Here is a 57,671-nt window from a genome sequence, read left to right as displayed (position 1 = left end):
CCACCGAATACATCCTGTCGGTCGCCGCCGGCGACCTGCCGCGCGGCGTGCGCGCGCTGCAGTCGGCGCTGGCACTCGAACGCGAGATCGGCGCGCGCGCGATGATCGCCAACACGCTGATCAACCTGTCGGACGCCTACCTGAAGCAGCGCGACTACCGCGCCGCGCTGTCGTCCGGCCAGCAGGGCCTGGCGCAGGCGCGCGCGCTGCACGACGATGCGAATGCCGCGACCGCGCTGGTGAACGTGGGCTATGCCTACCTGGGACTGGGCCGCATGGCCGAGGGCAAGAAGTACGTCGACGAGGGCATCGCCTGGTACGAGAAGGCCGGCAACAAGCCGGACCTGCAGAGCGTGCTGGCCGAGTACGGCGACGCGCTGGAGCGCGCCGGCGACCTGCCGGCGGCGCTGACCGCCTACCACCGCGAGCGCGCCCTGTCGAACGAGCTGTTCGAGCGGCGCCGCCAGAAGGCGATGATGGAACTGCAGGAAAAATACGAGGCCGACAAGCGCCAGCGCCAGATCCTGCTGCTGCGCCAGGAAAACCAGGTCAAGTCGACGGAGCTCGACAACCGCCGCCTGCAGCAGCGCATCTGGTGGCTGCTGGCGCTGGTGTTCGCGCTGGTGTCGACCATCGTCGGCCTGCTGTACCGTAAGGTGCGCCAGGCCAATGCGCAGCTCGAGGAAAAGAACCAGGAACTGAAACAGCAGAGCGCGCGCGACCCGCTGACGGCGCTGTACAACCGCCGCCACTTCCAGGAGTTCATGCGCGGCCACGACGGTGCCGGGGACCGCGCCGAGGGCGGGATGGTCAGCGCGATGTACCTGCTCGACGTCGACCACTTCAAGCACATCAACGACACCTACGGCCACGGCGCCGGCGATGCCGTGCTGCGCGAGATCGCCGCGGCGCTGCGCGAGATCCTGCGCGAGACCGACATGATCGTGCGCTGGGGCGGCGAGGAATTCCTGGCCTTCCTGCCGTCCGTGCCGCGCGACCGGCTGGACGAGGTGGCGCGCCGCCTGCTGAACGGCATCCCGGCGCGCACCATCGATTACCAGGGCGTGCCGCTGTCGGTCAACGTGTCGATCGGCTTCGCGCCCTTCCCGCTGGGGCCCGGCACCGAAAGCGTGTCGTGGGAACGCGCCGTGAACATCGTCGACATGGCGCTGTACCTGGCCAAGGGCCACGGCCGCAACCGCGCCTACGGCGTGCGCGGCCTGGCGCGCCTGGATGGGGCGGCGATGGACGAGATCGAGCAGGACATCGAGGGCGCCTGGCGCGCCGGGCGCATCGACCTGGCCATCGTGCACGGCAATCCGCCGGAACTGCGCATGGCGTCCTGAGATCCCGGCGCCGCGCGCGGCGGGTCGTGCGGCGCGTATCGCCGCGTGGACGGCCTGACCCGCCGCCGGCGCGACGGTTCATGCGGTGCGTATCACCGCGTGGACGGCCTGACCCGCCACCGGCGCGACGGTTCATGCGGTGCGTATCGCCGCGTGGACGGCCTGACCCGCCACCGGCGCGACGGTTCACGCGGTGCGTATCACCGCGTGGACGGCGGAGCCGTCCACCCTACTGCGCTGCGTGCTGGATCTTCTGGCCGGCTTCTTCCACTTTTTCGCCGACCTTCTGCGTCGCCCGGTCCAGGTTGCGGCTGGCTTCCTCGGTCGCTTCCTGCGCGTCGATGCGCGCGCGGCGGGCGGCGGCGTCGACCTTGTCGACCTGCGCCTGCACGCCGTCCTTGACCCGCTCGCCGGCCGCGTCCACGGCCTGCGTCACCTTCGCACCGGCGTCGTCGACGGCCTTGCCGGCGCGCTGGGCCGGGCCCGGGCCGTCGTCCTGCCGGCAGCCGGCCAGCAGGGAAGCGGCCACCAGGGCCGCCAAGATGGATAGGCGTTTCATGTCAGCATCCTCCTTTTTTGCCAACGAATCCGTTGCCAACCTTTTTGTTATCAAATATACACCTTGAACACGGGCGGCGGCGGACGCGTGGCGCTCAATAGGCCTTCAACTGGCGGAGGATGTGGCCGAAGTTTTCCTTCCATCGCATATGGCCCGTGACCAGCGGGCTGCAATCGAAATGGAAGATGCGCTCGTGCTTGAGCCGGATGCCGTGGAGGCCGACCGGCCTGCTCTGCAGGGCGTTGGCGCCCTGGTACAGCCACGCCAGTACGCCGTCCTCGTCGCTGAAGCAATTGAAGATCCGCCCCTTGACGGCATTGGCAGCGCTGGTCCAGTCCCGCTTGTCCCTTTCCACGTCGGCGCCGCCCACCGCGCCGCCCAGCAGGTAGACGTTCTCGATGCGCCGCGCGCCCTTCCCCTCCAGCGCCTTCAGGGCGAAATGGATCACGCGCGCGCCGAGCGAATGGCCGGCCAGCGTGAAACGCCAGCCCGGCGTGCTCAGGATGGCCTGCGCCAGCAGTTCGCCGGCGCGCTCGGCCGCGAGCATCGTCGTGTGCCAGCCCGCGAGCAACGCAGGCTCGCGCTTGCCGACCATCCGGTCCAGCATGCCGTCGATGGTCAGCAGGTCGGCGGCCTGCGCAAGCGGATGGCGGAAGGCGTCCCAGTCCAGGTGGTACCAGGTCGCGCGGCCGAACCTGGCGGCGAGCGCGTCTTCCCAGTCACTGGTGCCGCGGTCGCCCTTCGACAGGAAACCGTTGACGACGATGACGGCATGCTTGCCGCCGCTGCGCAGCTTATGGAGCTTGAAACGCGGCGGCTGGGCGGAACCCAGGGGCAAGCCGGTCGTCACCATGGGCAAGAGCAAAGGATTGAACAGTATCTGGCACACTTTCGCGAGCCGGCCGTCGGTGTCGGCGGCCGGATCCGGGAATTGTTCGATATCGCTCAACTTCAGGAAGGGGACGGCAGGACGCATGGCGACGCGCAAAAAGATTCAGAAAAGAAATCTTAATGCATTTCCCGACGCGTGCGGGCACGGCGTGCCGACCCTACCTGCCCTCGCGCTCCGCCTGTGCCTTGAGCGCCACACACTCGCGATTGCCCGGATCGACCATGGCCAGGCACAGCGTCATCTTGTCGCCGGCCGCATGGAAGGCGCCGCGCGCCAGGTCGGCGCGCGCTTCCCGGACCAGGTTGCGCGCCGACTCGGCATCGCCGCCCGCGGCCGCGCCGGCGCCGCCGGATGCGCCCGTCGCGGTGCCGGTGCGCGGCACCGCCAGCGGATGGCGCGCCGCGTCGATGCGCGCGCGCAGCGCGCGCGTGTCCTCGTCCTCGCCCCAGCGCCTGGCGAACGCCTGCAGGCGCAGGCGCGCCCGCTCGGGATTGCCGGCCTCGAGCGCCGCCTCGGCCGCGTCGCTGGCCTCGCTCCAGGCCTTGTCGCGCTGGCGCCGGCGCGTGCACTTGCCCGCTTCGTCGTTCAGCGCCTTCTGCACGCGTTCCAGCTGGGCCGGCGTGGCGCGGTCGCGGCGCAGCGCGATCAATGCATCCTGCGCGTCCTTCGCCCGGCATTCACGCGCCAGGCCGATGGCCGCCTCGATGCGGCGCTCGGTCTTTTTCGCCGACGGCTTGGCCACCAGCCACACGCCCCACAGCACGACCAGCGCCAGGATCCACCAGCGCAGGCGGATCGGTTCGCGCTGCGGCGGCTGCGCCGGCCGCGACGGGCCGGCGCCCTGGCGCGGTGGAGCGCCGCCCGCGGGAGCGCGGCCGAACGCATGGGCACCGGCCGCGCCGGTCTTCGCCGCGGCCGGCGCGGGCGTCGGTGCCGACGTCGGTGCTGGCGTGGGTGCCGCGGTCGGCGCCACAGTCGGTGCCGCGGTCGGCGCCGGCGAGGGTGCCGCGGTCGGTGCCGCGGTCGGTGCCGCGGTCGGTGTCGCGGTCGGTGTCGGCATCGGTGGCGGCGTCGGCGCGGCGGTCGGCGCCGCGCCGTCCGGCACCCCCGGCACCTCCGGCACGTCCGACCAACCCGCCAGCGACGCCGCCACGGTCGCCCCGGCGGCGGCCAGCGCGGCGCGCGGCGCCGCGGCATCCGCGTCGGCGCCGGGCGGGGCCGCGCGCGCCGCGGCCAGCGCGCGCACGGCCGCCGTCTGCGCGGTGCCGCACCACGGGCAGAAATTCACCTGCCGCGGCATCAGGCGGCCGCAGGCGGGAGCGATGCAACGATAGACGGTGTCGTCCTGCACGCCGTCTCCTTATTCCGGATCGGGAATGCCGTCGTCCGGATCCGGGATCGCGGGCGCCAGCGCCACCGCGAATTCCGGCATCTCGGCCACCGTCTTCCACTTGTCCAGGCGCGGGTTCCACGCCATGTTCCAGATGCGCGTGGCGCCATCGGCCGCGCCGTGCGCCAGCTGCTGCGCCACCTCGTCGACGCCGTAGGGGCCGCGCTGGGCGCCGTCCAGGAACAGCTTGTAGCGCGCCCCGGGCGCCAGGGGCGCCGCCGTGTCGGCGACGAGGTGCACGGCCGCCGCGCGCCGTTCCAGCGCCTGCGCCGCGCGCGCGTCGCTGGCCAGGCATTCCGGCTTGATCGCGCGCTTGTCGACGGCGCGCTCGACTTCCCAGTGATAGGCGTCGCTGGCCGAATCGGGCACGACGTCGGTCCAGGCGTCGAGCTGGGCCAGGGCCGCCTCGACCTGGGCCGGCGACAGGGCCGGGTCGAGCGCCGTCGCGCGCCGGATCCAGGCGTCGTACAGGCGCCGCGCCGTGATGTTCGGCAGCGAGGGCGACGGCAGCTGGGCGCCGGTCTCGTCGACCTCCAGCTTCGGTTCGTACACGCGCAGCTGGAAGTGGCGCATCAGCGCCGCCAGCAGCGCGAACTGGTGCGGCCCCAGCCCCTGCAGGCGCGCCTGCACGGCGGCGATCACCTGCGCGCGGTAGTAGGCCGGCAGGCCGTTCGCGCGGATCGCGTACTCGTTGCCGATCTGCAGCCACTCGCCCGAGCCCGGCTCGACCTCGAACAGGTACTGGCCACGCGGCTGGAAGCTGGCCTCGCGATCGCCGAGGTCCGCCTTGCGGCGCAGGATGCCCAGCGCGACCGCCTGCAGGAACCAGTCGTAGTCGTCGGCCAGGCGGTTCAGTTCGTCCATCGACGGCGAGATCGGATGGCGGAAGCGCGTCGCATCGAAGTGCAGGTGGGTCGGGATCTTGGGATTCTCGATCTGGTAGCTGGCGCGCCAGGTCGGCAGGCCGCGCAGCACCGTCATCGGGTAGCCGGACAGTTCGATGTAGCAGACGGCGCGCCCCGGCACGCCCGTGTTCACGATGGAGACCAGGTCGCCGTGGAAGAAGCCGGCCGGCACGGCGGCGCGGATCTCGGCCTCCATGCGGCGCCAGGCGAGCGGATCGCCGACGCCGATGAAGCACTTGAACTGGTCGGCGTTGGGCGTGAACTCGGCCGAGAAGCGCGCGTTAATCCAGGGCATGGCGCTCTTGATCCATTCGGCGAACACGCGCTGGCGCTCCTGCGGTGACATGGCGCCCAGGCGCTCCAGCAGGGGGTCGAGCGGCTCGGCCGCGAGCGCGTCCTGGCTCGACAGCTGCACCTGGGCGCGCCGGAACAGCTTGAGCAGCAGGTCGGCGCGCAGGCGCTCGTCGCCCAGTTGCGGGAACAGGCGCGCCGAGCCGCCGAATTCGAGCAGCACTTCCTCGGCCCAGGCGCTCACGTCGCCGCGCAGCGCGACCGTCGACTGCGCGGGCGCCGGCGTCTCGTCGGCCAGCTTGATGTAGGTGGCGTGTTCCTGGCGCGCGTCGGCGCGCAGCTGGCCGATGCGCTGGTCGACGGCCCCCAGCATGGCCTGCACTTCCCGGCGGCCTTCCTGGAACTCGCCGGCCAGCCCGCTCCAGCGCACCTGGCCGTGCTCGTCCGGCGCCAGCGGCTCGCCCAGCCAGGCCGACAGCCCGCGCATCGCCTCGACCGCCTGGCCGGCGGCCACCGCCAGCAGGTGGAAGCGCAGGTAGTCGGCGATGTCGCGCTTGACGTGGTTCATCACCTCGCGCGCCTGGGCATCCTTGCCGAACAGGCGCGACGCCGCCTGCGCCAGGTTGTTCAGCGATTCCTCGACCTGGCGCGTGCGCAGCGCGTCGCGGATGTCGCGGTAGCGCTTGCCGTTGCGCTGGGCATTGCCGAGGTCGCGCTGCGCCAGGCGCGCCTTGACCTGCTCCAGCAGCGACAGCACGAATTCCAGGCCGCCCTGCTTGCGGTCGTCCAGCAGCATGTACAGGCGGCCACGCACGTTCAGGCGCAGTTGCGCCAGCTGCTCGCCGGTGTGGCGCTTGATGCGGTCCTCGCTGGTCTCGGCGCTGGCGCCGGCCTCGCGGATCGCGTCGCGCTCCAGCTGCGGCAGCAGCTCGGCGACCTTCTCGCGCCAGTCGCGCACCTCGTAGGACGCCATGATGCGGTCGACCTCGAGCTGCACCTTGCTCTCGACGCGCTCGAGCAGCGAGCGGCCGTCGCGGTCCATCAGCAGCATGCCGGTCAGCGCGTATTCCTGGAACGGCGTCACGTCCACGGTGCCCTTGCGCAGGTCGGGGAAGTCGGAGAACGCGTGTTCCTGCAGGCCCATCTGCTCGCGCATGAAGGCGTCGCGCTCGGCGTCGCCGGCGCGGCGGGCGCCGCCGCCGTCGCTGGCCGCCAGGCCGAAGAAGGCTTTCACCATCCGGCCCGCCAGCTCGTAGGCGCGGATGTCCTCGCGCAGGCTCTGCTGGGTGTCCAGCACCGCCTGGCCGAAGGCGGAATAGGCCTTCGAGTAGGACAGGCGCATGTCGCCGAAGCGGCTTTCCGGCACGCGCGGGTTGTAGGGGCCGAGCTTGTGCTGCTGCTGGTTGACGGCGACCGAGCGCTTGCGGTTGGCGAAATCGGCCGAGGCGAAATCCTCGAACAGCGTGTCGGCCACCATCTGGTACACGTCCTTGACGTCCTGGGTCGCCTTGTTGGCCAGGTTGGCCGTGTCGACGAAGTACACGTCGTCGAACGGGGCGCCGCGTCCGAGCACGCTGTCCGGCTCCATCCACTGGACCTGCGCGTTCATGTCGCGCATCGCCGTCTCCAGTTCCATCAGCGTGGCGTAGGCATTGGCCTCGGTCCTTTCCTTGTTGGCCCTGGCGTAGCCCGAGGGCAGGAACATCACCAGGTCGACCTGGCTGTCCGACACTTCCTGGCGCGCGATGGCCTTGGCGATCCAGCCCAGGTCGATGGCGCTGCCGGCGCCGGTGCCGCCGGCATTGGAGGCGATGACGACGATGCGGAACTTGCTGGTGTCGACCTGCAGGCCCAGGCGCTGGTAATTCTCCTTGCGCTCGATGCCGGCATTGCTGCTCAGGTAATTCAGCGCGCCCTTGATGCGACCGCGCAGCTTCGGGTACTTGTCGAACAGGTACAGGCGCGCCAGCGCGCGGATCTGGCCGGCCCCCTTGGACGGGTCGATGCCGAGCGAACGCAGCTTCTTGGGGCGCAGCGGCATCCAGCGCTCGATCAGCGGAAAGCGCGCCAGGCTGTCGTCGGACTCGTGGTACTGCGGCAGGTCGAGCGGCTCGACCAGGCGTTCCTCGTCCGCCAGCTTGACCAGTTCGAACCACGGGTCGGTGCGCTGCGACTTGCCCTCGTCGATGACGGCATTGCTGTCCAGGTCGAAGTGCAGGAAGCGCGCGACGGGGAAGTCGCCGATCGACTCGACGCGGGTCGGATGGTGGCGGTTCCACACGGCCGACAGGATGCGGCGGCGGATGCGCATCATGACTTCCATGCCGGTGCCGCCGGCGCCGATGAACAGCGTCGGTCGCAGGTCGACCTTCAGTTCGGTCTTGCGGTTCAGGGCCGAGGGGTCGGGGAAGTCTGCCATGGCGTGTTTTCCTGTGCTTTCCTGTTGTGTGCTCGATGTGTGCCCGATGGGCGTTCAGCGCCGGCCGACGAACAGCGCCGCCACCAGCGCGACGACGCCCACCGCGACCAGCGGTCCCGTGACCGCCAGCGTCAGGTACTTGCTCGCGTTGACCACCGCCAGCACCGCCGCGGCGGAGAGGAAGGACAGCCCCACGAACAGCAGCCAGCCCGCGCTGCCGGCCGACGACGGCGCCACGCGCCGCACCACCAGGTGGTGCACGTAGGCGTTACGGACGAAGACGTAAATCACCAGCAGCACGACGATGGCCGTGCCGCCGATGGCCAGGTCGCGCGCCGAGGTGTCGCGCAGCGGCGCCGCGCTGGTGTTGGTGGCGCCGCCCGGCGCGATCTCGACCGGCATGCGCGCCGTGTCGGGCGTCGTCCGCGGCAGCGGATCCTGCGGCGTCGTCGCGTCCTGGGCCGGCAGGCGAAAGCCGGGATCGGTCGACGTGGGCTGCGGGGGCTGCGGGGACTGCGGGTGCTGTGCTTGCTGCATGGTCCATCCTTCCTGCGTGGCTGCTGCCTTGGATAGGGTTGATCAACGGCCCAGCCGGACCCGCGCGCCTTCGCGCAGGTCGATCAGCTCGTGGCCGAACAATGTCGTCTTCAGGCGCGCCACCTGGTTGCCCGCCTTGTCGTACACCGGCTGCACGCTGCCGGCGCGGGCGCGCATCGTGCGCGGCTCGTCCTCCACCGTCAGGTCGACGCGGCGCGGCCGCGCATACGCCAGCGCCGCGCCGCCCGCGGCCGCCAGCAGCGCCAGCGCGGCGCCGAGCGCCGCCACCAGCGGCCCGGTCCCGTAGTGCACGCGCACTTCGATCGGCAGCTGCGCCGTCGACGCCTGCACCTCGGCCGGCGGCGTGAAGATGTCGGGCAGCGGATCGCCCGGGAACAGCGCCGCCATGCGCGCGCGGAAGGCCTGCGACAGTTCCAGCTTCTGGCGCTCGAGGTGCAGTTCGATGCGGCCCGGCAGCACGTAGGCCGAGCCGGCCGCGCGCAGCGCGTCGAGCGACCACTTGCCCGGCAGGCGCGCCACCGGCAGCTGCATGCGCGAGGCCAGCGGCGCCGTCTTGCCGGGCGCGAGGCGCTCGACGTCGCCGTTCTCCAGCACGATGCGGTGGTTGTCGCCGTCCAGCACCGAGCGCGCGCCGATGCTGGCGCTGGCGATGGTGTACGGATAGATCGTGTTCTCCAGGCTCCAGCGCACGGTGGCGAAGGGTTCCAGCGCCTCGGGCGAGACGTCGGCGCGCAGCACGCCGTTGGCATCCATCGAGAACGCCACGCCCGGCGCATCCTCGACCTTGCGCGGCACCAGGCGCACCGTGTCGCGGTCCAGCGGCTTGAGGCGCGCCGGCGGTTCGGTGATGACGCGCTGGACGCGTCCCTCGGCCAGCAGGCGGTCGAGCGCGTGCGCGCCCTGCGCGCCCACCGCGAACACGTACACCATGAGGCCGTTGGCGCGGTAGTGCGCGCCCTGCACCGGCATGCGCAGCGGGAAGGCCAGCGCCCTGGCGATCGCCGGGCCGCGGTGGATCAGCGCATAGAATTCGCGGTTGCGCTCGAACGTGCGCGGGTCGTTGTTCGGGCTGTTGCGGTTGTTGGTGACCAGCCAGACCAGGCCCGGCCTGCCCTGCAGGACGCGGTTGACGGCCGCGTCGACCGCTTCGCCCAGGTCGGTGTCGGCCAGCGCCGTCCCGCCCGGCTTTTGCGCCGTGTCCAGTTGCGCCAGCGCCGCGCGCACGCGCGCGCCGGTGCCGGGGTCCACCTGCTCGGACAGCAGCGCGCGCGGCGACGGCGCATCGGGCCGCGACTGGTTGAAGGCGGCCAGCACCAGCGCGTCGCCCGGCTGCGCCACGCTGCCGGCCAGGGCCGCCACCAGCGGCTTGAAGGGCGACTTCGGGTCGGTGTAGAACGGCTCCATCCAGCCCGAGTTCTGCACCAGCACCACCTGCGGCAGCGCCCGCGCGGCCGGCGCCGCGAGCAGGGACGCGGCCAGCGCGACGGCCGCCGGCGCCAGCCGGCGCCGGCGCATCCACGACGATGGCGACGGCGTCCGGTTCACGGCGCGACTTCCAGGTTCCAGCCGCGGATCCGGTTCCAGTCCGGATGGTGCAGCCACAGCCGGCCGGCGTAGACGAAGGGCACGCAGTCGAGCGGGCGCGCCAGGCGCACGACCTCGTCCAGGATCACGTTGCGCCGGCCGATCCACTCGACCGTGGTGCGCGGCAGCGCGCGGCCGGCCAGCGCGTCCTCGGCGCGGCCCGTGTACTGGTGGAAGCGCAGCACTAGCCCGCTGGGCTGGGCGCGGTTGTTGTTGAAGCCGCGCAGCAGCGGCAGCACCAGGGTATCGTCCTCGCGCTGGTCCTCGACGTGCTCTGCCGACCACGGCTCGTCGACGACCGGATGGCCGCGCCGGAACAGCAGGTTGGCGAAGCCCAGGCGCGCGCCGTCGACCGGCATGCGCTGCGGCGCCGGCGTGCCCAGTTCGAGGAAGGAATAGGCGCCGCCGTCGTGCCCGATCAGCCACATGCGGCCGTCGCGCGAGAGCGTCGGCCCGCCCAGGTCGAGGCTGGGCAGCCAGGTGTCCGGCCAGGGGATCCAGCGCGGCGCGGCGCCCGGACGCCACACGAGCTGGCCCTCGCCGTGCAGCCAGGACAGCTGGCCGTCGTAGCCCACCGGCCGGGTCCAGCCCGCCATCGGCAGCGCGCCGCAATCGTAGGCCGGTCCGGGCGCCGGTGCGGCCGAAGGCGCGGCGTCCAGCGTGTACAGCGTCAGGCCGCCGGCCGCATTGCGCACCAGGCACGCGGCATGGCGCCGCATGACGCCGGGCGCGGCGACGACGGGCGCGTCCAGCACGGTCTCGGTGCGGCAGGTTTCGCCGACCGGGTCGATCCACAGCCGCACCAGGCCGCGCGCCGTGGGCACCAGCCCGACCTCGCCGCGGCGGCCTTCGGCCAGGTCGGGGGCCGGCAGCCAGCCGTAGTCGGAGGCGGAAAACGCCAGGTCGGCCGCGCCTTCCTCGGGCAGCAGGACGTGCCATGCGCCCGCCAGCGGATCGAGGTATTGCAGCACGCCGCGCCCCGGCGCCAGCGCCAGCAGGCGCGGTTCGGGAAAGCCGAACCTGGCGGCGGCGAACACGCAATGGGCGTTCGGCGGCGCCGGCAGGGTGGCGTCGCACCGGCCCACGGCGGGCGCGGGCGGGCGTTCCTCGAGGCCGTCGCCGAGCGCCAGCGACGTCACCGGCAGGCCATGCGGCACGTGGCGCGGCAGCAGCGGGTCGGCCCAGGCGCCCCACCACTCGGGCTGGCGCGTGCGCGCCATGCCCTGCCCGTCCAGGCGCTGCAGGGGCTGGCCGCATTCCGGGCAAAAGGCGAAGCCGTCGGGATAGACGGGCGCATGGGCGCACGCCAGCGGCAGCGAGGCGCCCAGCAGGCGGGCGCAGTCGGCCAGGCGGCCGCGCGCGACCACCGCGGCCTGCCAGTCGACATGGCCGAGGCCGCTACTGGCGGCGAGCTCGTAGCCGCCGCCCGCTTCGCGCTCCAGCCAGGTGCTGGTCGGCGTTTCCCATCTGTATGCCATGCGCTCCACCAATGATCGTCAATCGGACACGGTCCGCCTCGTGTTGCGGATCGTTGTGCTATTGAAATCATAGCGCCGCGGTCAAGCATACGGCGCGCCGTTCACGGAGTAGCGCGTGGCTGTGCTGCGGGGATCAAATGACGGACTGTTCGGCGGAACTTTCGAGGGACCCGTCGCGCGCGGGATCGACCTGGCGGATCTTCCAGAGGCCGTCCTCGAGCACCATCGACAAGGCCAGCGTGCGCGTGGACTCGCCGCCGGCGCCCAGCGTGACGATCACGTCGGCCAGCCGCTCCCGCCCCTGGCTGCGCTGGCGCACCGTGACGGCGTGCACCTGCCGGCGCAGCCAGTCGGCGTGGTAGTGCGCGGCCTGCAGGAAGTAATCGGCCTGGGGGACGCCGCCGCTGCGCAGGCGCTGCGCCAGCCGCGCTTCCAGGTCGCGCGCGACGTAGACGGCGAAGCGTTCGCGCCGGTCGGACAGCGGATCCTGGTCGGCCGCCAGCGTGTCCAGGTACCAGCCGTAGAATGCCACCGCGACGGCGTCCGGCGCCGCCGGCGCGACGGGGCCCGCCCTGGGCGCGGCGGTGGCGCACCAGGCCAGCAGCGCGACCAGCACGGTGGCCGCCAGCTTAACGATGAGGAAATTTCCTTTATGAATCAACATGATGGCGCTCCTGACAGGCTGACTGTGCCGCAAAGCCGGCCCGTGGTCCCTGCGCTGCCGCAAGGGCGCCGGCGGGGTACGCCACCGCGCGCCGCTGCCTTATAATGACGGGCTCGTTACCGCCCGCCGCGCCATGACCACCACCGACGCCCTCTCCGCCGCCGCCATCGACACCGCCGCCGCCCACCTGCGCGACGTGCTCGCGATCGCCTTCGAACACGGTCCCGGCCGGCGCGCGCTGGTCGTCCACGACGATCGCACGGCGCTGGCGCGCGCCCTGGTCGAGGGCTACCGCCGCAACCTGCCCGACGCCCGCTTCATCGACTTCGACGCGGTGGCGCCGCAGGACGTGCTGGACACCTTCGCGACGCTGGCGCCGCAGGACCTGGTGGTGCTGGTGCAGTCGACCAACTTCCGCCTCGACGGCTTTCGCCTGCGCGTGGAACTGTTCAAGCTGGGCCTGAAGGTGATCGAGCACGTGCACCTGGCGCGCATGCCGGGCCTGCAGGGCGAGCACTACATCGAGGCGCTGGCCTACGACCCCGTGTACTTCCGCGGCGTCGGCCACGCGCTCAAGGCGCGCATCGACCGTGCCGCGCGCGGCGAGGTGCACGGCGGCGGCGCGGTGCTGGCATTCGATTCGCCGTTCGAGAGCGCCAAGCTGAACGTGGGCGACTACCGCGCGATGGCCAACAGCGGCGGCCAGTTCCCGATCGGCGAGGTGTTTACCGAGGCGCGCGACCTGGAAGCCGTGAACGGCCGCGCCCAGGTGCACGTGTTCGGCGACACCGCCTACCTGGTCAACCGCCCGGACACGCCGGTGACGCTGGTCATCGAGCGCGGCCGCGTGGTCGACGCCGAGAACGTCACGCCGGCGTTCCAGGAAGTGCTGGACATCATCCGCCGCGACGAGGGCGAGGTCTGGGTGCGCGAGCTGGGCTTCGGCATGAACCGCGCCTTCACGCGCGCGCGCCGCGTGGACGACATCGGCACCTACGAGCGCATGTGCGGCATCCACCTGTCGCTGGGCGCCAAGCACGGCGTGTACGCCAAGCCCGGCTTCAAGCGCAAGGATGCGCGCTACCACATCGACGTGTTCGTCGTGACCGACGCCGTGTACCTCGACGGCGAGCGCGTGTACGCGGACGGCGCCTGGACGGTGGCGCCGGACCTGGCCATGGCCACGTAAACCATTCATATCGACAGGAGTATCCATGCTGACGCAAGAACAACGCGACCGGTACCAGCGCGACGGCTACATCGTCATCCCCGGTTTCAAGGACCTCGACCAGATCGCCGCGCTGCGCCGGCGCGCCGGCGAGATCGTCGACGCCTTCGACCCGGGCGAATCGCGCTCCATCTTCACCACGCAGAACCAGATGAGCGCCAGCGACGCCTGGTTCCTCGGTTCGGACAACACGGTGCGCTGCTTCTTCGAGGAAGAAGCGTTCGGCCCGGACGGCCAGCTCAGGCAGGCCAAGGCCCTGTCGATCAACAAGATCGGCCACGCGATGCACGACCTCGACCCGGTCTTCGAAGCCTTCACGCGCGACGCCAGCCTGGCCGCGGTCGCGCGCGACCTGGGCCTGGAGCAGCCGCAGGTCTGGCAATCGATGTACATCTTCAAGCAGCCGGGCATCGGCGGCGAGGTGCGCTGGCACCAGGACGCCACCTTCTTCGACAGCACCCCGATCAGCGTGACCACGTTCTGGTTCGCGCTGGAAGACGCGACCATCGAGAACGGCTGCCTGTGGGTCGAACCGGGCGGCCACCGCACGCCGCTGCGCGAGCGCTTCCTGCGCGACGGCGACCGCATCACGATGGAAAAGCTGGACGCCACGCCCTGGCCCGACGACAGCACCGCCGTGCCGCTCGAAGCGAAGGCCGGCGACCTGGTCTGCTTCCACGGCCTGCTGCCGCACTACAGCGCGCCGAACAGATCGACGGTGTCGCGCCATGCGTTCACGCTGCACGTGACGGATGCGCGCACCGCGTACTCGGCGCGCAACTGGATCCAGCGCGATGCGACCCTGCCGGTGCGCGGGTTCGACTGAGCGCAAGCGCAATGCCGTGCCGGCGGCCGCCCTGCGCGCGCCGGTACCCGGCCGGCGCCGCGGCGCGGCTGCCCGGCGTCAGGCCCCCACCACCTGCAACCGCAACACCTGACCGCGCTCCGGCACGTCGCGTCCGTGCACGCTGACCCGGTTGCGGCCATGCTGCTTGGCGTGGTACAGCGCCTCGTCGGCGCGGCGCAGGATGTCTTCCCATTTCTGGTCGGACGACGCCAGCGCGGCGACGCCCACGCTGATCGTCATCGGCACCACGTGGCCGTCGGCGACCAGCGGCGCATGCGCCACCAGTTCGCGCAGGCGCTCGGCGATGCCGCGCACGGCGTCCGGCGCGGCGCCGGCCAGCAGCACCGCGAATTCCTCGCCGCCGATGCGGAACAGGGCGTCGTAGCCGCGCAGCACGCCGGCCGACAGCGTGGTGATGTGGCAGATCGCGGCATCGCCCACACCGTGGCCGTGGCGGTCGTTGATGGCCTTGAAATGGTCGACGTCGAAGGTGATGAAATGGACCGGGGCGCCGGTGCGGCGGCAGCGGCGGAATTCGCGCGTGGCGATGTCGTGCAGCGCGCGCCGGTTCAGCCAGCCGGTCAGCGCATCGGTCAGCGAGGCGCGGCGCAGCGCCAGCGTCTGCTGCTGGGCCACGATCAGCGCGCACGACATCGCGCCGAACGACAGGAACACCAGCATCGACAGCGCGCCGCTCGTCTGCAGGAACTGGCCGCCCAGGCCGCCCGGGAGCTGCCCGTCGTAGAAGATCACGAGGCCGTTGCGCACCGCCATCTGCAGCGCCGACAACAGTTCCAGGACGATCAGCGGCACGTAGGCCACGCGCCCCGCCCCGTCGCTGCGGTGCCACAACAGCCAGGCGGTGCCGAGGTTGATGGCGGTGATGAGCGGTCCCATCAGCGTCATGCGATGCAGTACCGATGCCTGGATGAAGGTCAGCGTGTGCGCGGCCAGCACCAGCGCCGCCAGGACGGCGAAGGCGCCCCAGCCGGCCTTGAGGCGCAGGTGGCGGCGCACGCCGGCGAGCATGCCGAACTGGCCTGCCAGGTGCAGGGTATTGCCGAGGCCGGGGACGAGGGGATGGGCGATGCCGCCATGCATGGACACGGCGGCGATGATATTGCTGGCCGCAAAGAACGCGCCGGCCAGCGTCCAGTCGAGCAGGCACACCTGGCGCGAGCTGGCGAGATACAGGAGGACCATGCTGCCGGCCATGATCGTGCTCGCCAGTGCGGCGGCCACGACGAGTGTGAACGCATCCATCCTTTTCCCTCACGCCGCTCGGCGTATCAACTATGCAATGACGATTTCAGTAGTATAAGACTATTGCTATAAAGAAAATACCTTGGCGTGTCTTATCAGACGAAAAATTATAATCGGGCAACGTTTACTTATAAGTGGTCAACGTGGCAAATACTTGTTAGTAGCAATATCGCCACGGTGAGCGTATCCAAAAAGCAACAAATTCGGGTGGTATAGACATATATAAGTTTGTCGATCGCCGCCGCGTACCGAAAAAATTCGCTTTTCACTAGCACGGGTTATTTGTAACAGCCTTGTTACAAATCAAGATGCTTATTTTTGGGAGGCAAGACTAGAATATTTTCTTTATTTCAACCATAAATACAGGGTAGATATGATACGTTTGCCGATCGGCCTGGCAGCACTGTGCTTCACGATGACTGCAATCGCGGCAGAACCTTTCGACGACAAGTTCCGCCAGCTCGACGAATTGCTTCCGACTCCGACGACGATCCGTACCGCTTCCGGCGCCCCGGGCCATGCCTACTGGCAGCAGCGGGCCGACTACGCGATCCGCGTCGCGCTGGACGAGGACAAGCGCACGATCACCGGTTCCGAGACGATCACGTATCACAACAATTCGCCCGACACCCTCACCTACCTGTGGGTGCAGCTCGACCAGAACATCTACAAGCCGGGCTCGGATGCCCGCACCACGGCCATCCTGCCCTCGCGCGACGCCTGGAAAGGCCAGACGCCGGAAACCGGCGTGAAGTTCGACGCCCTGCGCACGACCCTGGAGGCGCGCACGTTCCCGGGCGGCTTCGACATCAAGGCAGTCAAGGACGGCAGCGGCCGCCCCCTGCACTTCGTCATCAACAAGACGATGATGCGCATCGACCTGCCGCAGCCCCTCAAGCCCGGCCAGCGCCTGGCCTTCGGCATCGACTGGAGCTACAACATCACCGAGTCGAAGATCCTGGGCGGCCGCTCGGGCTACGAGAAATTCGACGACAAGAACGACCTGTTCGAGATCGCCCAGTGGTTCCCGCGCATGGCCGCCTACTACGACGTGTACGGCTGGCAGCACAAGCAGTTCCTGGGCTCGGGCGAATTCACGCTGGAATTCGGCGACTACGACGTGCAGGTGACCGTGCCGGCCGACCACGTGGTCGCCTCCACCGGCGAACTGCAGAACCCGGGCGACGTCCTGAGCGCGGCCCAGCGCGACCGCCTGAAGCAGGCGCGCACGGCCGCCAAGCCGGTCGTCATCGTCACGCAGGCCGAAGCCGAAGCCAAGGAAAAGACCCGTGCGAGCGGCACCAGGACCTGGCACTTCAAGGCCAGGAACGTGCGCGACTTCGCGTTCGCGTCGAGCCGCAAATTCATCTGGGACGCGCAGGGCTACAAGAAGGGCGACACCGACGTGCTGGCGATGTCCTACTACCCGAAGGAGGGCAACCCGCTGTGGGGCCAGTACTCGACCCAGTCGATCATCCACACCATCAACGAGTACAACAAGTATTCCTTCGACTACCCGTACCCGGTGGCGATCTCGGTGAACGGCCCGGTCGGCGGCATGGAATACCCGATGATCTCGTTCAACGGCCCGCGTCCGACCAAGGACAAGAAGACCGGCGAGATCACCTATTCCAAGCGCACCAAGTACGGCCTGATCAGCGTGATCATCCACGAGGTGGGCCACAACTACTATCCGATGATCATCAACTCGGACGAGCGCCAGTGGACCTGGATGGACGAGGGCCTGAACTCCTTCGTGCAGTACCTGGCCGAGCAGGCCTGGGAAGAGCACTATCCGCAGTCGCGCGGCGAGCCGCGCGTGATCGCCGAGTACATGAAGAGCCGTAACCAGGTGCCCATCATGACCAACTCGGAATCGGTCCTCCAGTTCGGCAACAACGCCTACGCCAAGCCGACCGCCGCGCTGATCGTGCTGCGCGAGACTGTGCTGGGCCGCGAACTGTTCGACTTCGCGTTCAAGGAATACGCGCGCCGCTGGAAATTCAAGCGCCCGACCCCGGCCGACTTCTTCCGCACCATGGAAGACGCCTCGGGCACGGACCTCGACTGGTTCTGGCGCGGCTGGTTCTACACCACCGACGCGGTGGACGTGAGCGTGGACGGCATCACCGAATACACGATCGGTTCCAAGGATCCGGAAGTGGAAAAGGCCTGGAAGCGCGCCCAGAAGGACGCCGAGCCGGTCTCGATCACCGACCAGCGCAACCAGGGCACGCTGCCGCGCCGCGTCGATGCGCATCCGGAGCTGAAGGACTTCTACAACGAGCATGACGACTTCACCGTCACCAACAAGGACCGCAACCGCTACACCGAGACGGTCGAGGGCCTGGAGGACTGGGAAAAGGCGCTGCTCAAGGAAGGCAAGCACCTGTACCTGGTCGACTTCTCGAACCTGGGCGGCCTCGTGACCCCGCTGGTGCTGGAGATCCAGCTGCAGAGCGGCAAGAAGACCATCGAACGCATTCCGGCCGAAGTCTGGCGCTACTCGCCGAAGAAGATCACCAAGCTGATCGTCACCGACGAGCCGATGGTCGGCCTGACCCAGGACCCGTACTGGGAAACCGCCGATACCGACGTCAGCAACAACAGCTGGCCGCGCAAGGCGACCCCGTCGCGCCTGGAGCTGTTCAAGACCTCGCGCGCCCAGCCCGACATGATGAAGGACTTCAACGAGAAGCTGAAGACCAAGGACGCCGCCAAGGACAAGGCCGCGGACACCGAAGCCCAGAAGACCGAGTAAGCGCATCGCGTAGGGTGGACGGGTCTCCCGTCCACGCGTTCGACCGTCGTCGGCATGGCCGATATGTCTGATGCGGCGTCGTTTTCCTTATCGAGGGATCGCACGGCGCGTATCACCGCGTGGACGGGGAACCCGTCCACCCTACGAACTTTTGCAACACCGTAGGGTGCGCCACCGTGCCCACCCGCTGCTGTTTTCCTCCATCAAGCCCACATGAAACACCTCCCGATCGCCCTCGCCGCCCTGACCCTGGCGTCCTCCCTGAGCAATGCCGCCGCCCAGGCCTTCGACGACAAGTTCCGCCAGCTCGACGAGCTGCTCCCCACCCCGACCGAGACCCGCACCGCCTCCGGCGCCCCGGGCCACGCCTACTGGCAGCAGCGCGCCGACTACCGCATCCGCGTCACGCTGGACGAGGCGAAGCGCGCCGTGAGCGGCAGCGAGACGGTCACCTACCACAACAATTCGCCGGACACGCTGCACTACCTGTGGATCCAGCTCGACCAGAACATGTTCCGCGCGGATTCCGACAACCGCAACATCTCGAGCTACCCGTCGCGCGATGCCTGGCGCACCGCCGCCACGCCCGGCGGACAGGCCGGCCTGAACTTCGAGGCGGCGCGCTTCCTGGTCGAGAGCCGCAAGTTCGACGGCGGCTTCAAGGTCGCCCGCGTGACCGACACGTCCGGCCGTCCGCTGGCCCACGCGATCAACAAGACGATGATGCGCATCGACCTGCCGCAGCCCCTCAAGCCCGGCCAGCGCTTCGCGTTCGAGATGGCGTGGAGCTTCAACGTGCCCGAGACGAACGTGCTGGGCCGGCGCATGGGCTTCGAGCGCTTCGACAAGGAGGGCCAGGACAACAACGACCTGTTCGAGATCGCCCAGTTCTTCCCGCGCATGGCCGCCTACTACGACGCCCACGGCTGGCAGAACAAGCAGTACCTGGGCGACGGCGAGTTCACGCTGGAGTTCGGCGACTACGAGGTCGAGATCACGGTGCCGGCCGACCACATCGTCGCCGCCACCGGCGTGCTGCAGAACCCGGACGCGGTGCTGACGGGCGCCCAGCGCGAGCGCCTGGCGCGCGCGCGCACGGCCGCGCAGCCGGTCATGATCGTCACCCAGGCCGAGGCCGAGGCCAACGAGAAGCGGCGCGCGACGGCCAGCAAGACCTGGCGCTTCAAGGCGGACAACGTGCGCGACTTCGCCTTCGCCACTAGCCGCAAGTTCATCTGGGACGCGCAGGGCTTCAAGAAGGGCGGGACCGACGTGCTGGCCATGTCCTACTACCCGAAGGAAGGCAATCCGCTGTGGGAAAAGTATTCGACCCAGGCCATCATCCACACGATCGACAGCTATAACACCTACTCGTTCGACTACCCGTATCCGGTGGCGATCTCGGTGAACGGCCCGGTCGGCGGCATGGAATACCCGATGATCTCGTTCAACGGCGGCCGCCCCACCAAGGACAAGAAGACCGGCGCGCTGACCTATCCGAAGAACGTCAAGTACGGCCTGATCAGCGTGATCATCCACGAGGTCGGCCACAACTACTTCCCGATGATCGTCAACTCGGACGAGCGCCAGTGGACCTGGATGGACGAAGGCCTGAACTCCTTCATGCAGTTCCTGGCCGAGCAGCGCTGGGAAGAACACTACCCGTCGCGCCGCGGCGAAGCGCGCAACATCGTCGACTACATGAAGAGCCGCAACCAGCAGCCGATCATGACGAATTCCGAATCCGTGACCAACCGCGGCGGCAACGCCTATGCCAAGCCGGCCACGGCGCTGAACATCCTGCGCGAGACGGTGCTGGGCCGCGAACTGTTCGACTTCGCCTTCAAGGAATACGCCCAGCGCTGGAAGTTCAAGCGCCCGACCCCGGCCGACTTCTTCCGCACCATGGAAGACGCCTCGGGCACGGACCTCGACTGGTTCTGGCGCGGCTGGTTCTACACCACCGACGCGGTCGACATCAGCGTGGACGGCATCACCGAATACACGGTCGGCTCGAAGGATCCGGAAACGGAAAAGGCCTGGCAGCGCGCGCAGAAGGACGCCCAGCCGGTCTCGGTCACCGACCAGCGCAACCAGGGGACGCTGCCGCGCCGCGTCGATGCGCACCCGGAGCTGAAGGACTTCTACAACGCGCACGACGACTTCACCGTCACCAACAAGGACCGCAACCGCTATACCGAGACGGTCGACGGCCTGGAGGATTGGGAAAAGGCGCTGCTCAAGGAAGGCAAGCACCTGTACCTGGTCGACTTCTCGAACCTGGGCGGCCTCGTCATGCCGCTGGTGCTGGAAATCCAGCTGCAAAGCGGCAAGAAATATATCGAACGCATCCCGGCCGAAGTCTGGCGTTACTCTCCCAGGAAGATCACCAAGCTGATCGTCACCGACGAGCCGATGGTCGGCCTGGTCCAGGACCCGTACCTGGAAACCGCCGACATCGACACGTTCAACAACAGCTGGCCGCGCAAGGCGGTGCCGACGCGCCTCGAGCTGTTCAAGTCGAAGCAGGCACAGGATGACATGATGAAGGACTACGCCGAGAAGCTGAAGCCGAAGAAGGATCCCAAGGAAGCCGCCAGGGCCGCCGAACAGGCCGTCGAGGCGGGCAAGGCGGTCGAGTGATGCGGCGCCGCACCCTGTTGCACGCCGCGCTGGCCGCGCTGCTTGCCGGCGCGAGCCCGCTCGCGCCGGCGCACCGCTTCCATGCCGGCATCGCCGACATCAGCTTCAACGCGCATACGGGCAACCTCGAGGTCGTGCATACCTACATGGCGCACGACGTCGAGGCGCTGCTGGCCAACCTGTACCAGCAGCAGTTCGACCTGTCCAACCCGGACGACCAGGCCGTGCTGCGCAAGTACGTCGAGAAGCTGTTCTGGCTGGCCGACAAGGACGGCAAGCGCATCGCCCTGGACTGGGTCGGCGTCACCGTCGACACCGACAGCGTGACGATCTTCCAGGAAGCCGCGCGCACGCCCGCCGAGCGGGTCGCGCTCATCCACAACGCCGTGCTGGTCGACTTCCTGCCGGACCAGGTCAACACCGTCAACTTCAGCGCGGGCGGCGACCTGCGCACCTTCGCCTTCACCGCGAACCGTACCGAACTTCCGATCCGCTGACATGCAATTACGTATCATTCCCTGCGCGCTGGCCGCGCTGTTCATCCACGCCCCTGCCCTTGCCGACGACCCCGTGATCCAGCGCGTGCTGGTCGAGGGCGCGCGCAGCAGCATGCTGGGCATCGCCGATTCCGCCAACGCCGGCAGCGTCAGCCAGAAGGAACTGGAGATGCGCACCGTCTACCGTCCCGGCGAGCTGCTGGAAGCCACGCCCGGCCTGATCGCCAGCCAGCACAGCGGGGAAGGCAAGGCCAACCAGTTCTACCTGCGCGGCTTCAACCTCGACCACGGCACCGACCTCGCCACCTTCGTCGACGACATGCCGGTGAACCAGCGCAGCCATGCGCACGGCCAGGGCTGGACCGACCTGAACTTCCTGATGCCGGAACTGACCGCGCGCCTGGACTACGGCAAGGGGCCGTACTCGCCGCGCACCGGCGATTTTTCCTCGGCCGGCAGCGCCTCGGTGACGTACGCGAACCGCCTGGTGCGCAACGTGGCCACCCTCAGCGGCGGCCAGAACGGCTACGGCCGCGCGGCGCTGGCGGCATCGACGGACGCCTGGGGCGGCGCCCTCACCTACGCGCTGGAACTGCTGCACAACGACGGCCCGTTCACGCGCGGCGACGATTACCGCAAGCAGAACGCCGTGCTGCGCTACAGCCGCGGCTACGCCAACAACGGCTGGACCGTCACGGCGATGGCCTACCGCGGCAAGTGGAACGCGACCGACCAGATTCCCGCGCGCGCCGTCGCCGACGGCAGCATCGACCGCTTCGGCCTGGTGGACCCGACCGACGGCGGCCAGGCCCATCGCTACAGCCTGTCCGGCGTATGGCGCCGCACCACGGCCGATACGGCATCGAAGGTGAATGCCTACGTGATCCGCAACCAGCTCGACCTGTGGTCGAACTTCACCTATTTTCTCGACGACCCGGTGAACGGCGACCAGTTCGCCCAGCCGGACCGGCGCGTCACCAGCGGCGTCAACGCCATCCACACCTGGCACGCGCACCGCGGCGACACCCTGAGTTCGGACATCACCGTCGGCGCGCAGGCGCAGAGCGACAATATCTTCAACGCCCTGCTGCACACGGCGGCGCGGCGCCCGCTCGACATCACGCGCCAGGACCACATCCGCGAAACCAGCTACGCGGCCTGGATCGAGAACGCGACGCGCTGGACGCCGTGGCTGCGCAGCACCGTCGGCCTGCGCGCCGACCGCTACGACTTCCGCGTGCGCGGCGACCGCCCGGAGAATTCCGGCAAGGCCGACGACGCGCTGGCGAGCCCGTCGCTGAACGTCGCGCTCGGCCCGTGGCGCGACACCGAGCTGTACTTCAACTATGGCACGGGCTTCCACAGCAACGACGCGCGCGGCACCGTCGCGACCGTCGATCCGAAGACGCTGGACGCGGTGGAGCGCACCCCGGGCCTGGTGCGCTCGCGCGGCATGGAAGTCGGCCTGCGCACCGAGATCGTGCCGAAGAACCAGACCGCGATCTCGCTGTACCGCCTCGACTTCGACTCCGAGCTGACCTATATCGGCGATGCCGGCAATACCGAGGCAGGGCCGCCGAGCCGCCGCTACGGCATCGAATTCTCGAACTACTACAAGCCGTTCAAATGGCTGTCGGTCGACGTCGACGCCGCCTTCGCGCATGCCCGCTCGCGCGGCGTGGCGGAGGGCGCGGACCGCATCCCCGGCGCCGTCGAGGGCGTGGGCCAGGTGGCGCTGACGGTGAGCCAGCTGGGCGCCTGGGAAGGCGCGCTGCGCCTGCGCTACTTCGGCCCGCGTCCGCTGGTCGAGGACGATAGCGTGCGCTCGCAGGCCAGCACCACGCTGAACGGGCGCATCGGCTACCGCCTGGCGAAGGACCTGCGCCTGGAACTGGAAGGCTTCAACCTCACCAACCGCAAGGTCTCGGCGATCGACTACTACTACGCTTCGCAATTGCGCGGCGAAGCGGAGGCGCGCGAGGACATCCATTTCCATCCGATCGAATCGCGGTCGTTCCGGCTTACCCTCATCAAGAATTTTTAAGCGGGTAGGCATGCGGTTGGTGGGCACGGGGTGCCCACCCTACGGGGGTTTGGGTTCAGCCCGCGCCATGAAACGTAGGGTGCGCACCCCGTGCGCACCACCCCCGCCCCCCCCGCCACCGCCACCGCCCGCGGCAAAAGGTGCTACGCTAACGGGATGACGACACCGCAACCTCCCTACACCGATCCCGCCCGCCTCGTCGACGCGCTGCGCGGCGATGGCTATGCCCTGCTGGCCCCGCGCGACCTGGCCGCGCTGTCCGGCTGTTCCCTCGACGCACTGCATGCCCTCGTGCCGAGCTGGGACCACCTGGAACTCGACAACTACCTGAAGGACGGCGGCCGCTACCGCCGCCGCCGGCACTCCTGCTTCGTCGACGACGGCGACGCGCTCGTGCAAAGCCCGCACCGCGCGCACTGGCAGCCGGTCGAGTACAACGCCCTGCACGGCGGCATGCACCGCCTGTTCGTGCCGGTCGAACCGGGCACCGTCGCCCAGCCGGCGTGGAACAAGCTGCTGCGCGCGCTGGGCAGCGTGTGCTCGCAGGCGAAGGGCCGCCAGACCTGGTACGTCGAGGCGCACCAGTTCCGCATCGATACCGCCGACGGCATCGGCCGCCCGACCCCGGAAGGCGCGCACCGCGACGGCGTGGACTTCGTGGCCGTGATCCTGATCGACCGCGCCAACATCAAGGGCGGCGAATCGCGCGTGTTCGAGGCGGACGGGCCGAAGGGCCTGCGCTTCACCATGACCGAGCCGTGGACGCTGCTGCTGCTGGACGACGCGGCCGTGATCCACGAATCGACGCCGATCCAGCCGCTGGCCGAAGGCGGCGGGCACCGCGACACGCTGGTGCTGACCTGGCGCGCGGGCGCGTTCCAGGGCGACGACGTGGAAACGGGCGCCTGAACAAAAAAAAAGCCCGCAACCTTCGTTGCGGGCCGAATCCAGGTTTTTCGGAGAAAAACTGGAGGAGACGGTTCCAATATATCCCTATTTATTGTGCAGTGCAATACCGTAGAACTACGTAGTCGGATTCTGTCGTGCCAGAGTGACACTCATGCCGCCACCAGTTTGAACGAGAGTGCTTTTTGCGGCACTGCGGGAAAGACCTGGACGAGTTGCTTGTCGTTCAAAATCAAATGTTCTTCCGCAATTTGTGCGAGCACCGAACGAAAATCGGTATTGACGGGCAAATCTCGTCCTTCGTTCAGCGCACCGTCGGCGACGCCTTCCCAGTCGCCATAGACCTTCCCGCCGCGCACTTTTCCGCCCAGTACCCACATCACATTGCCGTGTCCATGGTCGGTACCGCCGTTGCCGTTCTCGCGCGCCGTGCGGCCGAACTCCGACATCACCACGACGACCGTGTCGTCGAACAGCGGGCCGAGGCGCTCGGCCAGCACGGCCAGGCCCTGGCCCAGCGGCGCCAGGCGGTTCGCCAGCTGGCCGGTGGCGGCGCCCTGCCCGGCATGGGTGTCCCAGCCGCCCAGCGCGACGAAGGCGAGCTGGATGCGCGGATCGTTGCGCATCAGGCCCGCCAGGCGCGCGGCATCGTCCGGAAAGCCGTTCGGCAGCGGCGCGCCGCGGTCGGCGGCCAGCATCTCCGGGGTCTCGGCCGCCTGCAGCACTTCCTTGTGCGCCGCGCGGCCGTCGGCATAGGCGCGGCCGAAGCGCGGATGGTCGCGGTACAGCTGGTCGAAGGCGGCGCCCAGCGCCGGCCGGTCGAGGACGTCCGGCTTGCCGGCGGCCGCGACGTTGGGCAGGTTCACCGCCGCCGCGCCGCCGGCCAGGATGCGCGGCAGCACCGGGCCGATGCCCAGCAGGCGGCTCGGCGTCGAGGTGCCGGGCAGCGCCGCCACCAGGCGGTTCATCCAGCCGTCCGGCGTGTTCTTGCGCCCGGGCGTGGCCGATTCCATGTAGTCCTGGGCGTCGAAGTGGGAACGCGTCGCGTCCGGCGAACCGCTGGCGTGCACGAAGGCCAGCTTGTTCCCGCGCCACAGCGGCTGCAGCGCGGCGAGCGCCGGATGCAGGCCGAAGTAGCCGTCCAGGTCCAGCGCGCCGCCTTCCATGCCGGGCAGCGCCAGGCCGATGGTCGGGCGCAGGCGCAGGTAGTTTTCGTCGCCGACCGGCGCCACGACGTTCAGGCCGTCGACGGCGCCGCGCAGCATCACCACCACCAGCTTCTTGCGGGTGGGCGTGTCGCCCGCCGCCGCCCAGGCGTGGGACCCGAGCGGCAGCGCCAGGCCGGCGCCGAGCGCCAGCGTGTTCAGGAAATCCCTGCGTCGCATGATGTGCCTTTCTCCTCTAACGCCTACCCTACCTGAGCATGAAGTCCGGACTGCCCAGCAGCATCGCCGCCTGCAGCGTGTCCGGTTGACGGCGCGCGGCGTCCAGCGTGCGCGGCGAGATCGCCGCGGCCAGCGTCGACCGCAGCGCCGCCGCATCCAGCGGCGGCGCCGATGCCGGCGGCGCGCCCGCCAGCGGCATCCTGCCCGACGCCAGCGCGGTGGCGAACGTGATGCGCCGCGTCAGCGCGTCCGGGTTCAGCCACGCGTCCTGCGTGTTCTTGTACCCGTCCGGTGTCTGGCAGCCGTGCAGCGGCATGCCGAGCTGGCTCATGGTGCTCACCAGCGGTCCCACGTTCGCCACCGGCACCGCGCTTGCCCTGGCCGCCGATACCACGAACTGGTACGGCGTCTTGAACTTGGCTCCCGCGCTGGCGGCATCCATGAATTCCGGACTGGCGAACAGCGTCGCCAGCACCGTGCGGATGTCGCCGCCGCTGGCCGTCCAGCTGGCCGCCATGCGCTCGACCAGCGCCGGCGGCGGCGCGTCGGCGACGAAGTACTGCGCCAGTTCGAAGCTGACGTGGTGCGCCGTGGACGGATGCACGGCCAGCACGTCCAGCGCCTGCTCGCCTTCGCGCTGGCCGGCCGGCGCGACGTCCCGTCCGAGCCAGGTCTTGGCGCCCTGGTCGTGGCGCCGTTCGTCGAAGCGGAACGTCTCGCCCGTGCGCGCCAGGCGCCGCTGGTCGAAGGTCCAGCCGGTCAGCATGCGCGCCAGCTCGGTCACGTCGCGCTGCGTGTAGCCGCCGTCCGCGCCCAGCGTGTGCAGTTCCATCAGCTCGCGCGCATAGTTCTCGTTCAGGCCGGCGGCCTTGCCCTTCGCCTCCGCACGCGGCGCCGACGACACCGCATTGTCGAGGTAGAACAGCATGGCCGGGTGCTTCGCGGTGGCGCCCAGCAGGTCGCGGAACGTGCCGAGGGCGTAGGGGCGGATCGCGTCGCGCTCGTAGCTCGCCACCAGCGCGCGCGTGATGCCCTTGCCGGAGAAGACATTGAAATGGTTGAACCAGAAGTCGACCATGACTTCCTCGAGCTGGCGCGGGCTGTCGATCGCGCGCAGCAGGCGCGCCTCGGCCGCCTCGCGCGCGACCTGGGCCTGGCGCTGGCGGCGCGCCTGCTGCGCCTGCTCGCCGTCCATGCGCGCGTCGCGGCGCAGCTCCAGGAACTCGGCCAGCGCGTCGCCGGCGCTGCGGTTGACCGTCTCCAGCGCATCCAGGCGCGCCTGCAGGTCCGGCGGCAGCGGGATCCGCTCCGGATGCAGCTGCTCGGCGATCCAGGCCTGCACGCCCATGCGCCGCACGCGTTCGACGTCGCCGGGGCGCGGGCCGAACGCCAGCCGGTTCAGGACGTGGACGGCCTGCCAGTCCGGCGCCGGCGCGGTGGCCTGCTGCGGCGCGGCAGGCGCCGGCGCCGGGGCGCTGGCGGCGGAACCGATGACGAGGCTGGCGGCAACGAGGAACGCGGCGCGGCGGATCATGGCGGGATGCTCCTGGGAAGTGGACTCATTTAAACCCGGAACGATGAGCTTAACCAGCATCGCACCATTACAGACGTAAGGATTTGTAACGATGCCGACTGCCCCGACTCACCTTCGTCCATACGCGATGTGGTGCGGGCCGCGCGGTTTGTTACACTCTAGCAGTTTCGATTCCTGCAGGTTATTCCTGCCCCGATCGCCATCCATCTTCCGATCCATGACACCAGCTCGCAATCGCATGCGGACCGCCCTGCCGGTCCTGTTCATCGTCCTGGCCGGCAGCGCCGGCATCTTCGCCACGGGGCGCGCCGCCGACGACAAGAAGGCGACGCCGGTGCGCCCCGCGCTGACCGTCACCACGGCGCGTCCGGAAACCGCGCGCCTGCCGCTGACGCTGGCCGCCAACGGTAACGTCGCCGCCTGGCAGGAAGCGGTCATCGGCAGCGAATCGAACGGCCTGCGCCTGCAGGAAGTGCGCGTCAACGTCGGCGACGTCGTCAAGAAGGGCCAGGTGCTGGCCGTGTTCGACCCGGCCACCGTGAACGCCGACCTGGCCCAGGCCGACGCCGCCGTGCAGGAAGCCGAGGCCAATGCGGCCGCGGCGGCGGCGGATGCGAAGCGCGCGCTGGCGCTGCGGAGCTCGGGCGCGCTGAGCGAGCAGCAGATCACCCAGTACCTCGCCACCGAACGCACCGCCAACGCCCGCGTGGCGTCGAGCAAGGCCGCGCGCGACCAGCAGCGCCTGCGCCTGAAGTACGCGCAGGTGGTGGCGCCGGACAGCGGCATCATCTCGGCGCGCAACGCCACGGTGGGCGCCGTGGCGGGCGTGGGCACGGAACTGTTCCGCATGATCCGCCAGGGCCGCCTGGAATGGCGCGCCGAAGTCACGGCGGCCGAACTGCCGCGCCTCAGGCCGGGCCTGAAGGCGGTCATCCGCACCCCGGCCGGCGGCAGCGTCACCGGCACCGTGCGCACGGTGGCGCCGACCGTCGACGGCCAGAGCCGCGTGGCGCTGGTCTACGTCGACCTGCCGCCGGCGCTGGACGCCAACGCGCCGCTCAAGGCCGGCATGTTCGCCGGCGGCCGCTTCGCGCTGGGCGAGTCGGGCGCGCTGACGCTGCCGCAGCAGGCCATCGTCGTGCGCGACGGTTTCGCTTACGTGTTCCGCCTGAACCCCGACGGCCGCGTCAGCCAGGTCAAGGTGACGACCGGGCGCCGGCTGGGCGAGCGCATCGAGGTGGTCGGCGGCATCCAGGCCGACACCCCGGTCGTGACCAGCGGCGCCGGCTTCCTGAACGACGGCGACCTGGTACGCAACGTCGCCGCCGCCCCGGCCCCCGTGGCGAAACGCTGAAGGCGGACCCGATGAACTTTTCCGCACTCTCGATCCGCAACCCGATCCCGGCGATCATGCTGTTCGCCCTGCTCACGCTGGCCGGCCTGCTGGCCTTCAAGATGAACAAGGTGCAGGACTTCCCGGACATCGAGCTGCCCATCGTCACCGTCAGCGCCACCCTCGACGGCGCCGCCCCGGCCCAGCTGGAGACCGAGGTCGCGCGCAAGATCGAGGACTCGGTCGCGACGCTGCAGGGCGTCAAGAACATCTACACCAAGGTGCTCGACGGCGTGGCCACCGTCACCGTCGAGTTCATCCTCGAGAAGGACCTGTCGGACGCCGTCAACGACGTCCGTGACGCCGTCGCGCGCGTGCGCGCCGACCTGCCCGCCGAGATGCGCGACCCGAGCGTCACCAAGACCACGACGGCCGGCCGCGTCGTCCTGACCTTCACGGCGGCGGCGGCCAACGCCGGCGGCAGGCCGGCGCTCGACCAGCCGGACCTCTCCTGGTTCGTCGACAACACGGTGTCCAAGCGCCTGCTCAGCGTGCCGGGCGTGGGCGCGGTGAAGCGCGTCGGCGGCGTCTACCGCGAGGTGCGCATCGAGCTCGACGCCGAGCGCATGGCGGCGCTGCGCGTGTCGGCGCTGGACGTGTCGCGCCAGATGCGCAACGTGCAGCGCGAGGAACCGGGCGGACGCGGCGACGTCGGCGGCGCCGAGCAGTCGGTGCGCACGCTGGCCACCGTCCAGACGGCGCAGGAACTGGCGGCCATGGACATCCCGCTGCCGGACGGCCGGCGCGTGCGCCTGGACGAGATCGCGCGGGTCAGCGACACCGTCGCCGAGCCGCGCGCCATCGCCGAGCAGGACGGCCGGCCGGTGGTCGCCTTCGAGATCTTCCGCACCCGCGGCGCCGGCGAGATGGACGTCGCCCGGGGCGTGCGCGCGGCCGTCGCCGAGCTGCAGGCCAAGCACGGCAACGTGGTGCTGCGCGAGACCATCGACAACGCCGCGCCGGTCGAGGAAAACTTCGACGCCTCGATGGAGATGCTGTACGAGGGCGCGGTGCTGGCCGTGCTGGTGGTCTGGTGGTTCCTGCGCGACTGGCGCGCCACCATCGTCGCGGCGGCCGCGCTGCCGCTGTCGGTGATCCCCGCCTTCCTCGGCCAGTACCTGTTCGGCTACACGCTGAACATGGTGACCCTGCTGTCGCTGGCGCTGGTGGTGGGCGTGCTGGTCGACGACGCCATCGTCGAGATCGAGAACATCTCGCGCCACCTCAAGATGGGCAAGACGCCGATGCAGGCCGCGCTGGAAGCGGCCGACGAGATCGGCATGGCCGTGATCGCGACGACCTTCTCGCTGGTGGCCGTGTTCCTGCCGACCGCCTTCATGAGCGGCATCCCCGGCAAGTTCTTCAAGCAGTTCGGCTGGACCGCCGTGCTGGCGATCCTGGCCTCGCTGCTGGTCGCGCGCCTGCTCACGCCGATGATGGCCGCCTACTTCCTGAAACCCGCCCGCCACCACGAGGAAAAGGACGGCCCGCTGATGCGCCGCTACATGCGCACGATGCAGTGGTGCCTGCGCCACCGCGGCCTGACGATGCTCGCCGCGGCCCTGTTCTTCGTCGGCTCGATCTCGCTGGTGCCGCTGCTGCCGACCGGCTTCGTGCCGGCCGCCGACCGCTCGCAGACCCAGATCAACGTCGAGCTGCCGCCCGGCTCCACGCTGGCGGAGACGCGCGCCGTGGCCGAGCGCGTGCGCCTGGCCGTCATGCAGGACAAGCTCGTCAAGGGCGTGTTCAGCTCGATCGGCGGCGGCTCCAGCGGCGACGCCTTCGCGCCGGGCGCGGCGGCCGAGGCGCGGCGCGCCGTGTTGACCCTGACCACGGTGCACCGCGACGACCGCAAGGCCTCGCTGGCCGCCATCGAGTCGGCCGTGCGCGCGCGCCTGGCCGACATTCCCGGCGCGCGCTTCACCGTCGGTCCGCCCGACACCGGCGTCAAGATGCAGCTGGTGCTGCGCAGCGAGGATCCGGTGGCGCTGAACGCCGCCGCGCGCCAGGCCGAGCGCGAGCTGCGCGGCCTGCACGGCATCGGCAACGTCACGTCCAGCGCCTCGCTGGTGCGCCCCGAGATCATCGTGCGCCCGGACTTCGCGCGCGCGGCCGACCTGGGCGTCACCGCCGCCAGCATCGGCGAGACGGTGCGCGTGGCCACGGCCGGCGACTACGACCAGGTGCTGGCCAAGATGAACGTGTCGGAGCGCCAGGTGCCGATCCGCGTCAAGCTGCCGGACGCCGTGCGCGCGGACCTCGACGCCATCGGCCGCCTGACGGTGCCGGGCAAGAACGGCCCGGTGCTGCTGGCGAACGTGGCCGACATCACGGTGGAGAGCGGCCCGGCCCAGATCGACCGCCTGAACCGCAGCCGCAACGTGACACTCGACGTGGAACTGAACGGCCGCTCGCTGGGCGAGGTGAACACCGAGGCGCGCGCGCTGCCCGCGCTGAAGAACCTGCCGGCCTCGGTGCAGATCGCGGAACTGGGCGACGCCCAGGAGATGCAGGCGCTGTTCGCCAGCTTCGGCCTGGCCATGCTGATCGGCGTGCTGTGCATCTACGGCGTGCTGGTGCTCCTGTTCACCGACTTCCTGCAGCCGGTGACGATCCTGGCCGCGCTGCCGCTGTCGATCGGCGGCGCGTTCGTGGCGCTGCTGCTGACCCACAGCGCGCTGTCGATGCCCACCATGATCGGCCTGATCATGCTGATGGGGATCGTGACCAAGAACTCGATCCTACTGGTCGACTACGCGATCCTGGCGCGCAAGGCCGGCATGAACCGCTTCGACGCGCTGGTCGACGCCTGCCACAAGCGTTCGCGCCCGATCGTCATGACCACGATCGCGATGGGCGCCGGCATGATGCCGCTGGCGCTGGGCCTGTCGGGCGACCCGAGCTTCCGCGCGCCGATGGCCATCGCCGTGATCGGCGGCCTGATCACCTCGACGCTGTTGAGCCTGCTGGTGGTGCCGGCCGTGTTCACCTACGTGGACGACATCGAGCACTGGTTCGGCCGCATGGCCGGCAAGATGCGCAAGCCGGCGCGGCATGCGGCGCCCAGCGAGGAGAGCGCGGTCAAGTAGGCGCAGCGGCGCGCGCCGGGAACGCACGACAAAAAGCCGGCGCGAAGCCGGCTTTTTCGTGAGCGCGGGCGCCTGGCGGCGCCGATGGATCAGTAGTCGCGACGCGAACCGCCCAGCAGCTTGGCCAGCACGAAGCCGGCGGCGGCGGCGATGGCCAGCGCGGTGGCCGGCTTTTCGCGCACGTAGTCGAAGCTGGCTTCCTTCCACTTGCCGTAGGCGTCGGTCAGCTGCTGCTGGCGCTCGCCCAGGTTCAGGCTGGCGCCGCTCAGCATGCCCTGCAGCTTGTCGACGCCGGCATGGGCGGTGGTGGCGAGGCGGTCGACGACCGGCTGCACGCTGTTGACGGCCTTGTCGACGTAGGGCTTGGCGGCGTCGGCGGCCTTGTCGATCGACTGGTGCAGGTCCTGCGCCTTGGCGTCGACCTGGCTGCCGATTTCCTTGACCTTGTCGTCGGCCTTGGCGCCGAGGTCCTTGGCATCGCCGCCGGTGCCCGAGCCGGTCGCTGCCGACGCGCTCTGGCTGTTCTGGCTGCCGGTCGAGCCGATGCTCGAGGTGGCGCCGCCGGTGCTTGAGCCGGTGCTTGAGCCGGTGCTTGAGCCGATGCTCGAGCCGATGGTCGAGCCGGCCGGCGTCTGCTGGTCCTTGCCCTGGTTCATCTGGGTGCTCTTGCTCAGGCTGCCTGCGGCGCCCGTGCTGCCCAGGTTGCCCGAACCGCTCACCGACGACAGGTTGTCCTTGCCCTGGTTACCCAGGTTGCTGTCCTTGCCAATGCTCGAGCCCGAACCGATGGTGCTGCCTTTTGCTTCGTTCGATTTTTGATTATCCATGATGAATTCCTCGTAAAAAGTGTGAGCAACGCGTAGTAGACCGAAACTCGACCATCACCACATTCTTGCCGTATTCCCCTCGAAACAAAACGAAGGCGCGAGAGCGGGCTGCGCTACATCAACGGACCCATCTGGACAGTGCACGGGGTCAAGTCTGATGAACGTTGACCATGCAAGTTCTCAAAGGTTCCGTCGATGCGATTGCTATCGCGTCTCGTGGGTGCCGCGGCGCCGGCACACCGTTTTCCGGTCGTGCCGACATGCGACGTCGCAATGGAAAAAATATAACTTTTGGTCATGCATCACTGTGCGGTGCATAACAGAGGGACGGGATCACGGCGCCGCGCCGACCGTCGCCTTGAGCGCGTCGATGAACAGGCGCACCTTCTGCGGGACGTGGGAAGAGGCCGGGTAGACGGCGTGGATGTCGCTCGCGCCCAGCGACCAGTCCGGCAACACGCGCACCAGCCGCCCGGCGGCGACGTCGTCCTGCACCGAGAACACGGTGGCGCGCAGCACGCCGTCGCCAGCCAGCGCCGCGGCGCGCGAGGCATAGGCGGAATTCGTGGAAAACACCGTGTTGCGCATGACGGTCTCGTGGCGCGCGCCGTCGGCGCGGACCAGCGTGAAGCTGGCCGGCTGGGCCACGACCGTCAACTCGACGTAGGGCAGCGCTGCCAGCGCCGCCGGGCCGTCCGGCATGCCGTGGCGCGCGAGGAACGCGGGACTGGCCACGAGCCAGCGCAGCAGCGGACCGACGCGCGCCGCCTGCAGGCCGGAATCGGCCAGCTTGCCCAGGCGCACGGCCACGTCGATGCCGTCCGCGATCAGGTCAACGCGGTGGTCGGCGCACAGCAACTCCACCTTCAGGTCGGGATGGCGCGCGCGCAGCCGCGACAGCAGCGGCGCCACCACCATCACGCCGTAGTCGACGGCGGCGGCCACGCGCAGGTTGCCCTGCACGGCATCCCGGCCGCTGCGCGCTTCCTCGATCGCTCGCTCGGCCGACTGCAGCACGCCGCGGCTGGCCTCGTAGAAGGCGCGCCCCGCCTCGGTCAGGCGCAGCGTGCGGGTGGAGCGCACCAGCAGTGCCACGCCGACCTCCGCTTCCAGCAGCTGCATGTGCTTGCTGACCATCGATTTCGCCAGGCCGAGCCGGCCGGCGGCGGCCGTGAGCGACCCCGCTTCGACGACGGCGACGAAGACGGCCAAGCGGTTCAGGTTGACGGCGGCGATGTCCATGGGGCGATTGTACACTTTGAATGGACTCTGATTCCTCGATTGTCCGGCTTATCGAAACACCCCCGTTTCCCTACACTGGCTTCACCGTCAACCACCACCCAAGGGAACACATCATGAAACTCCACGGCGTCCTCCTCTCCGGCCATGTCCACCGCGTGCAACTCCTGCTCGGCCTGCTGGACCTGCCTTACGAATTCGTCACGGTCGACCTCGCCAACCGCACGCCGGAATTCCTGGCCAAGAGCCCGTTCGGCGAGATCCCCGTGCTGGAAGACGGCGACGTCGTCCTGTCCGACTCGACCGCGATCCTGGTCTACCTCGCGTCGAAGTACGGCGACGGCCGCTGGCTGCCGCGCGACCCGGTCGGCGCCGCGCAGGTGCAGCGCTGGCTGTCGAACGCCTCGGGCAAGATCGCCTACGGCCCGGCCGCGGCGCGCCTCGTGACCGTGTTCGGCGCGCAGCTCGACCACGAACGCGCGAAGGCGATCGCCGTGCGCCTGTTCGACGCGATGGAACGCGAACTGGCGGACCGCCGCTTCCTGGTGAACGACGAACCGACGCTGGCCGACGTCGCCGCCTACAGCTACATCGCCCATGCGCCGGAAGGCGGCGTGTCGCTGCGCCCCTATCCCAACATCCGCGCGTGGCTCGGCAACGTGCGCGCGCTGCCGGGCTTCGTCGCGATGCCGTCCACCGCCGCCGGCCTCGCGCCGGAGACCTGCTGACCACCAGCGACCACCAGAAGGGAGAACGCCATGGGCGCGTCACGATTCCACGAAGGCGAGCTGGCCGCGCAGGAGCGCGTCGGCGTGCGCGAACAGATGGCCGGCGTCACCGGCATCCGCGACTTCATGCCGGACCAGCACCGCCAGTTCTTCGGCGAGCTGCCGTTCTTCTTCGCCGGCGCGCTCGACGAGGCGGGCCAGCCGTGGGCCACGCTGCTGGCCGGCGCGCCCGGCTTCGTGACGGCGCCGGACCCGCGCGTGCTGCGCATCGCCGGCGGCCTGCTGCCCGGCGACCCGCTGCAGGGCCGGCTGCTGCCCGGCCGCCACCTGGGCGGCCTGGGCCTGGCGCCGACGACGCGCCGGCGCAACCGCGTCAACGGCGTCATCGCGTCCGCCGCCGACGGCGTGCTGGAGGTCGACGTCCTGCAAAGCTTCGGTAACTGCCCACAATACATCCAGCACCGCGGCCACGCGCCGGCCGCGCCGCGCGCCACGCCGCTGGTCGAGCGCCGCGCCGCGCTCGACGCGCGCGACCGCGCCCTGGTCGCGCGCGCCGACACCTTCTTCATCGCCAGCGCCAGCACGGGCGAGGACGGCGGCCAGGCGCGCGGCGTGGACGTGTCGCACCGCGGCGGCCGGCCGGGCTTCGTGCTGGTCGAGGACGACCATACGCTGGCGGCCCCGGACTTCATCGGCAACTTCTTCTTCAACACGATCGGCAACCTGCTGCACGACCCGCGCGCCGGCCTGCTGTTCATCGACTTCGAGAATGGCGACCTGCTGCACCTGGCCGTCGACGCGACGATCGTCTGGGATGGACCCGAAGTCGCGGCCTTCGCCGGCGCCGAGCGCCTGCTGCGCTTTACCGTCCGCGAGGTCGTGCGCAACGTCGGCGCGCTGCCATTTCGCTGGAGCGAGGCGCAGCCGGCCGCGCAACTGGCGCGCACCGGCGACTGGGACGCAGCGAAAAGCGCGCTGCAAGCCGCGCAGGCCGCGACCGCATGGCGGCCGTTCGAGACCGTCGACGTCGTGCGCGAAAGCGCGGACGTGCTGTCCTTCCACCTCGCACCGCGCGACGGCCTGGGCCTGGCGCCGCACGTGCCGGGCCAGTTCGTCACGCTGCGCCTGCCGGACGGCCGTACCCGCAGCTACACGTTGTCCGACGCGCCGGACGGCCGCCGCTGGCGCATCAGCGTCAAGCGCGGGGATGGCGTGTCGCGCCGGCTGCACGATGACCTGGCGCCGGGCGCGCAGATCGAGGTAATGGGACCGGGCGGGGACTTCACCTTCGCCGCCGGCACGCGCCGCCCCGCCGTGTTCCTGTCGGCCGGCATCGGCATCACGCCGATGATCGCGATGCTCAACGGCCTCCTGGTGAACGGCGACCGCACCCGGCACCGCCACCCGATCCACTTCCTCCACGGCGCGCGCAACCCGGACGCGCTGGCGTTCGGCGCCCACCTGCGCGCCCTGGCGGCGGGCCACCGCAATCTGCGGGTGCATGTGCGCTACAGCGCGGCCGCCGTGCCCGTCGCCACGGACGACCTGCCCAACTGGGACGAAAGCGCGGGCCGCGTCGACGTCGACCTGCTCAGGCGCGTGCTGCCCTTCGACGACTACGATTTTTATCTCTGCGGCCCGGGCGGCTTCATGCAGGCGATGTACGACGGCCTGCGCGCGCTGAACGTGGCGGACGAGCGGATCCGCTTCGAGGCATTCGGTCCGGCCAGCGTCAGGAGGACGGCGGCTGCGGCGCCCGCTCCCCGTGGCGAGGTGCAAGCGGTCCCGGTGCACTTCGCGCGCTCGGGCGTCGACCTGGTCTGGGACGGCAGCCACGCGAACCTGCTGGAACTGGCGGAGGCGCACGGCATCGACGTGCCGTCGAGCTGCCGCTCCGGGATGTGCGGCACGTGCGAGGTCGGCGTGCGGGCGGGACGGGTGGAGGCGACGCGCGCCGCAGCGGCGGATGCAGCGCAGGGACATGCGCGGCTGTGCTGCGCGGTGCCGCGGGCCGGGAGCGAGGCGATCGTGCTGGACGCGTGAGCTGCGAGATGGCAAAAACAAACAGGGCTGCGCGCTTTCGCCTGCAACCCTGTTTGCTTACTGCTCATTCTTGGTGCCGCTGACCGGAATCGAACTGGTGACCTTCGCATTACGAATGCGCTGCTCTACCGACTGAGCTACAGCGGCGGGAGCCGTATTTTAGCAAAGAAATCCACTTCATTGCTAGAGTGACTCGGCAATTTTATTCGGGCAGCGTGAAACGGGGCGCTGCCGGGGAAATTGGGTCCCGGCCTGCGCCGGGATGACGAGTGATCGCCGGGACGACGAGTCATGGCCGGGACGACGGCGCCTTACGCCTGGTGATACGCCGTCACGCGCTCCACCTCGCTCTTCGAGCCGAGGAACACCGGCACGCGCTGGTGCAGCTTCTGCGGCGGGATGTCGAGGATGCGTTGCTTGCCGTCGGTGGCGGCGCCGCCGGCCTGCTCGACGATCATCGCCATCGGGTTGGCCTCGTACATCAGGCGCAGCTTGCCCGGTTGCGACGGGTCGCGCGCGTCGGCCGGGTACATGAAGATGCCGCCGCGGTTCAGGATGCGGTGCACGTCGGCCACCATCGAAGCGATCCAGCGCATGTTGAAATCCTTGCCGCGTGGGCCGGTCTTGCCGTCCAGCATTTCGGACACGTAGCGCTGGACCGGCGGGTACCAGTGGCGCTGGTTCGACATGTTGATCGCGAATTCCTTGGTCTCCGCCGGAATCTGCATGTCCTTCTGGGTCAGCACCCACGATCCCATCTCGCGGTCGAGGGTGAAGCAGTTCACGCCGTTGCCGGTGGTGAGCACCAGCATCGTCTGCGGGCCATACACGGCGTAGCCGGCCGCGACCTGCTTGCTGCCTTCCTGCATGAAGTCGGCCTCGGTCGGCTTTTCCATGCCTTCCGGCGCCTTCAGCACCGAGAAGATGGTGCCGATCGACACGTTGACGTCGATGTTCGAGGAGCCGTCGAGCGGATCGAACAGCAGCATGTATTCGCCCATCGGGTAGCGGTTCGGGATCGGGTGGATCGATTCCATCTCTTCCGACGCCATCGCCGCCAGGTGGCCGCCCCACTCGTTGGCCTCGAGCAGAATCTCGTTGGAGATCACGTCGAGCTTCTTCTGCACCTCGCCCTGGATGTTCTCGGTATCCGCGCTGCCCAGGATGTCGCCCAGGGCGCCCTTGCCGACCGAATGCGAGATGGTCTTGCAGGCGCGCGCGACGACCTCGATCAGGAGGCGCAGCGAAGCCGGGATGTTGTCGTGGAGGCGTTGTTCCTCGACGAGGTATTGCGTCAGGCTGACACGTTTCATGGGTTTCTTTCGGTTCGTTTAAATTCGTTATCGTGGTTCGTTGGCGACGGTGGCATGAAACCGGGGTCAGAGCCCCTTGAACAGCAACACCGGGCGCTGACCCCTACGCATCAATTGGCCAAGGCCTTGCTGACGACCTCGCGCACGTCGTTCGACAGCTTGTGCTGGCCGTTCACCTGCTGCAGCGCCTTCTTCATGTGTTCCTGCAACGCGGGGGTGTAGCGGCGCCAGCGGTCCATCGCACGGGCCAGGCGGCTGGCGACTTGCGGATTGAGTGCGTCCAGCGCGATCACCTGCTCGGCCCAGAACGCGTAGCCGCTGCCGTCCGGCGCGTGGAAGCCGACCGGGTTCCCGGCGCAGAACATCGACACCAGGCTGCGCGCGCGGTTCGGGTTGCGCAGCGTGAAGGCCTTGTGGGTCATCAGCTCGCGCACGGTCGCCACGCCGGTGGTCGGGGCCGAGGCCTGCATCGAGAACCACTTGTCGACCACCAGCGCCTCGCCCTGGAATTCGTCGTAGAAGCGCTGCAGCGCGGCGGCGGCGGACGGGGCGCGCGCATGGACCAGCGCGGACAGCGCGGCGGCGCGGTCGGTCATGTTGCCGGCCTCGTCGAACTGGCGCTGCGCCAGCGCGAGCGCCGCGTCGTCCGGCGCCGCGCACAGGTAGGACAGCGCCAGGTTCTTCAGCGCGCGCTTGCCGATCGAGACGGCGTCCGGGCTGTACTCGCCCGGGGTCTGGTTGGCCTCGTACTGCGCCAGCAGCTCGCCGCGCAGGCGCGCGCCGATGTCGGCGCGCACGAACTGGCGCGCCATGTGGATGGCCAGCGGGTCCACGACGTCGAGCTGGTCGGCGATCATGGTTTCCGACGGCAGCAGCAGCGCTTGCTCGCGGAAGGCCGGGTCGAGCGTCTCGTCGGCCAGGATCTTGCGCATGGCGTCGACGAAGACGTCGTCCAGGTCGAGCTTGACCTTGTCCGGATTGGCGGTGTCGACCTGGCCGGCCAGCTTGAGCAGGCGGCTCATCGCCAGGCGCTGGCCCGCTTCCCAGCGATTCACCGGGTCGCTGTCGTGGTTGAACAGGTGCAGCAGTTCGGCGTCGCTGTAGCCGTACTTCAGGATGACCGGCGCGGAAAAATCGCGCAGGATCGACGGGGTCGGCTGTTCGGTCACGCCGCTGAACACGAAGGTCTGGTCGGCGTCGATCAATTCCAGCACGGCGGTCGTGCCCAGCGCGCGGCCGTCGATCACCAGCGGCAGGTCGCGGCCATCCGCGCCCAGCAGGCCGACGGCGACCGGGATGTGGAACGGCAGCTTGTCCGGCTGGCCGGGCGTGGCCGGGCAGGACTGGCGCAGGCGCAGCGAATAGGTCTGCGCCGCGGCGTCCCAGCGCGTCTCGGCCTGCACCACCGGGGTGCCGGCCTGGCTATACCAGCGCTCGAAGCGGCTCAGGTCGCGGCCGTTCGCATTCGCCATCGCCAGGCGGAAATCGTCGCAGGTGACGGCCTGCTCGTCGTGGCGCTGGAAGTACAGGTCCATGCCCTTGCGGAAACCGTCTCGCCCCAGCAGCGTCTGGTACATGCGCACGACCTCGGCGCCCTTCTCGTACACGGTGACCGTGTAGAAATTGTTGATCTCGACGAAGGAGTCGGGACGCACCGGGTGGGCCATCGGGCCGGCGTCTTCCGGGAACTGGGCCTGGCGCAGCGTGCGCACCTGGTCGATGCGGGTGACGGCGCGGCCGGTCGGCGTGCCGATCATGTCGGCCGAGAATTCCTGGTCGCGGAACACGGTGAGGCCTTCCTTCAGCGACAGCTGGAACCAGTCGCGGCAGGTGACGCGGTTGCCGGTCCAGTTGTGGAAGTACTCGTGCCCGACCACGGCCTCGATGCCCTGGAAGTCGACGTCGGTGGCCACGCGCGGGTTGGCCAGCACGTACTTGGTATTGAAGATGTTCAGGCCCTTGTTTTCCATCGCGCCCATGTTGAAGTCGCCCACGGCGACGATCATGAAGCGGTCGAGGTCGAGCTCGAGGTTCCAGCGCTCCTCGTCCCAGCGGATGCTGTGCTTGAGCGACTGCATCGCATAGTCGGTCTTGTCCAGGTTGCCGTCCTCGACCCAGACCTGCAGCAGCGCATCGCGGCCGTCGGCCAGGCGGAAGGTCTCTTCCTGGCAGACCAGGCGCGCGGCCACCAGCGCGAACAGGTACGAGGGTTTCTTGAACGGGTCTTCCCACAGCGCGTAGTGGCGGCCGTCGGGCAGGTCGCCCTGGTCCAGCAGGTTGCCGTTCGACAGCAGCACCGGGTATTTTTCCTTGTCGGCGCGCAGCATCACCGTGTACTTGGCCATCACGTCCGGGCGGTCCGGGAAATAGGTGATGCGGCGGAAGCCTTCCGCCTCGCACTGCGTGTAGAAGCTGCCGTTCGAGGTGTACAGGCCGCTGAGCGTCGTGTTCTGCTCCGGGACGCAGATCGTCTCGATTTCCAGCGTCGCGTTGTCGGGCGTGGCGAAGATGCGCAGCACGTTGCCCTCGATGGCGTAGTCGCCCTTGCCCAGGGTCTTGCCGTTCAGGCGGATCGCCACCAGTTCGATGTCCTCGCCGTACAGTTCGATCTCGCGCCGGGCGCTGTCCGGGTTGCGGTGCAGGGTCAGGCGGTTGGCGACGATGGTGCGGGCGGGATCGAGGTCGAAGCCGAGTTCCACGGTGTCGACCAGGTAGCCGGGAGCGGTGTAGTCGTTGCGGTAGATGGTCAGGGGCGTGTCGGTGCGCATGGTGAGGATCCGCGGGGCCATTGGTGAAGTGCTTATTTTACCAACACCGTGCCCGTGCGGCGTCGCGCGATGGGGGCGCATGTATCCTCATGTACGGATAGTAACCGCGCGTAAATGTGTCGACGAATATCGAACATCAAGAATAAGATGTATCCCTGTACAAGACCGCTTGCAAAATAGAATCTTTGGAGAAAGTCATGAAACGCATCCTGATCGCCGCGGTGGCATCGCTGGGCCTGCTGCTGGGCGGCTGCGCGACCACGATCCGCAGCGACGTCACCACCTTCCACCAGTGGCCAGCCGAACTGAACGACAAGAGCTATGCCTTCGAGGCGCCGCCGCCACAGGACAATACGCTGGAGCTGCAGGCCTACCAGAACCTGGTGCGCGGCCAGCTGGGCCGCCTCGGCTTCCACGAGGCGCCGCAGGCGCCGGCACTGAAGGTGTCGATGCGCTTCTCGACCATCGACGTGCCGACCCAGGTCGTGTACCCGACCAATGCCTACATGTACTACCCGTATTCGGCGCGCTTCGGCTACCTGGGCTGGCACCGCCGCTACTGGGGCGGCTGGTACAGCCCCTTCTACGATCCGTTCTGGGGGCCGTTCCCGATGGTCGACGTGCAGACCGAGCACCGCTACCACCGCCAGCTGCAGGTGGGCATCGCCGCGGCCAGCGACGGCAAGCGCCTGTTCGACGTGACGGTGCGCAACGTCAGCCGCCAGATGTCGACCCCGGCCGTCATGCCGGCGCTGGTGCAGAGCGCGTTTGAAGGGTTCCCGGGACCGAACGGCGGCTCGCGCGTGATCGAGTTGAAGCAGGAGCCGAAAAGCTGATCTGGATCGCCGGCCCCGAAACCGTCGCCCCGGCGCAGGCCGGGGCCAACGTTTCAGGCGCCGCACTGACGCATGCAAAAATTGGCGCCCGGCCTGCGCCGGGCCGGCGTGCCGCCTAGGAAAAATACGCTTCCGACGCGAACGTGATCCCCACGATCAGCAGCACGGCCAGCGCCAGCACCACCAGCAGGCGCCCGAACTTCGGGCCGGCCACCGGCTCCGGGTCGGCCGGCGGTTCGCGATCATCGCTGAACTCTCGCATGGCGGTCCTCAGGGCAGCAGGATGGTCTTGCCGGTGGTCTGGCGCGACTCGAGGGCGATGTGCGCCCGGGCGGCCTCGGCCAGCGGGAAGCGCTGGTGGATGGGGATGGCGATCTTGCCGCTCGTGACCATCCCGAACAGCTCCGCCGCCATCGCCTCGCGCTGCGCGCGGCCGGACGCATAGGCCGGCAGCGACGGACGCGTGATGTACAGCGAGCCGCGCGCGTTCAGTTCGTTCAACGAGAACGGCGGCACCGGTCCGGACGAATTGCCGAAGCTGACCATCAGGCCGCGCGGGCGCAGGCAGTCGAGCGAGCGGCCGAACATGTCCTTGCCGACCGAGTCGTAGACGACCGGCACGCCGGCCCCGTTCGTGATTTCCATGACGCGCTGCACCACGTCCTCCGTGCCGTAGTCGATGACGTGCGCGGCGCCGTGCGCCTTCGCCAGCGCCGCCTTCTCCTTGGACCCCACGGTGCCGATGAGGTTCGCGCCCAGCGCGCGCGCCCACTGGCAGGCGATCAGGCCGACGCCGCCGGCCGCGGCGTGGAACAGGATCGTCTCGCCGGCCTGCACCGCGTAGGTCTGGCGCAGCAGGTATTGCACGGTCAGGCCCTGCAGCAGCATCGCGGCGCCGGTCTCGAACGAGATCGCGTCCGGCAGCGTGACCAGGACGTCGGCCGGCATGGTGCGCAACTGGCTGTAGGCGCCGTTCGGGCGCGCGGCGTAGGCGACGCGGTCGCCCGGCCGCACGTGCGTCACGCCCGCTCCCACCGCTTCCACCACGCCCGCGCCTTCCTGGCCCAGGCCGTTCGGCAGGTCGAGCGGGTAGAGGCCGCTGCGGAAATAGGTGTCGATGTAGTTCAGGCCGATCGCGTGGTTGCGCACCAGCGCTTCGCCCGGACCGGGGTCGCCGACCTCGACGTCGACGTATTCCAGCACCTCCGGGCCGCCGGTGCGGGAAAAGCGGATGGCCTTGGCCGTCGTCATGCGCGCCTCCGGGACATCAGCGCGCCGCCAGCCGCAGCTGCGACAGCACCAGGTGGGCGCTGGCCATGTTGGTCGCGCAGGGGATGTCGTGGACGTCGCAGGCGCGCACCAGGGCGTTGATGTCCGGTTCGTGCGGCTGCGGGGTCATCGGGTCGCGCAGGAAGATCACGCAATCGACTTCGCCGTTGACGAGCTGGGCGCCGATCTGCAGGTCGCCGCCGACCGGGCCGGAATGCATGCGCGTCACTTCCAGGCCGAGCTCGTTGATCAGGCGGCCGCCCGTGGTGCCGGTGGCGGACAGCGTGCAGCCTTGCAGGAAATCCAGGTACTCGCCGGCCAGCGCGATCATGTCGTCTTTTTTCTTGTCGTGGGCAATCAGGGCAATCCGCGGTTTCATCGATTCTCCGTTATCTCATTGTTTTTTCAGCGACAGCATGTAGATCCCCGCCAGCACCAGCGCCGTCCCGCCCAGCTGCACGGCCGTGACCGGCTCGCCCAGCAGCGCCCAGCCCAGGAACAGCGTGGACACTGGACCGATCATGCCGGCCTGCGACGCCGTGGCCGCGCCGATGCGCTGGACCGCGGCCATGGTCATGAAGACAGGGAAGATGGTACAGAATATCCCGTTCACGAGCGAGAGGCCGTAGACCGGCAGCGGCTGCAGCAGCAGGCCGGGCGGGCGCAGCAGGAAGAACTGCAGGATGCAGGCCGCGCTCGAGACGCACATGGCGTAGGCCACCAGGCGCAGCGAGCCGATGCGCCGGACCATGCCGCCCGTCCCCAGCAGGTAGACGGCATAGGCCGCCGCCGAGCCCAGCACCAGCAGCGAGCCGAGCGCGATGTTGCCGCCACCGCGCAGGTCGTGCACGAACACCAGCACGATGCCGCAGTAGGACAGGGCCAGCGCCGCCCACTGCGTGCGGCCGATGCGGTGCTTGAGGAACAGCGCGCTGACCAGCAGGACGAAGGTCGGCGTCAGGAACAGGATCAGGCGCTCGAGGCCGACGGAAATGTACTGCAGGCCGAGGAAATCCAGGTAGCTCGACAGGTAGTAGCCGACCAGGCCCAGCCCGAGCAGGCGCCAGCGGTCGGCGCCCGACAGCGGCGGTTCGCTGCGCATCTTCCACAGCGCGACGCCGGCAAACACCGGCAACGAGAACAGCATCCTGAACGCGATCAAGGTGACGGCGTCGATGTGGTAGCGATACAGCAGTTTTGCCACCACGGCCTTGGTCGAAAAGAGGATGGCACCGCCGATGGCGATGGCCAGGCCGGCGATCAGGGCCGGCCGTGTGACTGGCGCAACAGGTATGTGGCTCGTGCTTGTACTCATCCGGCGATTGTACGGCGAATCGTTGCGGCCAGCCGAGGACGCCCCAGAACGCGGTCATGCGGGCACGGTCGAAACGTTACCCGTCAACCCGACATTACGGAGGAATCGCATGATCCGCCTCAGCATTACTTCAGCCAAGTCTGCCGCCGATTCTGCCGCCGCCCCTGCCGCCGACCGGCGCCGCCATGGAAGAGGCGCGCCATGAACGCCACCGGCATCCGCCGCGCCGGCGGCGCGCGCACCGTGGCGTTTGTCCTGCCGGGGCTGCTCGCGGCCGCCTGCTGTGCCTACCTGCTGCTGCGCGCCGGCCACCCGGCGCCGGCGGCGGCAGCGGGCGCGGCCCGGACGCTCCCCGCGCCCTGGCGCGGCGCCGACCTGGCGCTGCTGTTCGCGCTGTGGGCCGTCGTGATCGGCGCGACGATGCTGCCGGCGGCGGCGCCCTCGGTGCTGTTGTACGCGCGCGCGCGGCGCATGCGCGGCGGCCGCTGGGTGGCGCCGGCGAGCGCCCTGTTCGTGCTGGGCAGCCTGTGCGTGTGGAGCGCCTGCGCCGCCGCCGCCACGCTGGCCGCCTGGCTGCTGCACGACGCCGGCGCGCTCGACGAGGCGATGGCGGTCTCCCATCCGAGCGCGCTGGCGCTGGCGCTGGTCGCGGCCGGGGTCTACCAGTGGACGCCCGCCAAGCACGCCTGCCTGGACCATTGCCGCACGCCGCCGCGCACGTCGCTGGCTGTCGTCCTGGCGCACTGGCGCCGCGGCGCGCGCGGCGCGCTGCGCATGGGCGCCGCCGACGCCCGCCACGGCATCGGCTGCTGCTGGCTGCTGCTGGTACTGGCGCTGCCCGGCGGGGTGCTGAACCTGCCCGTGGTCGGCGGCCTCGTCGCCCTGATCCTGGCCGAAAAACTGTTGCCCGGCGGACACGTCATCGCCTGCGCGACGGGACTCGGGCTGGTCGCGCTGGGCACCATGTTGTTGTTTCCCTGACAGTTTTTGCGGCAGGGCCCTATGCTAAAATGCCGAGGATTCGCATATACCGTCTTAAGGAAATCTCGACATGGCTGGACATAGCAAATGGGCCAACATCAAGCATAAGAAAGCCGCCACCGATGCCAAGCGCGGCAAGATCTGGACCCGCTTGATCAAGGAAATCACGGTTGCCGCGCGCATGGGCGGCGGCGACATCGCATCGAACCCGCGCCTGCGCCTGGCGGTCGAGAAGGCGGCCGACGCGAACATGCCGAAGGATAACGTCAACCGCGCGATCCAGCGCGGCTCGGGCGGCCTGGAAGGCGTCAACTACGAAGAGATCCGCTACGAAGGCTACGGCATCGGCGGCGCGGCGATCATCGTCGACTGCATGACCGACAACCGCGTCCGTACCGTGGCCGAAGTGCGCCACGCGTTCAGCAAGTTCGGCGGCAACATGGGTACCGAGGGTTCGGTGTCCTTCATGTTCAAGCACGTCGGCCAGTTCCTGTTCGCCCCGGGCGTGGAGGAAGACAAGCTGATGGAAGCCGCGCTGGAAGCCGGCGCCGACGACGTGATTCCCGACGAGGAAGGCGGCTTCGAAGTGCTGTGCGACCCGATCGCCTTCGCCGGCGTCAAGGAAGCGCTGGAAGCGGCCGGCTTCAAGGCCGATTCCGCCGAAGTCATCATGAAGCCGGATCTCGAGACCGTGTTCACCGGCGAAGACGCGCTCAAGATGCAGAAGCTGCTGGACGCCCTGGAAAACCTGGACGACGTGCAGGAAGTCTATACCAACGCCGTGATCGAAGAGTAAGCACACCCATGAAAATCCTGGTAGTCGGCTCTGGCGGCCGTGAACATGCCCTGGCCTGGAAACTGGCCCAATCCGACCGCGTCCAGACGGTCTACGTCGCCCCGGGCAACGGCGGCACCGCGCACGACGCGCGCCTGGTCAACATCGACATCACGGACCCGGCCGCGCTGGCCGACTTCGTCGTCGCCGAGCACGTGGGCCTGACGCTGGTGGGCCCGGAAGGCCCGCTGGCGGCCGGCATCGTCAACCTGTTCCGCGCGCGCGGCCTGAAGATCTTCGGCCCGACCCGCGAGGCGGCGCAGCTGGAAAGCTCGAAGGACTTCGCCAAGGCCTTCATGGAACGCCACGGCATCCCGACCGCGAAGTACCAGACCTTCTCCGACGCGCAGCAGGCCCACGCCTACATCGACGCCAACGGCGCGCCGATCGTGATCAAGGCCGACGGCCTGGCCGCCGGCAAGGGCGTGGTCGTCGCCATGTCGCTGGAAGAGGCGCACCGGGCGGTCGACGACATGCTGTCGGACAACCGCTTCGGCGACGCCGGCGCGCGCATCGTGATCGAGGAATTCCTGGCCGGCGAGGAAGCCTCGTTCATCGTCATGTGCGACGGCAGGAACGTAGTGGCGCTGGCCACCTCGCAGGACCACAAGCGCCTGAAGGACAACGACCAGGGGCCGAACACGGGTGGCATGGGCGCGTATTCGCCGGCGCCGATCGTGACGCCGTCGATGCATGCGCGCGTGATGCGCGAGATCATCAACCCGACCATCCAGGGCATGTCGAAGGACGGCATCCCGTTCTCCGGCTTCCTGTACGCCGGCCTGATGATCGACGCCGCCGGCAACCCGAAGACGCTGGAATTCAACTGCCGCATGGGCGACCCGGAAACCCAGCCGATCATGGCGCGCCTGAAGAGCGACTTCGTGACGGTGCTGGAACACGCCTGCAGCGGCACGCTGGACGCCGTCGAACTCGAATGGGACCGCCGCACGGCGGTGGGCGTGGTGATGGCGGCCGCCGGCTATCCGGACAATCCGGCCAAGGGCGACGTCATCGACGGCATCCCGGCCGAGACGCCCGAATGCATCACCTTCCACGCGGGCACCAGGCTGGTCGACGGCGCGCTGCAGACGGCGGGCGGGCGCGTGCTGTGCGTGGTGGGCCTGGGCGACAGCGTCAAGATGGCGCAGAAGCAGGCCTACGAGACCGTCGAGAAGATCCACTTCAACGGCGCGCAGTACCGCCGCGACATCGGCTGGCGCGGCGTGAAGCAGTAAGCCCCGCCGCCCCGGCCTTGCGCCGGGACGACGTACTCCCTGGATGACAAAACTGTCATCCAGGCGTCACCCGGACGTCACCGCGCGTTTCCTAGAATCGGGGCTCCCTCCCCTTCGCAGGAAAGCCCGATGTCCTCACATCCCATTCCTCCCGCTTCCGACGGCCCGGCCGGCGCGCTGCGGCGCGTCCTGAAGCTGCCCGCCGACGCCCCCGTGCTGGCGCCGCTGGCCGGCATCGCCGGCGCCGCCGCCCTGCTCTGCGCCGGCTATGCCTGGGCCGCCGGCTGGCTCACCCCGGCGCGCCTGACGCCGGTACGCATCGTCGACACCTTCGAGACCAATTTCGGCGTCCACCCGGGCCTGCGCCGCAACCACACCAAGGGCATCTGCGTGACCGGCCGGTTCGACGGCAACGGCGCGGCCGGCGCGTGGTCGACGGCCACCGTGTTCGGGCCCGTGCGCACGCCGGTGGTCGGCCGCTTCGCCGTCCCCGGCGGCAACCCGTCGGTGCCCGACACGGCCAGCCCCGTGCGCAGCATGGCGCTGCTGTTCCAGCTACCCGGCGGCGAGCAATGGCGCACGGGGATGAACAGCATGCCCATCGTCGTCAGCAACACGCCGCGGGGCTTCTACGAGAGCGTGCTCGCGTCCCGCCCCGACCCGGCGACCGGCAAGCCCGATCCGGCGCGCATGAAGGCGTATTTCGCCGCGCATCCGGAATCGGGCGCCTTCAACGCCTGGGTCAAGGCGCATCCGCCGTCGTCCTCGTTCGCCGACACGCGCTTCTACAGCATCAATGCCTTCCGCCTCGTCGACGCGGCCGGCGCCGAACACGTGGTGCGCTGGTCGATGGTGCCGGAACTGGCGCCGGCGCCGCTCGACCCGCGCGGGGCCGCCGCGCCCGACCTGCTGCAGGACGACCTGGCCGCGCGCCTGGCGCGGGGTCCGCTGCGCTGGCACCTGCAGCTGCAGTTCGCCGCGCCGGGCGACCCGGAAGACGACGCCACGCGCGCCTGGCCCGCCACGCGCCGCACGGTCGATGCCGGCGTGCTGACGCTGGAGCGCGCCGAGGCGCAGGACGACGGCCCGTGCCGCGACGTGAACTTCGACCCGACCGTGCTGCCGCGCGGCATCCGCGTCTCCAGCGACCCGCTGCTGGCGGCCCGCTCCGGCGCCTATTCCCGTTCCTACAACCTGCGCACGCACGAACAGGCGGCCGCGCTCGCATCCCACGGAGGCGCCCGATGACCCCGCAACGCTTTTCCCTGGCCTCGCGCCTGCTGCACTGGACCATGGCGCCGCTGCTGGTGGCCATGCTGCTGATCGGCACCGGCATGGTGGCGACCGTCTCGTCCTGGCGCCTGGTCCTGCTCGGCGTGCACAAGCCGCTGGGCCTGCTGCTGTTCGTGCTGGCCGTGCTGCGCCTGCTGCTGCGCCTGGCCGGCACGACGCCGCCGCTGCCGGCCACGGTTCCCGCCCCGATGCGGGTGGCGGCGCACGCCTCGCACTGGCTGCTGTACGGCTGCATGCTGGCGATGCCGCTGGTCGGCTGGGCCATGCTGTCGGCCGGCGGCCTCCCGCTGCCGCTGCACCTGCCGCCGCTGCTGGCGCCGGACGTCGGGCATTACGCGCTGCTGCGCTCGCTGCACACGGTGCTCGGGGAAGCGTTCTACCTGCTGGTGCTGGGCCATGTGTGCGCCGGCCTGCTGCATGCGCTGCTGCTCAGGGATGGCGTGTTCGAGGCGATCGCGCTCAGGATCAAGCGCTGAGCCATCGATCCCCGTCGCCCCGGCGCAGGCCGGGGTCCAGGTTTGGTAGTGCAGCATGCAAAAAATGGGGTCCCGGCCTGCGCCGGGGCGACGCTTGCGAGGCAGGGCGAAGTCTATCCAACGGTCTGGTCGTACAGGTCTTCCCACCCGGGATTCATCCGCTGTACCAGGTTCACCTTCCAGTCGCGGTGCCATTTCTTGATCAGCTTTTCGCGCCGGATCGCTTCCATGATGTCTGCATGGACCTCGTACCACACCAGGCGCGTCGTGCCGTGCACCCTCGTGAAACCGTCGACGACACCTTCGCGATGCTGCCAGACGCGCTTGACCAGGTCGGACGTCACGCCGACGTAGAAGGTGCCGTAGGGGCTGCTCGCAAGGAGGTAGACGTAGCTGGCAGACGTAGCTGGCTTTTTCCATGGCGCCAGCGTGGCATGTGGGTCCGGTTGCGATGTGATTAGCCGCAATCGTGCGGGAATGGGACGCAGGGGAATTGGGTCCCGGCCTGCGCCGGGACGACGTGGTGGTAGCGCCGGGACGACGTGGTGGCAGCGCCGGGGCGATGTGGTGGTAGCGCCGGGGCGACGTGGCGGTAGCGCCGGGGCGACGCGGCAGTGGGCTTGGTGTACAATCCCCGTTCATTTTTTTCATCCTCGCCCTTTTCCCACATGTCCACCCCGAATCCGTCCGCCGTCAAGGCCTGGCTGCTCGACCTGCAGGCGCGCATCGTGCGGGCGCTGGAAGACGTCGACGGCACGCCGTTCCTGCGCGATAGCTGGGAACGTCCGGAAGGCGGCGGCGGCATCTCGCGGCTGGTCGAGGAAGGGAATGTGTTCGAGCGCGGCGGCTGCAATTTCTCGCACGTGCAAGGGAAGAGCCTGCCGCCCTCGGCGATGGCGGCGCGGCCCGAGCTGGCCGGGCGCGCCTGGGAGGCGATGGGCGTGTCGCTGGTGCTGCATCCGCGCAATCCGTACGCGCCGACCGTGCACATGAACGTGCGCTTCTTCGAAGCCACGGCCGAGGGCAAGGAACCGGTGTGGTGGTTCGGCGGCGGCATGGACCTGACGCCCTACTACGGCAACGCGGACGACGCGCGCCATTTCCACCGGACCTGCCACGATGCGCTGGCGCCGTTCGGCGCGGACCTGCATGCGCGCTTCAAGCAATGGTGCGACGAGTACTTCTACCTGAAGCACCGCAAGGAAGCGCGCGGCGTCGGCGGGATCTTCTTCGACGACTTCAACGAACTCGGCTTCGACCGCTCGTACGCCATGGTGCAGCGCGTCGGCGACGGCTTCCTCGACGCCTACCTGCCGGTGCTGCAGGCCCGCAAGGACCTGCCCTACGGCGAGCGCGAACGCGACTTCCAGGCCTACCGGCGCGGCCGCTACGTCGAGTTCAACCTGGTATGGGACCGCGGCACGCTGTTCGGCCTGCAGTCGGGCGGACGCACCGAGGCGATCCTGATGTCGATGCCGCCGGTCGTCAAGTGGCGCTACGACTGGCATCCCGAACCCGGCAGCCCCGAGGAAGCGCTGTACACCGACTTCCTCGTCCACAGGGATTGGCTGGCCCCGTGACCCGCTGCATCGCCTTGCTGGGAGGCAGTTTCGACCCGGTGCACCACGGCCACGTCGCGCTGGCCGCGCTGTTCGCACGCCTGCTCGCGCCCGCCGAGCTGCGCGTGCTGCCCGCCGGGCAGCCGTGGCAGAAGGCCGGGGGATTGCGGGCGCCGGACGCCGACCGCGTCAGGATGCTGGCGCTGGCGTTCGCCGCCGGCGCCGTGCCCGTGACGATCGATACCCGCGAGATCGACCGCCATGCGCCGACCTACACGGTCGAGACGCTGCGCGAACTGCGCGCCGAATGCGGGCCGGACGCGTCGCTGGTGTTCCTGATGGGCGCGGACCAGCTGCAGAAGCTGGACACCTGGCACGACTGGCAAGCGCTGTTCGGCCTGGCCAATTTCGGTGTCGCCGCCCGCCCCGGCTACCGGCTCGACGATGCCGCCCTGCCCCCGGCGGTGGCGCGCGAGCTGGCGGCGCGGCGCGCGACGCCGGAACAGGTACGGGCCAGCCCGGCCGGCAGGGTGTGCCTGGCGCACACGCTGGCCGTCGACATCTCGGCCACGCAGGTGCGCGCGGCCCTGCAACATGCTGGAACGAGCGGCCAGGCAGGGGGCGTCGACGTCGGCGCGCTGCTCGCACCGCAAGTGCTAGACTATATTCAACAACATAACTTATACAAGATCTAATGGATATCAAGAAACTGCAAACGCTCGTCGTCGACGCCCTCGAAGACGTCAAGGGCCAGGACATCGCCCTGTTCGACACGACCGGCCTGACCAGCCTGTTCGACCGCATCGCGGTCGTCTCGGGCACCTCGAACCGCCAGACCAAGGCGCTGGCCGCCTCGGTGCGCGACAAGGTCAAGGCCGCCGGCGGCGACGTGGTCGGCCTGGAAGGCGAAGACACCGGCGAGTGGGTGCTGGTCGACCTGGGCGACATGATCGTCCACATCATGCAGCCGGCCATCCGCCAGTACTACCGCCTCGAGGAAATCTGGGGCGAGAAGCCGGTCAAGCTGGGCGCCGCCAAGCGCAAGTCGACCGCCGAAGGCCAGGAAGCCGCCGCGCCGAAAGCGAAGTCGAAGCACCTGGCCGCCAACCAGGACCAGCCGGAAGCCAAGCCGGTGCGCGAGCGCAAGCCGGCCGCGAAAAAGGTTGCCGCACCCGCGGAAGGCGCCGCCAAGAAGCCGGCCGCCAAGATCCCGACCGGCGCCAAGGTGAAGGTCGCGCTGCCCAAGACCGCCGTCGCCTCGGCCGCCGCCGCGAAAGCCGCCAAGGCCGCCGCACCGAAGCGCGCGAAAGCCGCCGCACCGGCCGAGGCCGCCGCGGCACCGGCCAAGAAAGTCATCCGCCGCATCAAGAAGACCGAAGAGTAATCCTCGATGCAGTTGATGATCGTCGCGGTCGGCCACAAGATGCCGGCCTGGATCGAGACCGGCTTCGCCGAGTACGCCAAGCGCATGCCACCCGAGCTGCGCATCGTGCTCAAGGAGGTCAAGCCGGTCGAACGCTCCGGCAGCAAGACGGCGGCGACCGCGATGGCGCTCGAGCGCGAGCGCATCGAGGCCGTGCTGCCGAAAGGCGTGCGCATCGTCGCCCTCGACGAGCGCGGCAAGGACCTCACCAGCGTCGGCCTGTCCCAGCAGCTGGAACACTGGCAGCAGGACGGGCGCGACGTGGCCTTCCTGATCGGCGGGGCCGACGGCCTCGACCCCGAGCTGAAGGCGCGCGCCGACGGCCTGATCCGCATCTCCAGCATGACGCTCCCCCACGGCGTCGTGCGGGTGATGCTGGCCGAGCAGCTGTACCGCGCCTGGTCGATCACCCAGAACCATCCCTACCACCGCGTCTGAGCCAGCGCCATGCCTACCTCGTCCCCGTCCGGCAAGAAGATCTACCTCGCCTCGAAGAGCCCGCGCCGGCGCGAACTGCTGCGCCAGGTCGGCATCGAGTTCGAGCTGCTCAGCCTGCGTTCCGATCCGGTGCGCGGCATCGACGTCAGCGAGGACGTGCTGCGGGACGAACCCGCGCTGGACTACGTGGCCCGGGTCGCGCGCGAAAAGGGCGCGTTCGCCTGGAACGTGCTGCACCTGCGGCGCATGCCGCTGCGCCCGGTGCTGTCGGCCGACACCACCGTCACCATCGACGGCGAGATCCTCGGCAAGCCGGCCGACCCGAAGGAAGCGGTCGCCATGCTGGAGCGCCTGTCGGGCCGCACGCATCAGGTGCTGACCTCGGTGGCCGTGCACTACACCGGCATCGTCGAGCAGGTGACGCAGGTGTCGCACGTGCGCTTCGCGGCGCTGTCGCCCGAGACCATCCGCGCCTACTGCGCCACGCCGGAACCCTACGACAAGGCCGGCGCCTACGGCATCCAGGGGCTGGCCGCGCTGTTCATCGAGCACATCGAGGGCAGCCACTCCGGCATCATGGGATTGCCGGTGTTCGAGACGGCGCGATTGCTGCAGAAGGCCGGCATCGGCGCGTTGTAGATCGCCTGCATGGCAAAGACCGTCGCCCCGGCGGAGGCCGGGGCCCAATCATGTATGCGTTGTCGCACTGCATGCGCATTGGGTCCCGGCCTCCGCCGGGACGACGTGCAGGTCAGTGCGTGCACGATCAGGCGCCTTTTGCGACGGCCTCCTGCGCCGGGGCGACGGTGCCGGAGGGACCGACGCCCAGCGCCCCCACCGTGTATGATGTCGCTCTGAACAATAACCGCACGGCCCGGCTCCATGACTGAAGACATCCTGATCAATATCACCCCACAGGAAACGCGCGTCGCGCTGGTGGTGCAGGGTGCCGTGCAGGAATTGCATATCGAGCGTACGCTCACCCGCGGCCTGGCCGGCAACGTCTACCTGGGCAAGGTGGTGCGCGTGCTGCCGGGCATGCAGTCGGCCTTCATCGACATCGGCCTGGAGCGCGCGGCCTTCCTGCACGTGGCCGACATCTGGGAAGCCCGTCCGCACGACGGCAGCGGGAACAACACCCCGACGCCGATCGAGAAGCTGCTGTTCGACGGCCAGGTGCTGACCGTGCAGGTGATCAAGGACCCGATCGGCACCAAGGGCGCGCGCCTGTCCACCCAGATCTCGATCGCCGGCCGCATGCTGGTCTACCTGCCGCAGGACAAGCACATCGGCATCTCGCAGAAGATCGAGAAGGAAAGCGAGCGCGAGGCGCTGCGCGCGCGCCTGCAGGGCCTGCTGCCGCCCGAGGAAAAGGGCGGCTACATCGTGCGCACCCAGGCCGAGGAAGCGTCCGACGCCGACCTCGCGGCCGACGTCGACTACCTGCGCAAGACCTGGGGCGCGATCACCAGCGGGGCGCGCACCCGCCCCGCCACCAGCCTGCTGTACCAGGACCTGAGCCTGGCCCAGCGCGTGCTGCGCGACTTCGTGCACGACGAGACGGCGGCGATCCTGGTCGACTCGCGCGAGAACTACCTGAAGCTGGTCGAGTTCGCCCAGGTGTACACCCCGAGCGTGCTGTCGCGCCTGCAGCACTACACGGGCGAGCGCCCGCTGTTCGACCTGTACGGCGTCGAGGAAGAGATCCTGCGCGCGCTGGGCCGCCGCGTCGACCTCAAGTCGGGCGGCTACCTGATCGTCGACCAGACCGAGGCGATGACGACGATCGACGTGAACACCGGCGGCTTCGTCGGCGGGCGCAACTTCGCCGACACGATCTTCAAGACCAACCTGGAAGCCGCGCACGCGATCGCGCGCCAGCTGCGCCTGCGCAACCTGGGCGGGATCATCATCCTCGACTTCATCGACATGGAGAACACCGAGCACCGCAACGCCGTGCTGGCCGAGCTGCGCAAGACCCTGTCGCGCGACCGCACCAAGGTGTCGGTGAGCGGCTTCTCGGCGCTGGGGCTGGTCGAGATGACCCGCAAGCGCACGCGCGAATCGCTGGCGCACATTTTGTGCGAGCCCTGCCCCGCCTGCGCCGGCAAGGGCCAGGTCAAGACCTCGCGCACGATCTGCTACGAGATCCTGCGCGAACTGCTGCGCGAGGCCAAGCAGTTCAACCCGCGCGAATTCCGCATCCTCGCCTCGCAGGAGGTGGTCGACCTGTTCCTGGAAGAGGAATCGCAGCACCTGGCCATGCTGGGCGACTTCATCGGCAAGAAAATCTCGCTGCAGGTCGAAAAAGGCTATCACCAGGAACAGTACGATGTCATCCTGATGTGAAAATTTGTCGTCAAAATGTACAAGCCGTGTCAAACACTTGTTAAGCCGTCCAGACCTGTTGCTGGCATAGGACAAAGCGTTCAAAAATAGGGCTGGCCGTGACGCTGCGCCCCGGTTTAGACTACAATTTGTGACAATTTGCTGAAACATGAGAGTTGGCGGTAGCGCGTTTTCCAACCGTAAGGTGCCGGGATGCGACCAGCCGACCGGACGGTGCTGCCACGGCAGCTCCCCCCTGATGTGTATCACTGGCGGCGTCGGTTCTTATCCAACTGGCAGGCGACCCGTAAGAGACAATGAACGTACCTCTCATTCCTTCCGACCTCCTCGCGAAGTCGGACAAAATCCTGTTCATCGCCCACCTGGCGCTGGGCGACTACACGTATCTGCAGAACTGCTTCCAGGCGTTCGCGCAGGCGTACCCGCACCTCAAAATGCACCTGTGGGTCGACGAGGTGCGCCGCACCGGCGACGCCACGCAGTGGCCGCACCTGAAGAAGAACGTGCTGTACGACTGGCTGGCCGCCTGCGAGTTCATCGACAAGGTGTACGACCAGAACTATTCGCCCGAGCTGTTCCAGCAATCGATCAAGGACGCCCAGGGCGAGCGCTACCCGATCGTCGTGTCGCTCGCCACGCTGCGTCCGCATTTCTACGCCAGCCTGGCGCGCGAGATCAGCCCGGACGGCTTCGTCGTCGGCCTGAAAAAGCCGCTGGGCCTGTTCGACCTGCACCACTGGCCCGCCTACCGCAAGCTGGACGCCAGCCTGAACCCCGACGTGGCCGACCGCAGCAGCGCGCCGCACATCAGCGACGTGCACGCGGAATGGTTCCGCCAACTGGCGGGCGTCGACATCCCGCCGGCGGCGCGCATCCCGTTCGTGCACATTCCCGAGCGCTTCGTCGACGGCGCCCGCGCGCGCCTGCACGAGTGGGGCTTCGACCGCCGCCAGGGCAAGCTGGTCTTCATCAACCCGTTCGCCAAGACCCGCAAGCGCTGCTGGCCGGTCGAGCGCGTGGTCGAACTGATCACCACCATGCGCGCCCAGCCGGACTGGCACGACGCCTGCTTCATCGTCAACGCCGTGCCGCAGGAAGTCGAGCGCGTCAAGACGCTGCTGGCCGAGCGCAAGCTCGACCGCACCGAGCTGTTCAGCGCCAACGAGAACTTCTTCCAGCTGCCGGCCATGCTGGCCCAGTGCGACCTGATCGTCTCGGTCGAGACGGCCGTGATGCACCTGGCGAACGCCGTCGGCGTGCCGGTCGTGGCGCTGATGCGGCAAAAGACGCCCGAGTGGGCGCCGGTCGACAAGGCCAACAGCACCGTCATCACCGCCCACCAGCGCCACGACTGGGTCAAGGCGATCCCGGTGCGCGACGTCATGCACGCGCTGGCGTAAGCGCCCGCGCCTTCGCGCCAGGGGCCGCCGCGAGCGGCCCCGCGTTTTTTCTGGCGCCGGCGCCATGCTCCGGTTATCATCCCGGCCCCACGCTCCGGCAAGGACCCGCATGCATCCCGCTTCCACGATCGACGTCGGCCAGTTGCTGGCCGGCCTGCCCGACCGCATCGACGCCATCCCGCGCCTGGCCTGCGCGCGCGCGCCGGACGCGCCCGCCCTGGTCGATGCCGGCCGCACCATCCGTTACCGCGACCTGGTCGCCATGGTCGACCGCCACGCGGCGCTGCTGCACGCACGCGGCGTGCGCCCCGGCGACCGCGTGCTGCTGGCGAGCGAGAACTGCGCGGCCCAGGTGGCGCTGGTGTTCGCCGCCTCGACGCTGGGCGCCTGGATCGTCAACGTGAACGCGCGCCTGACGGCGCCCGAGCTGGACGCCATCCGCGCGCACAGCGGCGCGCGCCTGGCGCTGTACACGGCCGGCGTGTCGCCGGAAGCGGCCGCGCACGCGCTGCGCGACGGCGCCACGGCGTACGGCGACGCCGCCGACGGCCTGATGATCGGCCCGCGCGACGACGCCTGCGCGCCCGAGGCGCCCGGGCCGGAACCGGTCGCGGCCCTGGTCTACACCACCGGCACCACCGGCCGGCCGAAGGGCGTGATGCTGAGCCACCGCAGCCTGCTGTACGTGGCGGCCGTGTCGAGCCGGCTGCGCGGCCTGGTCGCCGGCGACCGCGCCTGGGGCGTGCTGCCCATCTCGCACGTGTACGGCCTGACCTCGGTCATGCTCGGCACGCTGCATGCGGGCGCCTGCCTGCAACTGGCGCCGCGCTTCGCGCCGGAGGCGATGCGGGCCGCGCTGCGCGACGACGGCCTCACCATCGTGCAGGGCGTGCCGGCCATGTACGCGCGCCTGCTGGCCCTGCCCGGCAGCGCGGGTTCCCGCCTGCCCTCGCGCCTGCGCTTCGCCTATGCCGGCGGCGCGCCGCTGGACCCGCAGCTCAAGCACCGCGTCGAGGCGCTGCTGGGCGTGCCCCTGCACAACGGCTACGGCCTGACGGAGGCGGCGCCCACGGTCAGCCAGACCCGCCTGGACGCGCCGCGCACCGACACCTCGGTCGGGATGGCGATCCCGGGCGTGGAGACGCGTCTGCTCGACCACCTTGGCCACGACCTGGCGGACGGCGACGAGGGACCCGGCGCGCTATGGGTGCGCGGCCCCAACCTGATGCGCGGCTATTACCGCGAGCAAGCGCTCACCGACGCCGCGCTGCGCCCGGGCGGCTGGCTGGACACGGGCGACATGGCGCGCCGCGCGCCGGACGGTGCGCTGTTCATCGTCGGGCGCAGCAAGGAAGTGGTCAATCGCGGCGGCTTCAATGTGTATCCGCTGGAAGTCGAGACGGCGCTGAACGGCCATCCGGGCGTGACGCAGTCGGCGGTGGTGGGGCGCGCCGTGGCCGACGGCGACGAGGAAGTGGTGGCCTTCGTGCAGCCGGTGCCGGGCCGGGCCCCGGCCGTCGACGAACTGCGCGCCTGGGCGGCGCAGCGGCTGGCGCCGTACAAGCGGCCGGCGCGCATCGTCATGCTGGACGCGCTGCCGGCGGCGCCGAGCGGAGATCGGAAGAGCACACGTCTGAACTCCAGTCACCGTACTAGATCGCGTAT

46 protein-coding genes and 1 tRNA gene (1 of these 47 running past the window's edge) are annotated in these 57,671 nt (G+C 69.3%); 26 read left to right on the top strand and 21 right to left on the bottom strand.

Translation table 11 applies throughout. The features are described 5' to 3' along the window. Window positions 1–1,346, top strand: the 3' portion of a protein-coding gene (locus QZ749_RS12650) for a tetratricopeptide repeat-containing diguanylate cyclase (protein ID WP_296947302.1). Its footprint begins 712 nt before the window's first position; only the last 1,346 of its 2,058 coding nucleotides appear in the window; its start codon lies off the left edge, out of view; the stop codon is at window positions 1,344–1,346. Window positions 1,347–1,575: 229 nt separating this feature from the next. Here QZ749_RS12650 and QZ749_RS12645 read toward each other — a convergent pair whose 3' ends face one another. The 8 genes from QZ749_RS12645 to QZ749_RS12610 form a co-directional block, all read right to left on the bottom strand. Then, entirely contained in the window at window positions 1,576–1,905 is a 330-nt protein-coding gene (locus tag QZ749_RS12645) for a hypothetical protein (RefSeq protein WP_296947299.1), read from the bottom strand. A 94-nt stretch (window positions 1,906–1,999) separates the two neighbouring features. Further along, entirely contained in the window at window positions 2,000–2,881 is an 882-nt protein-coding gene (locus tag QZ749_RS12640) for a DUF726 domain-containing protein (RefSeq protein ID WP_296947297.1), read from the bottom strand. A gap of 73 nt (window positions 2,882–2,954) precedes the next feature. Then, window positions 2,955–4,148 carry a hypothetical protein gene (locus tag QZ749_RS12635; protein ID WP_296947294.1) on the bottom strand — a complete coding sequence of 398 codons (1,194 nt, stop codon included), beginning with the start codon at window positions 4,146–4,148 and terminating at the stop codon, window positions 2,955–2,957. A gap of 9 nt (window positions 4,149–4,157) precedes the next feature. Continuing rightward, complete coding sequence (locus tag QZ749_RS12630; RefSeq protein WP_296947292.1) at window positions 4,158–7,802, bottom strand: tubulin-like doman-containing protein; 3,645 nt, start codon at window positions 7,800–7,802, stop codon at window positions 4,158–4,160. Between the two features lie 54 nt (window positions 7,803–7,856). Beyond that, window positions 7,857–8,339, bottom strand: a complete 483-nt coding sequence (locus QZ749_RS12625; protein WP_296947290.1) for a hypothetical protein — start codon at window positions 8,337–8,339, stop codon at window positions 7,857–7,859. Window positions 8,340–8,381: 42 nt separating this feature from the next. After that, on the bottom strand, window positions 8,382–9,905 hold the full coding sequence (locus QZ749_RS12620) for a hypothetical protein (protein WP_296947286.1): 1,524 nt from the start codon (window positions 9,903–9,905) through the stop codon (window positions 8,382–8,384). Beyond that, complete coding sequence (locus QZ749_RS12615; RefSeq protein WP_296947285.1) at window positions 9,902–11,422, bottom strand: hypothetical protein; 1,521 nt, start codon at window positions 11,420–11,422, stop codon at window positions 9,902–9,904. Before QZ749_RS12615 ends, QZ749_RS12620 begins: the two co-directional genes overlap by 4 nt. 133 nt (window positions 11,423–11,555) lie before the next feature. Continuing rightward, window positions 11,556–12,086 (bottom strand): DUF3828 domain-containing protein, encoded by a 531-nt coding sequence (locus QZ749_RS12610; protein WP_296947282.1) that lies wholly within the window; start codon window positions 12,084–12,086, stop codon window positions 11,556–11,558. A gap of 133 nt (window positions 12,087–12,219) precedes the next feature. On the opposite strand from QZ749_RS12610, the gene QZ749_RS12605 reads away from it, so the two are divergent. Further along, window positions 12,220–13,275: a hypothetical protein gene (locus QZ749_RS12605; protein WP_296947280.1), complete on the top strand. Its 1,056-nt coding sequence runs from the start codon at window positions 12,220–12,222 to the stop codon at window positions 13,273–13,275. Window positions 13,276–13,300: 25 nt separating this feature from the next. Then, window positions 13,301–14,140 carry a phytanoyl-CoA dioxygenase family protein gene (locus QZ749_RS12600; RefSeq protein ID WP_296947277.1) on the top strand — a complete coding sequence of 280 codons (840 nt, stop codon included), beginning with the start codon at window positions 13,301–13,303 and terminating at the stop codon, window positions 14,138–14,140. A gap of 78 nt (window positions 14,141–14,218) precedes the next feature. On the opposite strand, the gene QZ749_RS12595 is transcribed toward QZ749_RS12600, so the two are convergent. Further along, window positions 14,219–15,424 (bottom strand): diguanylate cyclase, encoded by a 1,206-nt coding sequence (locus QZ749_RS12595; protein WP_296947275.1) that lies wholly within the window; start codon window positions 15,422–15,424, stop codon window positions 14,219–14,221. 415 nt (window positions 15,425–15,839) lie between these two features. Here QZ749_RS12595 and QZ749_RS12590 point away from each other — a divergent pair, with 415 nt between their 5' ends. The 5 genes from QZ749_RS12590 to QZ749_RS12570 all read left to right on the top strand — a co-directional run bounded on the left by QZ749_RS12590 (window position 15,840) and on the right by QZ749_RS12570 (window position 24,278). Next, on the top strand, window positions 15,840–18,185 hold the full coding sequence (locus QZ749_RS12590) for a M1 family metallopeptidase (protein ID WP_296947272.1): 2,346 nt from the start codon (window positions 15,840–15,842) through the stop codon (window positions 18,183–18,185). A 213-nt stretch (window positions 18,186–18,398) separates the two neighbouring features. Continuing rightward, the gene (locus QZ749_RS12585; protein WP_296947270.1) at window positions 18,399–20,828 is read left to right on the top strand and encodes a M1 family metallopeptidase; all 2,430 of its coding nucleotides are present in this window, start codon (window positions 18,399–18,401) and stop codon (window positions 20,826–20,828) included. Next, window positions 20,828–21,325, top strand: a complete 498-nt coding sequence (locus QZ749_RS12580) for a DUF6702 family protein (protein WP_296947268.1) — start codon at window positions 20,828–20,830, stop codon at window positions 21,323–21,325. Before QZ749_RS12585 ends, QZ749_RS12580 begins: the two co-directional genes overlap by 1 nt. 1 nt (window position 21,326) lies before the next feature. After that, entirely contained in the window at window positions 21,327–23,369 is a 2,043-nt protein-coding gene (locus QZ749_RS12575) for a TonB-dependent receptor (RefSeq protein ID WP_296947266.1), read from the top strand. A 156-nt stretch (window positions 23,370–23,525) separates the two neighbouring features. Beyond that, the gene (locus QZ749_RS12570) at window positions 23,526–24,278 is read left to right on the top strand and encodes a 2OG-Fe dioxygenase family protein (RefSeq protein ID WP_296947263.1); all 753 of its coding nucleotides are present in this window, start codon (window positions 23,526–23,528) and stop codon (window positions 24,276–24,278) included. Between the two features lie 149 nt (window positions 24,279–24,427). Here QZ749_RS12570 and QZ749_RS12565 read toward each other — a convergent pair whose 3' ends face one another. Both QZ749_RS12565 and QZ749_RS12560 read right to left on the bottom strand, forming a co-directional pair. Continuing rightward, complete coding sequence (locus QZ749_RS12565) at window positions 24,428–25,660, bottom strand: DUF1501 domain-containing protein (RefSeq protein ID WP_296947261.1); 1,233 nt, start codon at window positions 25,658–25,660, stop codon at window positions 24,428–24,430. Between the two features lie 28 nt (window positions 25,661–25,688). Continuing rightward, a complete protein-coding gene (locus QZ749_RS12560) occupies window positions 25,689–27,194 on the bottom strand; it encodes a DUF1800 domain-containing protein (RefSeq protein ID WP_296947258.1) in 1,506 nt (501 codons plus the stop codon). Window positions 27,195–27,432: 238 nt separating this feature from the next. Here QZ749_RS12560 and QZ749_RS12555 point away from each other — a divergent pair, with 238 nt between their 5' ends. Both QZ749_RS12555 and QZ749_RS12550 read left to right on the top strand, forming a co-directional pair. Beyond that, entirely contained in the window at window positions 27,433–28,548 is a 1,116-nt protein-coding gene (locus tag QZ749_RS12555; protein WP_296947256.1) for an efflux RND transporter periplasmic adaptor subunit, read from the top strand. A gap of 11 nt (window positions 28,549–28,559) precedes the next feature. Beyond that, window positions 28,560–31,676: an efflux RND transporter permease subunit gene (locus tag QZ749_RS12550; protein ID WP_296947255.1), complete on the top strand. Its 3,117-nt coding sequence runs from the start codon at window positions 28,560–28,562 to the stop codon at window positions 31,674–31,676. A gap of 89 nt (window positions 31,677–31,765) precedes the next feature. Here QZ749_RS12550 and QZ749_RS12545 read toward each other — a convergent pair whose 3' ends face one another. Together QZ749_RS12545 and QZ749_RS12540 are read right to left on the bottom strand one after the other, a co-directional pair. Next, a complete protein-coding gene (locus QZ749_RS12545; protein ID WP_296947253.1) occupies window positions 31,766–32,503 on the bottom strand; it encodes a hypothetical protein in 738 nt (245 codons plus the stop codon). A gap of 333 nt (window positions 32,504–32,836) precedes the next feature. Continuing rightward, window positions 32,837–33,745 carry a LysR family transcriptional regulator gene (locus tag QZ749_RS12540; RefSeq protein WP_296947250.1) on the bottom strand — a complete coding sequence of 303 codons (909 nt, stop codon included), beginning with the start codon at window positions 33,743–33,745 and terminating at the stop codon, window positions 32,837–32,839. Window positions 33,746–33,858: 113 nt separating this feature from the next. Between QZ749_RS12540 and QZ749_RS12535 the strand changes: the two genes are divergently transcribed. Both QZ749_RS12535 and QZ749_RS12530 read left to right on the top strand, forming a co-directional pair. Next, window positions 33,859–34,470, top strand: coding sequence for a glutathione S-transferase family protein (locus QZ749_RS12535; RefSeq protein ID WP_296947248.1), 612 nt, complete (start codon window positions 33,859–33,861; stop codon window positions 34,468–34,470). A gap of 30 nt (window positions 34,471–34,500) precedes the next feature. Next, window positions 34,501–36,513 carry a pyridoxamine 5'-phosphate oxidase family protein gene (locus tag QZ749_RS12530; RefSeq protein WP_296947246.1) on the top strand — a complete coding sequence of 671 codons (2,013 nt, stop codon included), beginning with the start codon at window positions 34,501–34,503 and terminating at the stop codon, window positions 36,511–36,513. A gap of 71 nt (window positions 36,514–36,584) precedes the next feature. On the opposite strand, the gene QZ749_RS12525 is transcribed toward QZ749_RS12530, so the two are convergent. The 3 genes from QZ749_RS12525 to pepN form a co-directional block, all read right to left on the bottom strand. Further along, a tRNA-Thr gene (locus QZ749_RS12525) sits at window positions 36,585–36,660 on the bottom strand. Window positions 36,661–36,824: 164 nt separating this feature from the next. Beyond that, window positions 36,825–37,826: a class 1 fructose-bisphosphatase gene (locus QZ749_RS12520; RefSeq protein ID WP_296947245.1), complete on the bottom strand. Its 1,002-nt coding sequence runs from the start codon at window positions 37,824–37,826 to the stop codon at window positions 36,825–36,827. A 110-nt stretch (window positions 37,827–37,936) separates the two neighbouring features. Continuing rightward, on the bottom strand, window positions 37,937–40,594 hold the full coding sequence (pepN, locus tag QZ749_RS12515; protein WP_296947242.1) for an aminopeptidase N: 2,658 nt from the start codon (window positions 40,592–40,594) through the stop codon (window positions 37,937–37,939). Between the two features lie 197 nt (window positions 40,595–40,791). On the opposite strand from pepN, the gene QZ749_RS12510 reads away from it, so the two are divergent. Beyond that, on the top strand, window positions 40,792–41,430 hold the full coding sequence (locus QZ749_RS12510) for a DUF4136 domain-containing protein (protein ID WP_296947239.1): 639 nt from the start codon (window positions 40,792–40,794) through the stop codon (window positions 41,428–41,430). A 115-nt stretch (window positions 41,431–41,545) separates the two neighbouring features. On the opposite strand, the gene QZ749_RS12505 is transcribed toward QZ749_RS12510, so the two are convergent. Genes QZ749_RS12505 through QZ749_RS12490 form a run of 4 tightly spaced genes read right to left on the bottom strand, consistent with a single transcriptional unit; the run spans window position 41,546 to window position 44,014 of the window. Continuing rightward, complete coding sequence (locus tag QZ749_RS12505; RefSeq protein ID WP_296947236.1) at window positions 41,546–41,692, bottom strand: hypothetical protein; 147 nt, start codon at window positions 41,690–41,692, stop codon at window positions 41,546–41,548. A gap of 8 nt (window positions 41,693–41,700) precedes the next feature. Further along, on the bottom strand, window positions 41,701–42,681 hold the full coding sequence (locus tag QZ749_RS12500) for a quinone oxidoreductase (protein ID WP_296947234.1): 981 nt from the start codon (window positions 42,679–42,681) through the stop codon (window positions 41,701–41,703). A 16-nt stretch (window positions 42,682–42,697) separates the two neighbouring features. Next, a complete protein-coding gene (locus QZ749_RS12495) occupies window positions 42,698–43,078 on the bottom strand; it encodes a methylglyoxal synthase (RefSeq protein WP_296947232.1) in 381 nt (126 codons plus the stop codon). A 15-nt stretch (window positions 43,079–43,093) separates the two neighbouring features. Beyond that, entirely contained in the window at window positions 43,094–44,014 is a 921-nt protein-coding gene (locus QZ749_RS12490; protein ID WP_296947230.1) for a DMT family transporter, read from the bottom strand. A 201-nt stretch (window positions 44,015–44,215) separates the two neighbouring features. Between QZ749_RS12490 and QZ749_RS12485 the strand changes: the two genes are divergently transcribed. The 5 genes from QZ749_RS12485 to QZ749_RS12465 all read left to right on the top strand — a co-directional run bounded on the left by QZ749_RS12485 (window position 44,216) and on the right by QZ749_RS12465 (window position 48,837). Further along, window positions 44,216–44,995 (top strand): DUF2182 domain-containing protein, encoded by a 780-nt coding sequence (locus QZ749_RS12485; RefSeq protein ID WP_296947229.1) that lies wholly within the window; start codon window positions 44,216–44,218, stop codon window positions 44,993–44,995. Between the two features lie 70 nt (window positions 44,996–45,065). Then, entirely contained in the window at window positions 45,066–45,791 is a 726-nt protein-coding gene (locus QZ749_RS12480) for a YebC/PmpR family DNA-binding transcriptional regulator (protein ID WP_296947226.1), read from the top strand. Between the two features lie 8 nt (window positions 45,792–45,799). Next, window positions 45,800–47,068: a phosphoribosylamine--glycine ligase gene (purD, locus tag QZ749_RS12475; protein WP_296947224.1), complete on the top strand. Its 1,269-nt coding sequence runs from the start codon at window positions 45,800–45,802 to the stop codon at window positions 47,066–47,068. A 129-nt stretch (window positions 47,069–47,197) separates the two neighbouring features. After that, the gene (locus QZ749_RS12470; RefSeq protein ID WP_296947221.1) at window positions 47,198–48,316 is read left to right on the top strand and encodes a catalase family peroxidase; all 1,119 of its coding nucleotides are present in this window, start codon (window positions 47,198–47,200) and stop codon (window positions 48,314–48,316) included. Beyond that, window positions 48,313–48,837: a cytochrome b gene (locus tag QZ749_RS12465; protein ID WP_296947218.1), complete on the top strand. Its 525-nt coding sequence runs from the start codon at window positions 48,313–48,315 to the stop codon at window positions 48,835–48,837. Before QZ749_RS12470 ends, QZ749_RS12465 begins: the two co-directional genes overlap by 4 nt. A gap of 113 nt (window positions 48,838–48,950) precedes the next feature. Here QZ749_RS12465 and QZ749_RS12460 read toward each other — a convergent pair whose 3' ends face one another. Next, window positions 48,951–49,304 (bottom strand): GIY-YIG nuclease family protein, encoded by a 354-nt coding sequence (locus QZ749_RS12460; RefSeq protein WP_296947216.1) that lies wholly within the window; start codon window positions 49,302–49,304, stop codon window positions 48,951–48,953. Between the two features lie 201 nt (window positions 49,305–49,505). Here QZ749_RS12460 and hemF point away from each other — a divergent pair, with 201 nt between their 5' ends. The 8 genes from hemF to QZ749_RS12420 all read left to right on the top strand — a co-directional run. Continuing rightward, window positions 49,506–50,417: an oxygen-dependent coproporphyrinogen oxidase gene (gene hemF, locus QZ749_RS12455; protein WP_296947214.1), complete on the top strand. Its 912-nt coding sequence runs from the start codon at window positions 49,506–49,508 to the stop codon at window positions 50,415–50,417. Further along, a complete protein-coding gene (locus tag QZ749_RS12450) occupies window positions 50,414–51,091 on the top strand; it encodes a nicotinate-nucleotide adenylyltransferase (RefSeq protein ID WP_296947211.1) in 678 nt (225 codons plus the stop codon). Before hemF ends, QZ749_RS12450 begins: the two co-directional genes overlap by 4 nt. After that, window positions 51,091–51,780, top strand: coding sequence for a ribosome silencing factor (gene rsfS, locus QZ749_RS12445; protein WP_296947209.1), 690 nt, complete (start codon window positions 51,091–51,093; stop codon window positions 51,778–51,780). Before QZ749_RS12450 ends, rsfS begins: the two co-directional genes overlap by 1 nt. A gap of 6 nt (window positions 51,781–51,786) precedes the next feature. Continuing rightward, the gene (gene rlmH, locus QZ749_RS12440) at window positions 51,787–52,257 is read left to right on the top strand and encodes a 23S rRNA (pseudouridine(1915)-N(3))-methyltransferase RlmH (RefSeq protein ID WP_296947206.1); all 471 of its coding nucleotides are present in this window, start codon (window positions 51,787–51,789) and stop codon (window positions 52,255–52,257) included. A 9-nt stretch (window positions 52,258–52,266) separates the two neighbouring features. Beyond that, a complete protein-coding gene (locus QZ749_RS12435) occupies window positions 52,267–52,896 on the top strand; it encodes a nucleoside triphosphate pyrophosphatase (protein WP_296947203.1) in 630 nt (209 codons plus the stop codon). 243 nt (window positions 52,897–53,139) lie between these two features. Beyond that, the gene (gene rng, locus QZ749_RS12430; RefSeq protein WP_296947201.1) at window positions 53,140–54,606 is read left to right on the top strand and encodes a ribonuclease G; all 1,467 of its coding nucleotides are present in this window, start codon (window positions 53,140–53,142) and stop codon (window positions 54,604–54,606) included. A 296-nt stretch (window positions 54,607–54,902) separates the two neighbouring features. Next, the gene (locus QZ749_RS12425; RefSeq protein ID WP_296947198.1) at window positions 54,903–56,006 is read left to right on the top strand and encodes a glycosyltransferase family 9 protein; all 1,104 of its coding nucleotides are present in this window, start codon (window positions 54,903–54,905) and stop codon (window positions 56,004–56,006) included. Between the two features lie 109 nt (window positions 56,007–56,115). After that, window positions 56,116–57,671, top strand: a 1,556-nt coding sequence (locus QZ749_RS12420) for a class I adenylate-forming enzyme family protein (RefSeq protein WP_296947195.1), incomplete at its 3' end; no start/stop codon positions are given.

Origin of the sequence: uncultured Massilia sp. (assembly GCF_913773735.1) — a bacterium.
Taxonomy (GTDB): Bacteria; Pseudomonadota; Gammaproteobacteria; order Burkholderiales; family Burkholderiaceae_D; genus Telluria.
Note: the sequence above shows the minus strand (reverse complement) of the source record. Positions and strands in the feature narration are given on the sequence as shown.

What these genes read in the sequence shown, in the direction of transcription:
- rng (WP_296947201.1), top strand. Translation starts at nt 53,140, where the DNA reads ATGACTGAAGACATCCTGATCAATATCACCCCACAGGAAACGCGCGTC.
- QZ749_RS12530 (WP_296947246.1), top strand. Translation starts at nt 34,501, where the DNA reads ATGGGCGCGTCACGATTCCACGAAGGCGAGCTGGCCGCGCAGGAGCGC.
- QZ749_RS12555 (WP_296947256.1), top strand. Translation starts at nt 27,433, where the DNA reads ATGCGGACCGCCCTGCCGGTCCTGTTCATCGTCCTGGCCGGCAGCGCC.
- QZ749_RS12600 (WP_296947277.1), top strand. Translation starts at nt 13,301, where the DNA reads ATGCTGACGCAAGAACAACGCGACCGGTACCAGCGCGACGGCTACATC.
- QZ749_RS12565 (WP_296947261.1), bottom strand. Translation starts at nt 25,660, where the DNA reads ATGCGACGCAGGGATTTCCTGAACACGCTGGCGCTCGGCGCCGGCCTG.
- QZ749_RS12560 (WP_296947258.1), bottom strand. Translation starts at nt 27,194, where the DNA reads ATGATCCGCCGCGCCGCGTTCCTCGTTGCCGCCAGCCTCGTCATCGGT.
- QZ749_RS12610 (WP_296947282.1), bottom strand. Translation starts at nt 12,086, where the DNA reads ATGTTGATTCATAAAGGAAATTTCCTCATCGTTAAGCTGGCGGCCACC.
- QZ749_RS12585 (WP_296947270.1), top strand. Translation starts at nt 18,399, where the DNA reads ATGAAACACCTCCCGATCGCCCTCGCCGCCCTGACCCTGGCGTCCTCC.
- rsfS (WP_296947209.1), top strand. Translation starts at nt 51,091, where the DNA reads ATGGATATCAAGAAACTGCAAACGCTCGTCGTCGACGCCCTCGAAGAC.
- QZ749_RS12470 (WP_296947221.1), top strand. Translation starts at nt 47,198, where the DNA reads ATGTCCTCACATCCCATTCCTCCCGCTTCCGACGGCCCGGCCGGCGCG.
- QZ749_RS12435 (WP_296947203.1), top strand. Translation starts at nt 52,267, where the DNA reads ATGCCTACCTCGTCCCCGTCCGGCAAGAAGATCTACCTCGCCTCGAAG.
- QZ749_RS12535 (WP_296947248.1), top strand. Translation starts at nt 33,859, where the DNA reads ATGAAACTCCACGGCGTCCTCCTCTCCGGCCATGTCCACCGCGTGCAA.
- QZ749_RS12570 (WP_296947263.1), top strand. Translation starts at nt 23,526, where the DNA reads ATGACGACACCGCAACCTCCCTACACCGATCCCGCCCGCCTCGTCGAC.
- QZ749_RS12630 (WP_296947292.1), bottom strand. Translation starts at nt 7,802, where the DNA reads ATGGCAGACTTCCCCGACCCCTCGGCCCTGAACCGCAAGACCGAACTG.
- QZ749_RS12520 (WP_296947245.1), bottom strand. Translation starts at nt 37,826, where the DNA reads ATGAAACGTGTCAGCCTGACGCAATACCTCGTCGAGGAACAACGCCTC.
- QZ749_RS12485 (WP_296947229.1), top strand. Translation starts at nt 44,216, where the DNA reads ATGAACGCCACCGGCATCCGCCGCGCCGGCGGCGCGCGCACCGTGGCG.
- QZ749_RS12545 (WP_296947253.1), bottom strand. Translation starts at nt 32,503, where the DNA reads ATGGATAATCAAAAATCGAACGAAGCAAAAGGCAGCACCATCGGTTCG.
- QZ749_RS12510 (WP_296947239.1), top strand. Translation starts at nt 40,792, where the DNA reads ATGAAACGCATCCTGATCGCCGCGGTGGCATCGCTGGGCCTGCTGCTG.
- QZ749_RS12540 (WP_296947250.1), bottom strand. Translation starts at nt 33,745, where the DNA reads ATGGACATCGCCGCCGTCAACCTGAACCGCTTGGCCGTCTTCGTCGCC.
- purD (WP_296947224.1), top strand. Translation starts at nt 45,800, where the DNA reads ATGAAAATCCTGGTAGTCGGCTCTGGCGGCCGTGAACATGCCCTGGCC.
- QZ749_RS12550 (WP_296947255.1), top strand. Translation starts at nt 28,560, where the DNA reads ATGAACTTTTCCGCACTCTCGATCCGCAACCCGATCCCGGCGATCATG.
- QZ749_RS12575 (WP_296947266.1), top strand. Translation starts at nt 21,327, where the DNA reads ATGCAATTACGTATCATTCCCTGCGCGCTGGCCGCGCTGTTCATCCAC.
- QZ749_RS12500 (WP_296947234.1), bottom strand. Translation starts at nt 42,681, where the DNA reads ATGACGACGGCCAAGGCCATCCGCTTTTCCCGCACCGGCGGCCCGGAG.
- QZ749_RS12590 (WP_296947272.1), top strand. Translation starts at nt 15,840, where the DNA reads ATGACTGCAATCGCGGCAGAACCTTTCGACGACAAGTTCCGCCAGCTC.
- QZ749_RS12490 (WP_296947230.1), bottom strand. Translation starts at nt 44,014, where the DNA reads ATGAGTACAAGCACGAGCCACATACCTGTTGCGCCAGTCACACGGCCG.
- QZ749_RS12580 (WP_296947268.1), top strand. Translation starts at nt 20,828, where the DNA reads ATGCGGCGCCGCACCCTGTTGCACGCCGCGCTGGCCGCGCTGCTTGCC.
- rlmH (WP_296947206.1), top strand. Translation starts at nt 51,787, where the DNA reads ATGCAGTTGATGATCGTCGCGGTCGGCCACAAGATGCCGGCCTGGATC.
- QZ749_RS12615 (WP_296947285.1), bottom strand. Translation starts at nt 11,422, where the DNA reads ATGGCATACAGATGGGAAACGCCGACCAGCACCTGGCTGGAGCGCGAA.
- QZ749_RS12640 (WP_296947297.1), bottom strand. Translation starts at nt 2,881, where the DNA reads ATGCGTCCTGCCGTCCCCTTCCTGAAGTTGAGCGATATCGAACAATTC.
- QZ749_RS12465 (WP_296947218.1), top strand. Translation starts at nt 48,313, where the DNA reads ATGACCCCGCAACGCTTTTCCCTGGCCTCGCGCCTGCTGCACTGGACC.
- hemF (WP_296947214.1), top strand. Translation starts at nt 49,506, where the DNA reads ATGTCCACCCCGAATCCGTCCGCCGTCAAGGCCTGGCTGCTCGACCTG.
- QZ749_RS12480 (WP_296947226.1), top strand. Translation starts at nt 45,066, where the DNA reads ATGGCTGGACATAGCAAATGGGCCAACATCAAGCATAAGAAAGCCGCC.
- QZ749_RS12645 (WP_296947299.1), bottom strand. Translation starts at nt 1,905, where the DNA reads ATGAAACGCCTATCCATCTTGGCGGCCCTGGTGGCCGCTTCCCTGCTG.
- QZ749_RS12425 (WP_296947198.1), top strand. Translation starts at nt 54,903, where the DNA reads ATGAACGTACCTCTCATTCCTTCCGACCTCCTCGCGAAGTCGGACAAA.
- QZ749_RS12605 (WP_296947280.1), top strand. Translation starts at nt 12,220, where the DNA reads ATGACCACCACCGACGCCCTCTCCGCCGCCGCCATCGACACCGCCGCC.
- QZ749_RS12505 (WP_296947236.1), bottom strand. Translation starts at nt 41,692, where the DNA reads ATGCGAGAGTTCAGCGATGATCGCGAACCGCCGGCCGACCCGGAGCCG.
- QZ749_RS12595 (WP_296947275.1), bottom strand. Translation starts at nt 15,424, where the DNA reads ATGGATGCGTTCACACTCGTCGTGGCCGCCGCACTGGCGAGCACGATC.
- QZ749_RS12495 (WP_296947232.1), bottom strand. Translation starts at nt 43,078, where the DNA reads ATGAAACCGCGGATTGCCCTGATTGCCCACGACAAGAAAAAAGACGAC.
- pepN (WP_296947242.1), bottom strand. Translation starts at nt 40,594, where the DNA reads ATGCGCACCGACACGCCCCTGACCATCTACCGCAACGACTACACCGCT.
- QZ749_RS12625 (WP_296947290.1), bottom strand. Translation starts at nt 8,339, where the DNA reads ATGCAGCAAGCACAGCACCCGCAGTCCCCGCAGCCCCCGCAGCCCACG.